Source organism: Pseudarthrobacter sp. NamE2 (assembly GCF_005796205.1).
GTDB lineage: Bacteria > Actinomycetota > Actinomycetes > Actinomycetales > Micrococcaceae > Arthrobacter.
Genome location: NZ_VAHN01000001.1, coordinates 340,933 through 396,471, shown reverse-complemented (window position 1 = coordinate 396,471; position 55,539 = coordinate 340,933). Strand labels below are relative to the sequence as shown.

The 55,539-nt window shown below is 65.2% G+C and carries 59 protein-coding genes (2 of these 59 cut by a window edge); 28 read left to right on the top strand and 31 right to left on the bottom strand.

The window, feature by feature from the left end; translation table 11 throughout:
* The 9 genes from rapZ to FDW83_RS01890 form a co-directional block, all read left to right on the top strand.
* Window positions 1-97 carry the final stretch of an RNase adapter RapZ gene (rapZ, locus tag FDW83_RS01930; protein WP_138135909.1) on the top strand. It extends 827 nt beyond the left edge of the window, so only the last 97 of its 924 coding nucleotides appear in the window; its start codon lies beyond the left edge, outside the window; the stop codon is at window positions 95-97.
* Window positions 97-1,116: a uridine diphosphate-N-acetylglucosamine-binding protein YvcK gene (yvcK, locus tag FDW83_RS01925; RefSeq protein WP_138135908.1), complete on the top strand. Its 1,020-nt coding sequence runs from the start codon at window positions 97-99 to the stop codon at window positions 1,114-1,116. The genes rapZ and yvcK overlap by 1 nt, the downstream gene beginning before the upstream one ends.
* 9 nt (window positions 1,117-1,125) lie before the next feature.
* A complete protein-coding gene (gene whiA, locus FDW83_RS01920) occupies window positions 1,126-2,106 on the top strand; it encodes a DNA-binding protein WhiA (RefSeq protein WP_138135907.1) in 981 nt (326 codons plus the stop codon).
* Window positions 2,107-2,205: 99 nt separating this feature from the next.
* The gene (locus FDW83_RS01915; protein ID WP_138135906.1) at window positions 2,206-2,832 is read left to right on the top strand and encodes a superoxide dismutase; all 627 of its coding nucleotides are present in this window, start codon (window positions 2,206-2,208) and stop codon (window positions 2,830-2,832) included.
* Between the two features lie 260 nt (window positions 2,833-3,092).
* Window positions 3,093-4,103 (top strand): type I glyceraldehyde-3-phosphate dehydrogenase, encoded by a 1,011-nt coding sequence (gene gap / locus FDW83_RS01910; RefSeq protein ID WP_138135905.1) that lies wholly within the window; start codon window positions 3,093-3,095, stop codon window positions 4,101-4,103.
* Between the two features lie 10 nt (window positions 4,104-4,113).
* Window positions 4,114-5,340, top strand: a complete 1,227-nt coding sequence (pgk, locus tag FDW83_RS01905) for a phosphoglycerate kinase (RefSeq protein WP_138135904.1) — start codon at window positions 4,114-4,116, stop codon at window positions 5,338-5,340.
* 84 nt (window positions 5,341-5,424) lie between these two features.
* The gene (gene tpiA / locus FDW83_RS01900) at window positions 5,425-6,240 is read left to right on the top strand and encodes a triose-phosphate isomerase (protein WP_138135903.1); all 816 of its coding nucleotides are present in this window, start codon (window positions 5,425-5,427) and stop codon (window positions 6,238-6,240) included.
* A gap of 50 nt (window positions 6,241-6,290) precedes the next feature.
* Window positions 6,291-6,545 carry a preprotein translocase subunit SecG gene (gene secG / locus FDW83_RS01895; RefSeq protein ID WP_009357659.1) on the top strand — a complete coding sequence of 85 codons (255 nt, stop codon included), beginning with the start codon at window positions 6,291-6,293 and terminating at the stop codon, window positions 6,543-6,545.
* A 126-nt stretch (window positions 6,546-6,671) separates the two neighbouring features.
* A complete protein-coding gene (locus FDW83_RS01890) occupies window positions 6,672-7,067 on the top strand; it encodes an RNA polymerase-binding protein RbpA (protein WP_138135902.1) in 396 nt (131 codons plus the stop codon).
* Here FDW83_RS01890 and pgl read toward each other — a convergent pair.
* Genes pgl through tkt form a run of 6 tightly spaced genes read right to left on the bottom strand, consistent with a single transcriptional unit; the run spans window position 7,020 to window position 15,249 of the window.
* The gene (gene pgl / locus FDW83_RS01885; RefSeq protein WP_138135901.1) at window positions 7,020-7,838 is read right to left on the bottom strand and encodes a 6-phosphogluconolactonase; all 819 of its coding nucleotides are present in this window, start codon (window positions 7,836-7,838) and stop codon (window positions 7,020-7,022) included. The genes FDW83_RS01890 and pgl overlap by 48 nt on opposite strands.
* A complete protein-coding gene (locus FDW83_RS01880) occupies window positions 7,828-8,769 on the bottom strand; it encodes a glucose-6-phosphate dehydrogenase assembly protein OpcA (protein ID WP_138135900.1) in 942 nt (313 codons plus the stop codon). Before FDW83_RS01880 ends, pgl begins: the two co-directional genes overlap by 11 nt.
* Window positions 8,766-10,337: a glucose-6-phosphate dehydrogenase gene (zwf, locus tag FDW83_RS01875; RefSeq protein ID WP_171027408.1), complete on the bottom strand. Its 1,572-nt coding sequence runs from the start codon at window positions 10,335-10,337 to the stop codon at window positions 8,766-8,768. Before zwf ends, FDW83_RS01880 begins: the two co-directional genes overlap by 4 nt.
* A 15-nt stretch (window positions 10,338-10,352) precedes the next feature.
* Window positions 10,353-11,984, bottom strand: a complete 1,632-nt coding sequence (locus tag FDW83_RS01870) for a glucose-6-phosphate isomerase (RefSeq protein ID WP_138135899.1) — start codon at window positions 11,982-11,984, stop codon at window positions 10,353-10,355.
* Between the two features lie 6 nt (window positions 11,985-11,990).
* A complete protein-coding gene (tal, locus tag FDW83_RS01865) occupies window positions 11,991-13,106 on the bottom strand; it encodes a transaldolase (protein WP_138135898.1) in 1,116 nt (371 codons plus the stop codon).
* A 25-nt stretch (window positions 13,107-13,131) separates the two neighbouring features.
* Window positions 13,132-15,249, bottom strand: a complete 2,118-nt coding sequence (tkt, locus tag FDW83_RS01860; protein ID WP_138136106.1) for a transketolase — start codon at window positions 15,247-15,249, stop codon at window positions 13,132-13,134.
* Between the two features lie 440 nt (window positions 15,250-15,689).
* On the opposite strand from tkt, the gene FDW83_RS01855 reads away from it, so the two are divergent.
* Together FDW83_RS01855 and FDW83_RS01850 are read left to right on the top strand one after the other, a co-directional pair.
* A complete protein-coding gene (locus tag FDW83_RS01855) occupies window positions 15,690-16,652 on the top strand; it encodes a heme o synthase (protein WP_138135897.1) in 963 nt (320 codons plus the stop codon).
* 228 nt (window positions 16,653-16,880) lie between these two features.
* Complete coding sequence (locus FDW83_RS01850; protein WP_138135896.1) at window positions 16,881-19,181, top strand: bifunctional SulP family inorganic anion transporter/carbonic anhydrase; 2,301 nt, start codon at window positions 16,881-16,883, stop codon at window positions 19,179-19,181.
* Between the two features lie 75 nt (window positions 19,182-19,256).
* On the opposite strand, the gene FDW83_RS01845 is transcribed toward FDW83_RS01850, so the two are convergent.
* Genes FDW83_RS01845 through FDW83_RS01835 form a run of 3 tightly spaced genes read right to left on the bottom strand, consistent with a single transcriptional unit; the run spans window position 19,257 to window position 21,977 of the window.
* A complete protein-coding gene (locus FDW83_RS01845; RefSeq protein ID WP_138135895.1) occupies window positions 19,257-20,201 on the bottom strand; it encodes a heme A synthase in 945 nt (314 codons plus the stop codon).
* A gap of 7 nt (window positions 20,202-20,208) precedes the next feature.
* Window positions 20,209-21,012, bottom strand: coding sequence for an ABC transporter permease (locus FDW83_RS01840; protein WP_138135894.1), 804 nt, complete (start codon window positions 21,010-21,012; stop codon window positions 20,209-20,211).
* Window positions 21,009-21,977 (bottom strand): ABC transporter ATP-binding protein, encoded by a 969-nt coding sequence (locus tag FDW83_RS01835; RefSeq protein ID WP_138135893.1) that lies wholly within the window; start codon window positions 21,975-21,977, stop codon window positions 21,009-21,011. The genes FDW83_RS01840 and FDW83_RS01835 overlap by 4 nt, the downstream gene beginning before the upstream one ends.
* A 142-nt stretch (window positions 21,978-22,119) precedes the next feature.
* On the opposite strand from FDW83_RS01835, the gene FDW83_RS01830 reads away from it, so the two are divergent.
* From FDW83_RS01830 to FDW83_RS01805, 6 genes are read left to right on the top strand one after another with little or no spacing between them, the layout of a single operon-like run.
* Entirely contained in the window at window positions 22,120-22,935 is an 816-nt protein-coding gene (locus tag FDW83_RS01830) for a metalloregulator ArsR/SmtB family transcription factor (protein ID WP_138135892.1), read from the top strand.
* Window positions 22,935-24,398 carry a Fe-S cluster assembly protein SufB gene (gene sufB, locus FDW83_RS01825; protein ID WP_138135891.1) on the top strand — a complete coding sequence of 488 codons (1,464 nt, stop codon included), beginning with the start codon at window positions 22,935-22,937 and terminating at the stop codon, window positions 24,396-24,398. The genes FDW83_RS01830 and sufB overlap by 1 nt, the downstream gene beginning before the upstream one ends.
* Window positions 24,398-25,639 carry a Fe-S cluster assembly protein SufD gene (sufD, locus tag FDW83_RS01820; RefSeq protein WP_138135890.1) on the top strand — a complete coding sequence of 414 codons (1,242 nt, stop codon included), beginning with the start codon at window positions 24,398-24,400 and terminating at the stop codon, window positions 25,637-25,639. The genes sufB and sufD overlap by 1 nt, the downstream gene beginning before the upstream one ends.
* 15 nt (window positions 25,640-25,654) lie before the next feature.
* Window positions 25,655-26,011: a non-heme iron oxygenase ferredoxin subunit gene (locus tag FDW83_RS01815; protein ID WP_009357672.1), complete on the top strand. Its 357-nt coding sequence runs from the start codon at window positions 25,655-25,657 to the stop codon at window positions 26,009-26,011.
* Window positions 26,012-26,054: 43 nt separating this feature from the next.
* On the top strand, window positions 26,055-26,846 hold the full coding sequence (gene sufC, locus FDW83_RS01810) for a Fe-S cluster assembly ATPase SufC (RefSeq protein WP_138135889.1): 792 nt from the start codon (window positions 26,055-26,057) through the stop codon (window positions 26,844-26,846).
* A 12-nt stretch (window positions 26,847-26,858) separates the two neighbouring features.
* Window positions 26,859-27,191, top strand: a complete 333-nt coding sequence (locus tag FDW83_RS01805) for a metal-sulfur cluster assembly factor (protein ID WP_058267279.1) — start codon at window positions 26,859-26,861, stop codon at window positions 27,189-27,191.
* Window positions 27,192-27,366: 175 nt separating this feature from the next.
* Here the strand turns inward: FDW83_RS01805 and FDW83_RS01800 are convergent, their stop codons facing one another.
* Window positions 27,367-28,248, bottom strand: a complete 882-nt coding sequence (locus tag FDW83_RS01800; RefSeq protein ID WP_138135888.1) for a neutral zinc metallopeptidase — start codon at window positions 28,246-28,248, stop codon at window positions 27,367-27,369.
* Window positions 28,249-28,308: 60 nt separating this feature from the next.
* On the opposite strand from FDW83_RS01800, the gene FDW83_RS01795 reads away from it, so the two are divergent.
* Together FDW83_RS01795 and FDW83_RS01790 are read left to right on the top strand one after the other, a co-directional pair.
* Window positions 28,309-29,715 (top strand): class I adenylate-forming enzyme family protein, encoded by a 1,407-nt coding sequence (locus FDW83_RS01795; protein WP_138135887.1) that lies wholly within the window; start codon window positions 28,309-28,311, stop codon window positions 29,713-29,715.
* On the top strand, window positions 29,705-30,892 hold the full coding sequence (locus tag FDW83_RS01790; RefSeq protein ID WP_138135886.1) for a thiolase family protein: 1,188 nt from the start codon (window positions 29,705-29,707) through the stop codon (window positions 30,890-30,892). The genes FDW83_RS01795 and FDW83_RS01790 overlap by 11 nt, the downstream gene beginning before the upstream one ends.
* Before the next feature lie 15 nt (window positions 30,893-30,907).
* Here FDW83_RS01790 and FDW83_RS01785 read toward each other — a convergent pair whose 3' ends face one another.
* From FDW83_RS01785 to FDW83_RS01775, 3 genes are read right to left on the bottom strand one after another with little or no spacing between them, the layout of a single operon-like run.
* A complete protein-coding gene (locus tag FDW83_RS01785; protein WP_138135885.1) occupies window positions 30,908-31,531 on the bottom strand; it encodes an energy-coupling factor transporter transmembrane protein EcfT in 624 nt (207 codons plus the stop codon).
* Complete coding sequence (locus FDW83_RS01780; RefSeq protein ID WP_138135884.1) at window positions 31,528-32,274, bottom strand: energy-coupling factor ABC transporter ATP-binding protein; 747 nt, start codon at window positions 32,272-32,274, stop codon at window positions 31,528-31,530. The genes FDW83_RS01785 and FDW83_RS01780 overlap by 4 nt, the downstream gene beginning before the upstream one ends.
* A gap of 9 nt (window positions 32,275-32,283) precedes the next feature.
* Window positions 32,284-32,928, bottom strand: coding sequence for a biotin transporter BioY (locus tag FDW83_RS01775; RefSeq protein WP_138135883.1), 645 nt, complete (start codon window positions 32,926-32,928; stop codon window positions 32,284-32,286).
* A 360-nt stretch (window positions 32,929-33,288) separates the two neighbouring features.
* Between FDW83_RS01775 and FDW83_RS19355 the strand changes: the two genes are divergently transcribed.
* Entirely contained in the window at window positions 33,289-33,516 is a 228-nt protein-coding gene (locus FDW83_RS19355; RefSeq protein ID WP_240720806.1) for a methyltransferase domain-containing protein, read from the top strand.
* Between the two features lie 563 nt (window positions 33,517-34,079).
* Here FDW83_RS19355 and FDW83_RS01765 read toward each other — a convergent pair.
* The 6 genes from FDW83_RS01765 to FDW83_RS01735 all read right to left on the bottom strand — a co-directional run bounded on the left by FDW83_RS01765 (window position 34,080) and on the right by FDW83_RS01735 (window position 40,223).
* Window positions 34,080-35,687 (bottom strand): HAMP domain-containing sensor histidine kinase, encoded by a 1,608-nt coding sequence (locus tag FDW83_RS01765; RefSeq protein WP_138135882.1) that lies wholly within the window; start codon window positions 35,685-35,687, stop codon window positions 34,080-34,082.
* Window positions 35,688-36,170: 483 nt separating this feature from the next.
* On the bottom strand, window positions 36,171-36,407 hold the full coding sequence (locus FDW83_RS19350; RefSeq protein ID WP_240720805.1) for a hypothetical protein: 237 nt from the start codon (window positions 36,405-36,407) through the stop codon (window positions 36,171-36,173).
* A gap of 190 nt (window positions 36,408-36,597) precedes the next feature.
* Entirely contained in the window at window positions 36,598-38,295 is a 1,698-nt protein-coding gene (locus FDW83_RS01750; protein WP_138135881.1) for a choice-of-anchor G family protein, read from the bottom strand.
* On the bottom strand, window positions 38,292-38,990 hold the full coding sequence (locus FDW83_RS01745) for a hypothetical protein (protein WP_138135880.1): 699 nt from the start codon (window positions 38,988-38,990) through the stop codon (window positions 38,292-38,294). Before FDW83_RS01745 ends, FDW83_RS01750 begins: the two co-directional genes overlap by 4 nt.
* Entirely contained in the window at window positions 38,987-39,547 is a 561-nt protein-coding gene (locus FDW83_RS01740; protein WP_138135879.1) for a signal peptidase I, read from the bottom strand. Before FDW83_RS01740 ends, FDW83_RS01745 begins: the two co-directional genes overlap by 4 nt.
* Window positions 39,534-40,223 carry a SipW-dependent-type signal peptide-containing protein gene (locus tag FDW83_RS01735; RefSeq protein WP_138135878.1) on the bottom strand — a complete coding sequence of 230 codons (690 nt, stop codon included), beginning with the start codon at window positions 40,221-40,223 and terminating at the stop codon, window positions 39,534-39,536. Before FDW83_RS01735 ends, FDW83_RS01740 begins: the two co-directional genes overlap by 14 nt.
* Window positions 40,224-40,777: 554 nt before the next feature.
* Between FDW83_RS01735 and FDW83_RS01730 the strand changes: the two genes are divergently transcribed.
* A complete protein-coding gene (locus tag FDW83_RS01730) occupies window positions 40,778-41,368 on the top strand; it encodes a hypothetical protein (RefSeq protein WP_205754648.1) in 591 nt (196 codons plus the stop codon).
* Between the two features lie 75 nt (window positions 41,369-41,443).
* Here FDW83_RS01730 and FDW83_RS01725 read toward each other — a convergent pair whose 3' ends face one another.
* The 7 genes from FDW83_RS01725 to FDW83_RS01700 form a co-directional block, all read right to left on the bottom strand.
* Window positions 41,444-42,031, bottom strand: a complete 588-nt coding sequence (locus tag FDW83_RS01725) for an alpha/beta hydrolase (protein WP_138135877.1) — start codon at window positions 42,029-42,031, stop codon at window positions 41,444-41,446.
* 741 nt (window positions 42,032-42,772) lie between these two features.
* Window positions 42,773-43,030: a hypothetical protein gene (locus tag FDW83_RS01720; protein WP_138135876.1), complete on the bottom strand. Its 258-nt coding sequence runs from the start codon at window positions 43,028-43,030 to the stop codon at window positions 42,773-42,775.
* 172 nt (window positions 43,031-43,202) lie between these two features.
* The gene (locus FDW83_RS01715) at window positions 43,203-43,811 is read right to left on the bottom strand and encodes a flavodoxin family protein (RefSeq protein ID WP_138135875.1); all 609 of its coding nucleotides are present in this window, start codon (window positions 43,809-43,811) and stop codon (window positions 43,203-43,205) included.
* A gap of 266 nt (window positions 43,812-44,077) precedes the next feature.
* Window positions 44,078-44,716, bottom strand: a complete 639-nt coding sequence (locus tag FDW83_RS01710) for a hypothetical protein (protein WP_138135874.1) — start codon at window positions 44,714-44,716, stop codon at window positions 44,078-44,080.
* A 48-nt stretch (window positions 44,717-44,764) separates the two neighbouring features.
* Window positions 44,765-44,935: a hypothetical protein gene (locus FDW83_RS19345; protein ID WP_240720804.1), complete on the bottom strand. Its 171-nt coding sequence runs from the start codon at window positions 44,933-44,935 to the stop codon at window positions 44,765-44,767.
* 34 nt (window positions 44,936-44,969) lie between these two features.
* The gene (locus FDW83_RS01705; RefSeq protein WP_240720803.1) at window positions 44,970-45,470 is read right to left on the bottom strand and encodes a class F sortase; all 501 of its coding nucleotides are present in this window, start codon (window positions 45,468-45,470) and stop codon (window positions 44,970-44,972) included.
* A 24-nt stretch (window positions 45,471-45,494) separates the two neighbouring features.
* The gene (locus tag FDW83_RS01700; protein WP_240720802.1) at window positions 45,495-46,217 is read right to left on the bottom strand and encodes a CHRD domain-containing protein; all 723 of its coding nucleotides are present in this window, start codon (window positions 46,215-46,217) and stop codon (window positions 45,495-45,497) included.
* 469 nt (window positions 46,218-46,686) lie between these two features.
* Here FDW83_RS01700 and FDW83_RS01695 point away from each other — a divergent pair, with 469 nt between their 5' ends.
* Both FDW83_RS01695 and FDW83_RS19715 read left to right on the top strand, forming a co-directional pair.
* Window positions 46,687-47,364 (top strand): LmeA family phospholipid-binding protein, encoded by a 678-nt coding sequence (locus FDW83_RS01695; protein WP_138135873.1) that lies wholly within the window; start codon window positions 46,687-46,689, stop codon window positions 47,362-47,364.
* Entirely contained in the window at window positions 47,361-48,167 is an 807-nt protein-coding gene (locus tag FDW83_RS19715) for a glycosyltransferase family 2 protein (RefSeq protein WP_205754647.1), read from the top strand. The genes FDW83_RS01695 and FDW83_RS19715 overlap by 4 nt, the downstream gene beginning before the upstream one ends.
* Here FDW83_RS19715 and idi read toward each other — a convergent pair.
* Window positions 48,134-48,679 carry an isopentenyl-diphosphate Delta-isomerase gene (gene idi / locus FDW83_RS01685; protein ID WP_138135872.1) on the bottom strand — a complete coding sequence of 182 codons (546 nt, stop codon included), beginning with the start codon at window positions 48,677-48,679 and terminating at the stop codon, window positions 48,134-48,136. The genes FDW83_RS19715 and idi overlap by 34 nt on opposite strands.
* Window positions 48,680-48,714: 35 nt before the next feature.
* On the opposite strand from idi, the gene FDW83_RS01680 reads away from it, so the two are divergent.
* The 4 genes from FDW83_RS01680 to FDW83_RS01660 all read left to right on the top strand — a co-directional run bounded on the left by FDW83_RS01680 (window position 48,715) and on the right by FDW83_RS01660 (window position 53,120).
* Window positions 48,715-49,323, top strand: a complete 609-nt coding sequence (locus FDW83_RS01680) for a polyprenyl synthetase family protein (protein ID WP_240720799.1) — start codon at window positions 48,715-48,717, stop codon at window positions 49,321-49,323.
* A 111-nt stretch (window positions 49,324-49,434) separates the two neighbouring features.
* The gene (locus FDW83_RS01670) at window positions 49,435-50,499 is read left to right on the top strand and encodes a spore photoproduct lyase family protein (RefSeq protein WP_138135871.1); all 1,065 of its coding nucleotides are present in this window, start codon (window positions 49,435-49,437) and stop codon (window positions 50,497-50,499) included.
* Between the two features lie 40 nt (window positions 50,500-50,539).
* Window positions 50,540-51,388, top strand: coding sequence for a hypothetical protein (locus FDW83_RS01665; protein WP_138135870.1), 849 nt, complete (start codon window positions 50,540-50,542; stop codon window positions 51,386-51,388).
* Between the two features lie 133 nt (window positions 51,389-51,521).
* Entirely contained in the window at window positions 51,522-53,120 is a 1,599-nt protein-coding gene (locus FDW83_RS01660; RefSeq protein ID WP_138135869.1) for an ABC-F family ATP-binding cassette domain-containing protein, read from the top strand.
* Window positions 53,121-53,123: 3 nt separating this feature from the next.
* Here FDW83_RS01660 and FDW83_RS01655 read toward each other — a convergent pair whose 3' ends face one another.
* The 4 genes from FDW83_RS01655 to FDW83_RS01640 are packed head-to-tail and all read right to left on the bottom strand — an operon-like array spanning window position 53,124 to window position 55,069.
* Entirely contained in the window at window positions 53,124-53,600 is a 477-nt protein-coding gene (locus tag FDW83_RS01655) for a YbaK/EbsC family protein (protein WP_138135868.1), read from the bottom strand.
* A 3-nt stretch (window positions 53,601-53,603) separates the two neighbouring features.
* Entirely contained in the window at window positions 53,604-54,482 is an 879-nt protein-coding gene (locus tag FDW83_RS01650; protein WP_138135867.1) for an SURF1 family protein, read from the bottom strand.
* On the bottom strand, window positions 54,483-54,749 hold the full coding sequence (locus FDW83_RS01645) for a hypothetical protein (RefSeq protein ID WP_138135866.1): 267 nt from the start codon (window positions 54,747-54,749) through the stop codon (window positions 54,483-54,485).
* The gene (locus FDW83_RS01640) at window positions 54,746-55,069 is read right to left on the bottom strand and encodes a DUF3099 domain-containing protein (protein ID WP_370281148.1); all 324 of its coding nucleotides are present in this window, start codon (window positions 55,067-55,069) and stop codon (window positions 54,746-54,748) included. The genes FDW83_RS01645 and FDW83_RS01640 overlap by 4 nt, the downstream gene beginning before the upstream one ends.
* 263 nt (window positions 55,070-55,332) lie before the next feature.
* On the opposite strand from FDW83_RS01640, the gene FDW83_RS01635 reads away from it, so the two are divergent.
* On the top strand, window positions 55,333-55,539 hold the beginning of the coding sequence (locus tag FDW83_RS01635) for a beta-ketoacyl-ACP reductase (protein ID WP_138135864.1). It continues 519 nt past the right edge of the window; the window shows 207 of its 726 coding nt (coding positions 1-207); it begins with the start codon at window positions 55,333-55,335; the stop codon falls past the right edge of the window.

The window sequence follows — 55,539 nt, the reverse complement described above, 5'->3', positions numbered from 1 at the left end:
CCGCTCGGTGGCTGTCGCCGTCGAACTCTCCAAGAAGCTGGCGCAGTTCCCCCGCGTCACGGTGACCACCACGCACCGGGACCTGGGCCGCGAGTAATGTCGCTGTTTACCGGGGCGCTGCCGCTGGTTCCGCCTGCCTCCGGATCGGCCGCCAGCAAGAAGGACAAGGGGCCCAACGTCGTGGCCCTCGGCGGCGGGCACGGGCTGTCCGCCTCGCTGTCGGCGCTGCGCCTGCTCACCTCCGAGCTCACCGCCGTCGTAACAGTAGCGGACGACGGCGGCTCGTCCGGGCGCCTGCGCGAGGAGTACGGCGTCCTGCCGCCCGGAGACCTGCGCATGGCGCTGTCCGCGCTCTGCGATGACACGGACTGGGGCAGGACCTGGCGTGACGTCATGCAGCACCGCTTCCGCCCCCGCAACGGGCCCGGCGGCTCGCTGGACGAGCACGCCATGGGAAACCTCCTGATCATTACCCTGTGGGAGCTGCTCGGTGACGCCGTGGCAGGACTTAAGTGGGCCGGCGCCCTGCTGGGGGCACGCGGGCAGGTCCTGCCCATGTCCAAGGTTCCGTTGACCATCGAGGGCGACGTCCGCGTGACCGCCCCGGACGGGTCCTCCGTCCTGGAAACCATTTACGGCCAGGCCCGCTGCGCGGTGGCCGGGTCGCTGGAGAACGTCCGGCTCCTCCCCGAGGCCGCACCCGCGTGCACCGAGGCGCTCACTGCCATCGAGCTTGCCGACTGGGTGATCCTGGGACCGGGCTCCTGGTACACCTCCGTGCTGCCGCACTTGCTGCTCCCGGAGATGCGGCAGGCGCTGTGCAACACGCCAGCCAGCCGCTGCCTCACTATGAACCTCGCCACGGACACCAAGGAAACCACCGGCATGACGGCAGCGGACCACCTCGACGTGCTGCGGCGCTACGCCCCGGAGTTCACGGTGGACGTGGTGCTGGCCGATCCGGCGTCCGTGCCCGACCGGCAGGAGTTCGAGCGGGCCGCCGGGATGATCGGCGCCGAGGTGGTCTTGGGTAAAGTAGGGGCGTCGGGACGCCGGCCCGTCCATGATCCCCTGCGTCTGGCGACGGCGTACCAGGACATTTTTGGGAACAGTTAGGAAGGTGCCATGGCACTGACAGCATCGGTCAAGGAAGAACTGTCCCGCCTGGACATCAAGAAGTCATCAGTGCGCAAGGCGGAAGTCTCCGCGATGCTCCGTTTTGCGGGCGGGCTGCACATCATCTCGGGCCGGATCGTCATCGAGGCCGAAGTGGACCTCGCCTCAACAGCGCGGCGGCTCCGTGCCGCTATCGCCGAAGTCTACGGGCACCAGAGCGAAATCATCGTTGTGTCCGCCGGGGGACTGCGACGCGCCAGCAGGTACGTGGTCCGGGTGGTGCGCGACGGCGAGGCGCTGGCCCGGCAGACCGGCCTTCTGGACGGCCGCGGCCGGCCTGTGCGGGGCCTGCCGTCCGCCGTCGTCAACGGTTCCGCTGCCGACGCCGAAGCCGTGTGGCGCGGGGCGTTCCTGGCCCACGGCTCACTCACGGAACCCGGCCGCTCCTCCTCGCTGGAAGTCACCTGCCCGGGTCCGGAATCGGCTTTGGCGCTGGTGGGGGCCGCCCGTCGGCTGGACATCCAGGCAAAGGCGCGCGAAGTGCGGGGCGTGGACCGCGTGGTCATCCGCGACGGCGACACCATCGCCGCCCTGCTCACCCGCATGGGCGCCCACGATGCGCTGATGGTGTGGGAGGAGCGGCGGATGCGGAAGGAAGTCCGCGCCACCGCCAACCGGCTCGCCAACTTTGACGACGCCAACCTGCGCCGCTCAGCCCAGGCCGCCGTGGCAGCAGGGGCACGGGTGGAGCGTGCCCTCGAGATCCTGGGCGATGATGTACCGGAACACCTGCGGTACGCAGGCGAGCTCCGGGTGGCGCACAAGCAGGCCAGCCTGGACGAACTCGGCCGGCTGGCCGATCCCGTCATGACCAAGGACGCCATCGCCGGCCGGATCCGCAGGCTGCTGGCCATGGCGGACAAAAGGGCACTTGACCTCGGCATTCCGGGCACGGACGCCAATGTGACGCCGGAAATGCTGGACGAATGACAGCCCCATAGAATCAAAAAGATTCCGGGCGCCCGCCGCCCGGATGCACAATCCGAGAGTCACCAACCGGACCGAGTGTCCACGATATTGGAGGATTTTGTGACTGAGTACGTATTGCCCGAACTCAAGTACGATTACGCCGCCCTCGAGCCGCACATTTCCGCGCGGATCATGGAGCTGCACCACAGCAAGCACCACGCCACCTACGTCGCTGGCGCCAACAACGCCCTGGCGCAGCTGGCCGAAGCCCGTGAAAAGGGCGACTTCGCCAACATCAACCGGCTCTCCAAGGACCTCGCGTTCCACACCGGCGGCCACGTCAACCACTCCGTGTTCTGGAACAACCTTTCCCCGGACGGCGGCGACAAGCCCGAGGGCGAACTGGCTGCCGCCATCGATGACGCCTTCGGCTCCTTCGACGCTTTCCGCGCCCAGTTCTCCGCCGCCGCGCTCGGCCTGCAGGGCTCGGGCTGGGGCTTCCTGGCCTACGAGCCCATCGGCGGCAACCTCGTCATCGAGCAGCTTTACGACCAGCAGGGCAACACTGCCCTGGGCACCACCCCGCTCCTGATGCTGGACATGTGGGAGCACGCCTTCTACCTGGACTACGTCAACGTGAAGGCCGACTATGTCAAGGCTTTCTGGAACATCGTGAACTGGGCCGACGTCGCCCAGCGCTTCGAGGCAGCCCGCACCAACGCCACGGGACTCATCACCCTTCCGTAGTGACCGGAGCAACACACGCTTGTTACAAACTTCACATTCGGACTTAAACCGGCCGCGATGTGGACCGTCCGCCCCCGCACTTGCGGGGGCGGACCCGTTTAAACGTAAGATAGGTCACGGAAGGCGGTTAGCCTTCAGCAATGAGGCTGGTCGCCCTCCGTCTGTAAATCATCTCTGCCCAATGGCGTGCGGGATCTGTTAGTTGGCTTGAGAGCCCGCTCAACTAGTAGTGCTTCTTCAAGCACCAAGGAGACGAAAAAGTGACGACCCGTATTGGTATCAACGGCTTTGGCCGTATTGGCCGCAACTACTTCCGCGCAGCCCTTGCACAAGGTGCGGACCTGGAGATCGTTGCAGTCAACGACCTCACCAGCCCCGAGGCACTGGCGCACCTGTTCAAGTACGACTCCGTCGGCGGCCGCCTGAAGGAAACCATCGAGGTCAAGGACGGCAACATCGTCGTCAACGGCAACGTCGTCAAGGTGCTGGCCGAGCGCGATCCCGCCAAGCTTCCGTGGGGCGAGCTGGGCGTGGACATCGTGATCGAATCCACCGGCTTCTTCACCAAGGCCGCCGACGCGCAGAAGCACATCGACGCCGGCGCCAAGAAGGTCCTGATTTCCGCTCCGGCTTCGGATGAGGACATCACTATCGTCATGGGTGTGAACCACCACCTGTACGACAACGCCACGCACAACATCATTTCCAACGCGTCCTGCACCACCAACTGCCTCGGCCCCCTGGCCAAGGTGGTCAACGACGAATTCGGCATCGAGCGCGGCCTGATGACCACGGTCCACGCCTACACCGCGGACCAGAACCTGCAGGACGGCCCGCACAAGGACCTGCGGCGTGCCCGCGCCGCCGCCGTCAACATGGTCCCCACCTCAACCGGTGCCGCCAAGGCCATCGGCCTGGTCCTGCCGGAACTGAAGGGTAAGCTCGACGGCTACGCCATCCGCGTCCCCGTCCCCACCGGATCCGCCACGGACCTCACCGTCACCGTTTCCCGCGAGACCACCGTCGAGGAAGTCAACGCCGCCCTCAAGCGCGCTGCCGAGTCCGATGACCTGCAGGGCTTCCTGACCTACACGGAGGAACCGATTGTTTCCTCCGACATCGTCGGCGATCCCGCTTCGTCCATTTTCGACGCCGGCCTTACCAAGGTCATTGGCAACCAGGTCAAGGTTGTGTCCTGGTATGACAACGAATGGGGCTACTCGAACCGACTCGTCGACCTTACGGAGCTTGTCGCATCCAAGCTGGGCTAGGGTTAGGTACATGACATTTCACACCCTCAACGAACTTCTCGCTGAAGGTGTCCGCGGGCGGTACATTCTGGTTCGAAGTGACCTGAATGTGCCGCTCGACGGCTCTACAGTCACTGACGACGGCCGTATCAAGGCCTCACTTCCAGTGCTGTCAAAGCTCACGGACGCCGGTGCCCGCGTGCTGGTAACAGCCCACCTTGGACGCCCCAAGGGCGCGCCCGAGGACAAGTACTCCCTGCGCCCCGCGGTTGCGCGGCTGGCTGAACTGGCCGACTTCAAGGTCACCCTGGCCGGGGACACGGTCGGCAGTTCCGCCAAGGAAGCGGCTGCCTCCCTGCAGGACGGTGAAGTGCTGGTCCTGGAGAACGTCCGCTTCGACGCCCGGGAAACAAGCAAGGACGACGCCGAGCGAGGAGCCTTCGCTGACGAGCTTGTGGCCCTGACCGGAGACAACGGCGCCTACGTCGACGATGCCTTCGGCGCCGTCCACCGTAAGCATGCGAGCGTATACGACGTCGCCACCCGGCTTCCGTCCTACCAGGGCGACCTCGTGCACACCGAAGTGGAAGTCCTGCGCAAGCTCACGGCCGATACCCAGCGCCCCTACGTGGTGGTGCTCGGCGGCTCGAAGGTTTCGGACAAGCTGGCTGTCATCGACAACCTGCTCGGCAAGGCGGACACTATCCTGGTGGGCGGCGGCATGCTGTTCACGTTCCTTGCCGCTGCCGGGCACAAGGTGGCCTCCAGCCTGCTCGAGGAAGACCAGATCCCCGTGGTGCAGGACTACCTCAAGCGCGCCGCGGACGCCGGCACCGAGTTCGTCATCCCCACTGACGTGGTGGTGGCTGAGAAGTTCGCCGCCGACGCTGCCCACGAGACAGTTGCTGCCGACTCCATCGAGGCGAGCAGCTTCGGCACGCAGGGCATCGGCCTGGACATCGGACCTGAGTCCGCCGCGGCTTTTGCCGGCAGGATCAAGGGTGCCCGCACGGTCTTCTGGAACGGTCCCATGGGTGTCTTCGAGTTCGAGGCCTTCTCCGCCGGGACCCGTGCCATCGCCCAGGCCCTGACCGAGACTGAAGCGTTTACCGTGGTGGGCGGCGGCGACTCCGCTGCAGCCGTGCGTACCCTCGGGTTCGCCGACGATCAGTTCGGCCACATTTCCACCGGCGGCGGTGCGAGCCTTGAATACCTCGAAGGCAAGGAACTGCCGGGCCTCAGCGTCCTGGACCGCTAGCCCAATTCTGCCCAGTCCTCCGGCCGGCAGGTTGCCCGCGGCAGCCTGCCGGCCGCACACATATAAGACACTTTTGGAGAACACGTGACCACGTCAACGAACGGCGCTTTCGACCGCAAGCCCTTCATCGCGGGCAACTGGAAAATGAACATGGACCACGTGCAGGGCATCACGCTCTTGCAGAAACTGGCGTGGACCCTCTCCGACGCCAAGCACGACTACAGCCGGGTCGAGGTTGCGGTCTTTCCGCCCTTTACGGACCTCCGCGGCGTCCAGACCCTCGTCCAGGGCGATGACCTGGAGATTGCTTATGGCGGCCAGGACCTGTCCCAGTTCGACTCGGGTGCCTACACCGGCGACATCTCCGGCCAGTTCCTGGGCAAGCTTGGGTGCAAATATGTCCTGGTGGGCCACAGCGAACGCCGGACCATCCACAACGAGAGCGATGAGGTCCTCAACGCCAAGGTCAAGGCCGCCTTCAGGCACGGCGTCACCCCCGTCCTCTGCGTCGGCGAAGGACTGGACATCCGCCAGGCAGGCACACACGTGAACCACACGCTGGAGCAGCTCCGTGCCGGCGTTGCCGGACTGTCCACTGAGCAGGCCGCCGAACTTGTTGTGGCCTACGAACCCGTCTGGGCCATCGGCACCGGCGAGGTCGCCGGCCCCGGGGACGCACAGGAGATGTGTGCCGCGATCCGTGCCGAACTCGGGTCGCTGTTCGGAGCAGACGTGGCGGCAAAGACCCGGCTGCTGTACGGCGGTTCGGTCAAGGCCAGCAATGTGGCCGCCATCCTGCAGGAGCCGGACGTGGACGGCGTCCTGGTGGGTGGCGCCAGCCTCGATCCCGCCGAATTTGCTAATATTGTCAGGTTCGAGAGTCACCTGGTGACGGACTGATCCGTCCCGCCGCACACACTCCCGCAGATCCAACTTCCTGAAAGGCCGTCGTGGACGTTCTTCATGTCATTTTGCAGATCCTCCTGGGCATCACCAGCCTCCTGCTGACGCTGCTCATCCTCCTTCACAAAGGACGGGGCGGCGGTCTCTCGGACATGTTCGGCGGCGGCATGAGCTCAGGACTCAGCTCGTCCGGTGTTGCAGAACGCAACCTCAACCGGTTCACCGTGATCCTTGGTGTCACCTGGGGTATTGTGATCATCGCCCTCGGCCTGATCATGCGGTTCAGCGGCGGCGACTCCTGACGGTTACCGCCTGATGCGGTACCCGCGGGCACTCCCGCAGGACGGATCCGCCTACTAAACTGTGGCTGTCGGTTTTCGACAGCCACAGTTTCTTTTTAACAGTTGATTTTCGAGGCAGGAGTTCCGATGGTCCACCCAGCGTCAGGCTTCCGCGGGACCCGGGCAGGGGTAACGGCAGGAAGCGGATCCAGCCTCCAGTCCAATGACGACCAGGGGAGCCCGCCGCCGCGGATCCGGGTGTCCTACTGGTGCGCCAAAGGCCACGAAACCCAGCCCGTCTTCCTGAAGCTCCCCGAGGATCAGATTCCGGCCGTTTGGGACTGCAGGCGGTGCGGCGGTCCGGCCACCAGGGACGGGCAGGCAGCTGCGGCTGCGGACGCGTTCGAGGACGGCTACAAGACCCACCTGGAATACGTTAAAGACAGACGCTCCGGCCAGGACGCCGAAGATGTCCTGGCCGGAGCGTTGGAAAAGCTACGCGCCCGCGGCGTCCTTCCGGACGAGCTGCTGCGGGACACGTGACGCAGCGTTTTCATCAATGAGCCACAGGGTACGTGACGTTCCCCGCGGGCCCGCAGCCGGAACCTGAATGGGGTTGGCCCCCGCCAGCGCGAGGCCGACCGCACCTGCCTTGTCCTCGCCCGCCACCACCATCCAGACCTCTGCGGCGGTGTTGATGGCAGGAAGCGTCAGTGACATACGGAGCGGAGGCGGCTTGGGCGAGTTCCGGACACCCACCACGGTGCGTTCCTTCTCCCGGATGCCTGCCTGCTCAGGGAACAGCGAAGCGACATGGGCGTCGGGGCCGACGCCCAGCAGTACAACATCCAGCCGGGGGAGTGCGGCCGGGTCCTCCGGACGGTCGTCCGACATGTCCGCAGCGTGCTCCGCGGCCGCGGCCTCCCGGAGGCGGCGGGCGTAGTCCTCCGCGGCCTCCTCCGGCGTAGCGAACTCGTCCGCGGAACCCGGCTGGTGCACCCGGTCCGGGTCAACCGGAATGTGCGAGAGCAGCGCATCGAAGGCCTGCTTCGTGTTGCGGTCCGCGTCCGCGGAGCCAACAAAACGCTCGTCGCCCCACCAGAAGTTCACCTTGGACCAGTCGACGGCAGGTGCTGCCGGAGAGTCAGCAACAGCTTTCAGCGTACCGATGCCCACGGTACCCCCGGTCAGCACCACAGTGGCCTCGCCGTACTTGTCCTGCACGTCCACGAGCTTGGTGATCAGCCGGGCCGCGATGGCCGCCATCAGGACAGACGAATCAGGATGGATGCTTACTCTGGGCTCAACGCTCACTGGGACGGACGCTCCTTAGATTGGTACGTGGCAGTCCCATAGTAATCACTTCGCCAAACACTTCATCCGGGTCAAGGCGGCGGAGCTCCTCGGCGAGGCAGTCCCGGAGGCTGCGGCGGGGCAGGGAGATCCGTTGGGCCGGCTGGCCGGGCTGGGTGAGTTCCGCGATGGAAAGCCCCGGGCGGAAGAGCTGGATGTCGCCACCGGGACGGGTCAGGCGTACGCGGCGGATGCCAGTGCCTGCCGGATCCGCGACGATGGTGACGGGCGCCTCCAAGGCCAGCGTGAGCCAGGCCGCCAGGAGGATGGTGCTTGGCGAATCCGAGGCACCTTCAACCGCGACGGCGGTCACGGGCGACGGGTCCGCTTCATCCAGGGCGGCGGCGAGTTGGATCCGCCAGTTGGTGAGGCGGGTCCAAGCGAGGTCGGTGTCGCCGGCGCGGTAGGTCTTGTGGATGGTTTCCAGGGCGGCCTGGGGGTCGGGTTCGTTCGCGGAGTCGGTGATCCGGCGGTGGGCGATCCGGCCGATGGAGGTTTCGCAGGCGTTTTCCGGGGCGCCGTGCGGCCACCAGGCCACGATCGGAGCGTCGGGGAGCAGCAGCGCGGCCACCAGGGACTCGGATTCGTGGGCGAGCTGGCCGTAGCCGCGCAGCACGATCACTTCGGAGGCGCCGGCGTCCCCGCCGACCCGGATCTGGGCGTCCAGCCGGTCCTCGGCGTCTGCCCCGGCGTCGGCCAGGACGATGATCCGGCAGGGGTGTTCCCGGCTGGCCTCGTTCGCGGCTTCGATCGCCTCTTCCTCCAGGCCGGACCGGGTGACCACCACGAGGGTCAGGACCCGGCCCAGGGCGATCACGCCGCCCTGTTCGCGCAGGGCCATGAGCTTTTTGGACACATTCGAGGTGGTGGTCTCCGGCAGGTCTACGATCATGGCCTTCTCCAGGTTCGTCCGTCACGGGCCAGCAGCTCATCGGCGCTGGCCGGGCCCCAGGATCCCGGGGCATAGGGTTCGGGCTGTTCGTCCAGGGTGGCCCAGTATTCCTCGAACGGGTCAAGGATCTTCCAGGACAGCTCCACTTCCTCATGCCGCGGGAACAACGGCGGCTCACCCAGCAGCACATCCAGGATCAGCCGCTCATACGCCTCCGGGGAGGATTCGGTAAACGAGTGCCCGTACCCGAAGTCCATCGTGACATCGCGGACTTCCATCTGCGTGCCCGGGACCTTGGATCCGAACCGGATGGTCACACCCTCGTCCGGCTGGACCCGGATCACCACGGCGTTCTGGCCGAAGTCATCATCACTGTGGTCGCGGAACAGCAGGTTGGGGGCGCGTTTGAACACCACGGCGATCTCCGTGACCCGCCTGCCCAGGCGTTTGCCGGCCCGCAGGTAGAACGGCACACCGGACCAGCGGCGGGTGTGGATGTCCACCCGGATCGCGGCGAACGTTTCGGTGGTCGAATCGGCCGGGATGCCTTCTTCTTCCAGGTAGCCCTGCACCTGCTCCCCGCCCTGCCAGCCGCCGGTGAACTGCCCCCGCGCCGAATGCGTGGACAGGTCCTCCGGAAGCTTGACGGCGGCGAGGACCTTTTCCTTTTCCGCGCGCAGGTCATCGGCGTTGAACGAGATCGGCTCCTCCATCGCCGTCAGCGCCAGCAGCTGCAGCAGGTGGTTCTGGATCACGTCCCTCGCGGCGCCCACGCCGTCGTAATACCCTGCCCGGCCGCCGGTGCCGATGTCCTCGGCCATGGTGATCTGCACATGGTCAACGTAGTTCGCGTTCCACAACGGCTCGAACAACTGGTTCGCGAACCGCAAGGCCAGGATGTTCTGCACCGTTTCCTTGCCCAGGTAATGATCAATCCGGAACACCGCGTCCGGCGGGAACACCGACTCCACGATGTCGTTGAGCGCCCGGGCCGATTCCAGGTCATGACCGAACGGCTTCTCAATCACCACCCGGCGCCATTTGTCCCCGTCCGCCTGCGCCAGGCCATGCCGGGACAGCTGCCGGCACACCTGCTCAAACGCCTTGGGCGGAATGGACAGATAGAACGCGTGGTTGCCGCGTGTGCCGCGGACGTCATCGAGTTCCTTGACCACCTCGCCCAACCGCTCGAACGCGGCGTCATCATCGAACCCGCCCTGCACGAACCGGATCCCCTCGGAAAGCTGGTTCCACACCGCCTCATCAAACGGGGTCCGCGCGAAGGACTGCACCGAGGACTTCACCTGTGCCGCGAACTCGGCATCACTCCACCCACGCCGGCCAAAACCCACCAACGCGAAGCTCGGCGGCAACAACCCACGGTTGGCCAGGTCATAGACCGCCGGCAACAACTTCTTCCGGGCCAAATCCCCCGTCACCCCAAACAGCACAAGCGACGACGGACCCGCAATCCGGCTCAAACGACGATCCCGCGGATCCCGCAACGGATTCCGCAACAACTTCCCCGGACGCGACCCGGAAGTTCTGCCGTATTCAGTTTCTGGCATGTTGCTTGTGCGCCTTTAGCTTTCGGTAACGGATGCCCGGGCAGAGAGCGCTGCGACAATGTCCTGCAGCTGCGCCACGCCGGCGGCACGGTTGGTCAGGTGCAGGCGCAGCACGGGACGGCCGTGTTCGCCCAGTACCTGGGCGTCGCCTGCAGCCTGCGCGGCGATCAGTTCACCGAACGTGAAGGGGCGGTCCGGGATGGCCAGATCTTCGGCCGGTTCGGCGGTCACCTGGAGGAAGACGCCGATGGCAGGGCCGCCCTTGTGGAACTGGCCGGTGGAGTGCAGGAACCGCGGGCCCCACCCGAAGGTGACCGGGCGGCCGGTGGCGGCTGCCAGTTCGTCGCGGATTCCTTCCAGCCCGGCAAAGGCCAGGCGGTCGAAGTACGCCTGGACGCTGAGGTAGCTGTCCGCCTCGAGCGTGCCCAGCAGCGCCTTCACAGCGCCCTCGGCAGTGGCAGCGTCGGCGAGCCAGTCGCCACCGCGGACCTCGATGGCACCGTCAACGAATGCTGCAGGCGTCGGTTCCGGCTGCGCATCCAGCAGGCCATGGGCGGCTACCTTCGCAGCTTCCACGTCCGGCTGGTCGAAGGGATTGATCCCCAGCAGCCGGCCCGCCACCGCGGTGGCGAATTCCCATACCAGCATCTGCGTGGCCAGGCCACCGGCGATCGCAACCTGGTTGTCGCCAAGTTCGACGTCGGCATCCGCGCTCACCAGCCGCACCACCAGGATGTCCGATGCGCCCGAGTTGACTTCGGGGGCGTTGGCGCCGGCCACCACAGGAAGGACGCCGGTCCCAAGCTTGCCCGTTGATTCAGCAATGAGCTGCTCGGCCCAGTCTGCAAAACCAACAATGCCGGAGCCGTCCTCGGCAATGACGATCTTGTTCCGCAGCGGGACGGTTCCGCCCAGCGCCGCGCCGAGGGCGAGCCCGATGTTCTCGCTTGCATCGTCATTGAGGATTTCGGCGGCTTCTTCGGCTTCATCCAGGAAGGCCTGGATGTCCACACCGGCCAGGCCGCAGGGAACCAGCCCGAATGCGGTCAGCGCGGAGAACCGTCCGCCGACGTTCGGGTCGGCATTGAAGACCGCCCGGTAGCCTGCCTCACGCGAGGCCTTGTCCAGCGGCGAGCCGGGATCGGTGACAACGATGATGCGGCTCTTGGCATCGAGGCCTGCCTCGGTGAAGACGTGTTCGAAAATCCTGCGCTGGGAGTCGGTCTCCACGGTGGATCCGGACTTGGACGACACCACGATGGCTGTCTGGGCCAGCCGGTCAGCCAGGGCAGCGCGGACCTGGTCAGGATCGGTGCTGTCCAGCACGGTCAGCTCGACGCCGGCCGTGCCGGCGATGACCTCGGGCGCCAGGGACGATCCGCCCATGCCGCAGAGAACCATCCGGGTCACTCCTTCCGCCCGAAGGGCGTCACGGAGTTCCAGGATGTCCTTGACCAGCGGCTGCGAGACGCTGGCCGCTTCCACCCAGCCGAGCCGGATGGCCGACTCGGCTTCCGCGTCCGGGCCCCACAGGGTGTGGTCCTTTGCGAAAATGCGGGTGGCAACGCGGTCCTCAACCAGGGTGGGAAGGTGCTGTTCGAGTGCCTGCCGGGCAGCGCCGGTGGCGTCGTAGCTGAGAGTGCTCATAGGGGACTAAGAAGCCTTCCGTGCAGAGGCGAGGGCGCCTTCAACGTCGGCCAGCAGTTCCTTCCAGCTGGCCACGAACTTGTCCAGGCCTTCGGACTCCAGAAGGGCGACGACGTCGTTGTAGGAAATGCCGAGCTTCTCCAGGGCATCCAGCGTGGCGTTGGCTTCGGCGTACGTGCCGGAGATGGTGTTGCCGGTGACCACGCCGTGGTCGAAGGTGGCGTCCAGGGTCTTCTCGGGCATGGTGTTGACGACACCGGGTGCGACGAGTTCGGTGACGTAGAGGGTGTCCGGGTAGGCCGGGTCCTTGACGCCGGTAGAAGCCCAGAGCGGGCGCTGGGGGAGGGCGCCGGCTTCGGCGAGAAGGGCCCAGCGCTCGGTGGAGAAGAGTTCCTCGTATACCTGGTAGGCGAGACGGGCGTTTGCGACGCCGGCCTTGCCCTTGAGTGCGTTCGCTTCCTCGGTGCCGATGGCGCTGAGGCGCTTATCGATTTCGGTGTCCACGCGGGAGACGAAGAAGGACGCCACCGAGTGGATCCTGGAGAGATCGTGCCCGTTTTCCCTGGCCTGCTCCAGGCCGGACTGGAAGGCATTGATGACGGCGCGGTAGCGCTCCAGGGAGAAGATCAGGGTGACGTTCACGCTGATGCCCTCGGCCAGGGTGGCGGTGATCGCCTCAAGGCCTTCGAGCGTGGCGGGGATCTTGATCAGGACGTTGTCCTTATTGACCTTCTTATAGAGGTGCTTTGCCTCGGCAATGGTGCCGGCGGTGTCCCAGGCAAGGCGGGGGTCCACTTCGATGGACACCCGGCCGTCAACACCGTTGGTCGCTGCAGCCACGGGGGCGAAGAGGTCGCAGGCGTCGGCGACGTCGGTGGTGGTGATTTCGAAGATGGTGTCTTCGATGCTCGCGCCGGCTGCAGCCGAGGCTGCGATGGTGGCGTCGTAGTCGGTGCCTGCGGTGATGGCGGCATGGAAGATGGACGGGTTGGTGGTCACGCCAACCACATTCTTCTCTTCGATGAGCCTGGCCAGGGTGCCGGTTTCAAGCCGGCCGCGGGACAGGTCGTCGAGCCAGATGGAGACGCCGGCGTCGGAAAGCTGCTGGGTGGGGGTAGTCATTTGTTTTATCTCCTGAAATTCGTTGTTAGGCCTGCAGGCCTGCGAGGGAGTCCTTGGCGGCGGTCACGACGGCTTCTGCCGTGATGCCGAACTCCTGGAAAAGGCGCTTGTAGTCTGCGGAGGCGCCGTAGTGTTCGAGGCTGACGGACCGGCCGGCGTCGCCGACGAATTCCTTCCAGCCCAGGGCAAGGCCTGCTTCAACGGATACACGGGCCTTGACGGCCGCGGGCAGGACGGACTCGCGGTAGGCGGCGTCCTGCTTGGTGAACCACTCGACGCACGGCATGGAGACGACGCGCGTCGCGATGCCTTCGGCCTGCAGGGCCTCACGGGCCTTGACGGCGAGCTGGACCTCCGAACCGGTGGCGATCAGGATGACGTCGGCCGGGACGGTGGCACCGTCCTTTGACGCCTCGGCCAGGACGTAGCCGCCCTTTGCCACACCGGCGGTGGAGCCGAAGGTATCGCCTTCGGCCTCGCCCGCGCCGCGTTCCCAGGTAGGAATGTTCTGGCGGGTCAGGACGATGCCGGCCGGGTTGGCGTGGTTTTCCAGCATGGTCTTCCAGGCCACGGCCACTTCATTGGCGTCACCGGGGCGGACGACGTCCAGGCCCACGATGGCACGCAGCGAGGCGAGCTGTTCCACCGGCTGGTGGGTGGGGCCGTCCTCGCCCAGGCCGATGGAGTCGTGCGTCCACACGTACAGGGACGGCACACCCATCAGCGCACCGAGGCGGATTGCCGGGCGCTGGTAGTCGCTGAAGATCAGGAACGTGCCGGAAAACGCCCGGGTGTTGCCGTGCAGGGCGATGCCGTTCACGATCGAGGCAGCGGCGTGCTCGCGGATACCGAAGTGCAGCACCCGGCCGTAGGGGTTGCCGGACCAGGCATCGGTCTGCTTGGAGGCCGGAACAAAGGACGGCGAACCCTCAATGGTCGTGTTGTTCGATTCGGCGAGGTCCGCCGAGCCGCCCCAGAGTTCGGGCAGGACCGGGCCGAGCGCGTTCAGCACCTTGCCGGAGGCGGCACGGGTGGAGACGTCCTTGCCGGCCGGGAAGACCGGAAGGGCGGCGTCGACTCCTTCGGGCAGTTCCCTGGCCTCGATGCGCTGCAGCAGGGCTGCGGCCTCGGGGTTGGCGGCCTGCCAGGCGTTGAAGGACTCTTCCCATTCCTTTCGGGCGGCCGCCCCGCGGTCCACCACGGAGCGGGCGTGGGCCAGAACCTCATCCTCGGCCTGGAAGGTCTTGGCTGGATCGAAGCCCAGTACTTCCTTTAGTGCTGCAACTTCCTCGGCACCCAGGGCGGAACCGTGGATCTTGCCGGTGTTCTGCTTCTTGGGGGCCGGGTAGCCGATGATGGTGCGCAGCGAGACGATGGACGGCTTGGACGTTTCGGCCTTGGCGGCGAACAGGGCCGAGTACAGTTCCTGGACGTCTTCCTTGTATTCGCCGGTCTTGGTCCAGTCAACGCGCTGGACGTGCCAGCCGTAGGCTTCGTAGCGCTTCAGGACATCCTCCGTGAAGGCGATGTCGGTGTCGTCCTCGATGGAGATGTGGTTCTCATCGTAGAGAACAACCAGGTTGCCCAGTTCCTGGTGGCCGGCCAGCGAGGAAGCCTCGGCCGTCACGCCTTCCTGCAGGTCGCCGTCGGAGGCAATAACCCAGATGGTGTGGTCAAACGGGCTGGTGCCAGGAGCGGCGTCGGCGTCGAACAGGCCGCGCTGGCGGCGCTGCGAGTAGGCGAAGCCCACCGAGGATGCCAGGCCCTGGCCCAGCGGGCCCGTGGTGATCTCCACGCCCGCGGTGTGCTTGTATTCCGGGTGTCCCGGGGTCAGCGAACCCCAGGTCCGCAGCGCCTGCAGGTCCTTCAGTTCCAGGCCGTAACCATTGAGGAACAACTGGATGTACAGGGTCAGCGAGGTGTGGCCGGGGGAGAGGATGAACCGGTCACGGCCAATCCACTGCGGATCGCGCGGATCGTGGCGCATCAGCTTCTGGAACAGCAGGTACGCGGCCGGAGCCAGGCTCATGGCGGTGCCGGGGTGGCCGTTACCGACCTTCTCCACGGCGTCGGCGGCCAGCACGCGGACGGTGTCCACAGCACGCTGGTCCAGTTCGGTCCAGGACAGTTCTTGCTCTTCCAAATGTGGCACGAAAACCGGGCCCCTCTCTGTGCTGATGGCAGCGGCCACACCGGGTCCGGTTGTAGGAGCGCAGTGTGGCGCCCGTTGCGGTGTGTAACCAGTCGCCATCGAAATGTTGGTCTGTCGTTCAGTCGCCGAACAGCGTGGGAATGCGTTTTCCACCGCTTCCTTGCTGCGTGCTGATCTGGTGACAGCTTAGCTCTATTCCACCCTCCGGGCGGCTCAAATCTCACGTTTTGGACGCAATTTCCCCTTTTGTGAATCGGCCTGCAGTGAGGGTGAGTTAATCTGCTCGAATTGGCGTTCCACCGATCAAATGCGCATATCAGCGGTGGGGCGGAGGGTGGCGGCACGGTATGATATTCGGAGGCCAACGCCGGGCAGCGGGCCTTCCAGCCGCCCGCTGCTGCACCGCCAGACACAACTGCCACACAGAACGGGTGACTGCCACCGTGAGCACAACAGATACGCCGCTGAACGCATCCCGGGCATCAGGTGCCGGGTTTGCCCGTAAGGCAAAGGCGTATCTCGCCCTCACCAAGCCGCGGGTCATCGAGCTGCTGCTGGTAAGCACGCTGCCCACCATGATCTACGCGGAGCGCGGCTTCCCCTCGATCGGGCTGATCCTTGCCACGCTTGTTGGCGGCGCGTTTGCGGCCGGCAGCGCAGGGGCCTTCAACTGCTATATCGACCGTGACATCGACAAACTGATGCACCGCACCGAAAACCGGCCCCTGGTCACTGGTGAGGTCACGCCTCGCGAGGCCCTGGTTTTCTCCTGGGTGCTCGGCGCGGCCGCCATCGCCATCCTGTGGTTCGGGGCGAATCCTTTGTCGGCATGGCTCGGCCTGGGGGCAATCTTCTTCTACGTGGTCATCTACACAATGATCCTCAAGCGGCGTACGGCCCAGAACATTGTGTGGGGCGGGGCGGCAGGATGCTTCCCGGTCCTCATCGCGTGGGCCGCCGTCACCACTTCCGTGGACTGGCCCGCAATCATCCTCTTCATGGTCATCTTCCTGTGGACACCCCCGCACTACTGGCCCCTGTCCATGCGGTACGGCGAGGACTACCGGAACGCCAACGTGCCCATGCTGGGCGCCATCGCCGGCGCCAAGGTGGTCTCCGTCCAGGTGGTCCTCTACGCCTGGGCCATGGTGGCCTGCTCACTCCTGATGGTTCCGGCCGGCGGCGCGGGCTGGGTCTACACGGCAACGGCGGTCCTGGCCGGGGCATGGTTCCTCTACGAGTCACACTCCCTGTACAACCAGGCCCAGCGTGAGGACATCTCCGGCAAGCGGGCCATGAAGGTCTTCCACGGCTCCATCAGCTACCTCACCCTCCTCTTTATTGCCCTCGCCGTTGACCCTTTCATCGGTCCCGCCGTGATGGCAGCCGGCTAGGCACCGCCACCCCAATTCCCAACGGCGCCGCCACGGACTCTTAGGTCCGGGGCGGCGTCTTTTTGTGCCATGCCAGCAGGCAGCCGACGGTCCTGTCCTCAACGTTCCCGGGCCAGCGACGGTTCCTCTGTGTGACACTTTTGTCATGCTTGTCACGTTTGCTGTCACCAACGGTGACAGCCCGGTTACCGTGGTTTTGATCCTGCCCGCTGAGCAAAGGAAGAAACCATGGCACAGGCATCAGATCCGTCCACCGCTCCCAGCCATAGTCCGCCGGGTAAGCCCGCTGGTATCCCTCCTGCACGAAAGGTGTCCCGCTTCGCCGGCCAACTGAGGGCCGACCTTCCCGCATCCCTTGTGGTGTTCCTTGTTGCCCTGCCGCTAAGCCTTGGCATCGCGGCGGCCTCCGGTGCCCCCGTGATGGCCGGCCTCATCGCGGCTGCCGTCGGGGGCATCGTTGCCGGCAGCCTGGGGGGTTCCCCGCTGCAGGTGAGCGGCCCTGCCGCCGGGCTCACCGTCATTGTCGCCGGTTTGGTCCAGGAATTCGGCTGGCAGGTAACCTGCCTGATCACGGCCGGTGCCGGCGCCGTCCAGCTGTTGCTCGGCGTCAGCCGGGTGGGCAGGGCTGCCCTGGCGGTCTCACCCGTGGTGGTGAAGGCGATGCTGGCCGGAATCGGCATCACGATCATGCTGCAGCAGGTCCACGTCCTGCTCGGATCGCAGCCTGCCGGTTCGGCCCTCGAAAACCTGAGCGCCCTGCCTGCCGCCATCACGAACGTCGAACTGCACGCCGCACTGCTGGGCCTCGCCGTCGTGGTGATCCTCCTGGGCTGGAAGCACCTTCCCGGTCCCGTGCGCAGTGTGCCCGGGCCGCTGGCCGCCGTCGTTGCCGGCACAGCTCTGTCCGTGGCGTTTGCCCCCTCCGTGGAGCGCATATCCTTCACCGGCTCCATCCTCGACGCCATCGCGCTGCCGGAACTGCCCGAAGGCAACTGGCGTGCCGTTGCGTTCGCCGTCCTCTCGATGGCCCTGATCGCCAGCATCGAATCCCTGTTGTCCGCCGTGGCAGTGGACAAGATGCACAACGGCCGCCGCACCAACCTCAACCGCGAACTTTTGGGTCAGGGAGCCGCCAACATAGTCTCGGGCACCCTGGGCGGCCTCCCCGTGACAGGGGTTATTGTCCGCAGTGCCACCAACGTTGAAGCCGGTGCAGCCACCCGGGCGTCCGCATTCCTGCACGGCGTGTGGGTCCTCACCTTCTCGGCTTTCTTTGCGGGACTCATCCAGCTGATCCCGCTCGCCGTGCTGGCCGGACTGCTGATGGTGATCGGCGCGCGGCTGATCAAGGTGGCGGACATCCGGACCAGCATGCGCACCGGTGACCTGCTGATCTACACCGTGACGCTGGCCTGCGTCGTCTTCCTCAACCTGCTCGAAGGCGTCCTCATCGGGCTGGCGCTGGCTGCGGCCAGCGTGTTGTGGCGGGTGCTGCGGGCGTCGGTGCACGCGCACCCGCCCGTGCCGCCATCGGTCCTGTGGCGGGTGGCTATTACCGGATCATGCAGCTTCTTCGCCTTGCCGCGCCTGAACCGGGTGCTGCAGTCCGTCCCGGAAGGCAGGGACGTAGTGGTGGAATTGAACGCCGACTACCTGGACCACGCCTTCCGCGAGGCCGTCGTCGCGTGGCGGAAGCAGTATGAGGCATCCGGCGGGACCGTCCTTGTCGAGGAACACGGCAACACCCTGTTCCGGGATGCCGAGCATCAGGCGCCGAAACGGCAGGAAGCCAGCGAACTGCCCCTGCCGCCACGGGCGTCCCGGAAGCCCGGCGGACCCGGCCAGGATGTGGAGCCGAAATACTCCATCCTCCACGGAATCGACAAGTACCACCGGCGCTTCGCCGACAAGGTCCGGCCCATGGTGCAGGACCTGACCGACGGCCAGGACCCGGACACCCTGTTCGTGGCCTGCGTCGACTCACGGGTGAATCCGAACCTGATCACCAGCAGCGGCCCGGGGGACCTGCTGACCCTGCGCAATATCGGCAACGTGGTGTGCCGGGACGGCCGGGACGCATCGATCGATGCCGTGCTGTCCTTTGCCGTCAAAGGTCTGGATGTGGACTCGATTGTGATTTGCGGCCACTCGAACTGCGGGGCCATGAAGGCGGTCATCGCGGACGCCGGCGGGGACACCGGGCCGTCTTTGGGGGCGGGATTCGATGCCTGGCTGGACCACGCCCGGCCAAGCTACCGCGAACTGCAGGACGGGCATCCGGTGGCGCTGGCGGCGGCAGAAGCGGGATATAGCCGGCTGGACCAGCTGGGAATGGTCAACGTGGCCGTGCAGCTTGCCAAATTGGAATCCCATCCGGTGGTGGGTCCTGCGCTCACCCGGGGTGCGCTGCAGGCCACGGGCTTGTTCTACGATATCGGCAGCGCGCGGGTACTGCTGGTGACCACGTCCGGAATCAAGTTCCTCGATCCGTCGCATCCAGCTGCGGCCGGGGCCGCCACTGCCCGCTGATCCTGGCGCAGCCCACAAGCACAAAGAGCGCCCCGGTTCGGCGGAACCGGGGCGCTCTGTTGGAAGCTGGGGCAGTTACTGGACAGGGCTGGAACGGGCGATGTCCCAGGCGTTGGTTGCCGCGGCCATCAGCAGTGCGGCCCCCAGCATGTGGGCTCCCACCAGCAGGACCGGAATACCGTTGTAGTACTGCGTGAAGCCGATGATGGCCTGCAGCACCGTCACAGCGAGCAGCCCCAGGACAGCATTGCGGAACGGGCCGGTGATCCGGCGCAGGAACACCAGCGCCAGTGCCGCCACGGTGCCGATGGTGATCAGGTAGGCGGGGACTGCATGGATGTGCGAAAAGAGGTCCCAGTCCAGCCCGTTCCGGGGGGCGTCCGCGTCGCCGGCGTGCGGGCCGGCACCAGTGACCACTACTCCCAGCATCACCGCAAGGGCGGAAAAAAGCGCGACGGCGGCAGTTACCGGACGCATGACGCCCGGCAGGGCGGGGTGCCGGACGGCCATAAACCGGCCTGTCCTGCCGAAGGCCCGGTTTACGAGGAGCGTGGCGAACACCACCAGGGACATGGACACCAGGAAGTGCAACCCCACCACCCACGGGTTGAGGTGAGTCAGGACGGTGATGCCGCCGATGACGGCCTGGGCGGGGATGCTCGCCAGGAGGCCAAGCGCAAGAAGGAAGAGGTCCCTGCGCTCCCTGCGGAGGTTCCACAGGTACACCAGCATGAGCGCGGCGACCGCGGCCAGGGCAAAGGTAAGCAGCCTGTTGCCGAACTCGATGAACCCGTGGATGCCCATTTCCGGGGTGTTGACCAGCGACGTGTCGGTGCAGCGCGGCCACGTCGGGCAGCCCAGGCCGGACGCGGTCAGGCGGACGGCACCGCCGGTAACCACCAGCACGGTCTGGCCAATCAAGGATGCGACAGCGAGCCGCCGGACCCGGATGTCTACGGTCCGGGGCAGCCTGGATACCAGGCGGCCGGCCAGCTGGGGAAGGCGTGATGCCGTGCTCACGATTCTCTCAATTCCACTTGAACCAACGGATGGCTGCCGCCCCGGCCACGAGGGCCCAGAGCAGCAGGATGAGGGCGGCGCCGACGTCGACGGCGCCGTTAAGGAATGCTTCGCGCAGGGACTCGCCCAACGCACCCGAAGGCAGGAACCCCACTGCCGGCTGCGCAGCTGCAGGGAGCTTGTCAGCGGGGATCACAATGCCTCCCAGCGCGCCAAGGAGGATCCACAGCAGGTTGGTGATGGCAAGCGTGGCCTCAGGCCGGACGGTGCCCGCCACCAGCAGCCCAAGGGCCGTGAAGGCGGCGGCGCCCAACGCCAGGAGGGCCAGGCCGGGAAGCCAGCCCGCCGCCGTCGGCTGCCAGCCCAGGGCAAGCGCAACAGCGGAGACCACCGCCACCTGGATGCAGAGGACAGCCAGGACCGAGATGACCTTGCCGGCGATAAGCCCGCCACGGCCCAGGGGAGTGGTCGAGAGGAAGCGGAGCACCCCGTAGCGGCGGTCGAAACCGGTGGCGATGCCCTGCCCGGTAAAAGCCGTTGACATGGCGCACAGGGCAAGGATGCCGGGCACCGCCACGTTGATCCGGCTGGCTCCCATTCCGTCAAGGAGCGGCGTCACTGTCAGGCCGACGAGTGCAAGCAGGGGCAAAACAACGGCAAGGATCAATTGCTCGCCGTTGCGCAGCATCGCCAGGGCCTCGTACCTGCCCTGCAGCAGTACGCGCTTCGGCAGCGCGGCAGGCTGCTGTCCGGCGCTTCCGGAGTGGCCGGATGCTGCAGCGGCGGCAGCGCCGGCAGGAGTCCGGGTCATCGGATGTCCTTTCCCGAAATATCCAGAAAGACGTCTTCAAGGCTACGCGCCTGCAGGCTCATTGACCCGGGCATGATGTTGTGGGCTTCCCACCATGCCGCCAGCGTTGCGAGATGGGCGGGCATCAGCGGACCTGTGACTTTATAGCTGCCGGCCCGGGTTTCGGAGACGTTGATGCCGGCCGGGAGCACCCTGGAAAGATCGAGCCCGGATGGTGCCTCGAACACCAGTGTCCTGACGTGCTCCGCCCCGGCCTCCACCTCGGGACTGCGCCGCAGCAGCTCCGGCACCGTGCCCTCGGCAACGTTCCGGCCGCTGTCGATGATGTAGACATAGTCCGCCAGGCGCTGGGCGTCATCCATGAGGTGCGTGGTGAGGATGATCCCCATCCCGCCGTCACGGAGCTCGGAAATCAGGTCGAACACCAGCTGCCGGGATTGCGGATCCAGGCCCGCGCTCGGCTCATCCAGGAAGAGGACTTCGGGTTTGCCGATCAGGGCCGCAGCCAGCGCGAGCCGCTGCTTCTGGCCTCCGGAGAGCCTGCGCACGGTGGTCCTGCCGAAGGTGTCGATGCCCAGGCGCCCCACCAGTTCTTCCACATTCCAGGGCCTGGCGTAGAGGCCGGCGATGTGCCTCAGCAGGGGGATGGGGCGGGCCGACGGCGGGAGCCCGCCGTCCTGCAGCATCACGCCGACGCGTGAGCGCAACCCGGCCCCTGCCGTGGCAGGATCATGGCCCAGCAGGGAAATGCTGCCGCCGGTGCGCTTCTGCAGGCCTTGCGCGCACTCGAGCGTGGTGGTTTTCCCCGCGCCGTTGGCTCCCAGCAGGGCGGTGACCTGGCCCCTTTCGGCAGTCAGGGAGATGCCGCTGACCACCCGCAGCATTTTGCCGTCCAGGCTTGGCAGCGGGCCAACATCCTTAATTAGTCCGCTGATCGACAGCACGGGGGATTGTGGAGAACGCACCCGAATATTCTACGGGATGTAGTATTTTCCGCGGACCCGCGCTGGCGCACACCCGCCCGCTGAGGTCAGCCTGCCCTTACTGGAGCGGGGGACTAAATTACGACATCATTGTGTTGTGTATTCCGTGAGTAATGCTACTGCTGTGCCTGTTGCTGGGCACGGGGCCCCGCCGGCCCCTGCAGACCGCGGGCCTGTGGCCGCCGGTCCGGTGGCTGACGCCGATGAGCGCACCCGGGACCGCGTCCTGGCTGCGGTCCTCGAGAACGGACCCGTCAGCGCTGCGGAACTTGGCGACCTGCTCGGCTTCACGCCGGCTGCGGTGCGCCGCCACCTGGACCATTTATCCCGTGCCGGCATCATCGAAGTCAAGAGAATCGCGAAATCCGGCGCGGGCGCGGGCCGTCCTGCCCGCCGCTACGTCCTCAGTTCCCAGGGCCAGTCCAGTCTCGGCGATGACTACCTGTCCATTGCGGCCCTGGCGCTCCAGCAGCTGCAAAAAGTCGCCGGACCGGACGCCGTCCGCGCTTTCGCCGTCGAGCGTTTTGCCGACATGGAACGGCGGTATGCGCCCGAGATCGAGAAGGCCGGCCCGGACATCGCGGACCGCGCGCGGGCATTGTCCGAAGCGCTGACCCGCGACAATTTCGTTTCCTCCACGGCGTCCATCGAGGCCAAAGCCCCGCTTCCCGCTGCCCTTTCCAGTGTGCAGCTGTGCCAGGGCCACTGCCCCATCCAGCAGCTCGCAGCCCGGTTCCCCGTGTTCTGCGACGTGGAGACCGAGGTGTTCGCCAGGCTGGTGGGCGTGGACGTGCGCCGGCTCTCCACGCTGTCCCGCGGCGGGCATGTCTGCACCACCCACATTCCTACAGGCAGGCTGTCTGCCCTGGCGCCCATAAGGCCCGCTGCAGCCCCCGCCGGCCTGGTCGAAGAAATCAACCATCAGCAAGAAAGGCCGTGATGACGGACCAACTATCAGAGAAAGCAGTAGCCGAAAACACTGTGATCTCGGAGATTCTGGAAAAGAATCCCGAGCTGCACGGCATCGGCAACTACGAGTACGGCTGGGCCGACAAGAACGACGTCGGCGCGAACGCACGCCGTGGGCTCGACGAAGAGGTTGTCCGCGACATTTCGGCCAAGAAGAGCGAGCCGGACTGGATGCTTGACCTCCGCCTCAAGGGCCTCAAGTACTTCGACCGCAAGCCCATGCCCACCTGGGGCGCGGACCTGTCCGGCATCGACTTCGACAACATCAAGTACTTCGTCCGCTCCACGGAGAAGCAGGCAGCCAGCTGGGAAGACCTGCCCGAGGACATCCGGAACACGTACGAGAAGCTGGGTATCCCGGAAGCCGAGCGCAGCCGCCTTGTTTCCGGTGTTGCCGCGCAGTACGAGTCCGAGGTGGTCTACCACCAGATCCGCGAGGACCTCGAGGCCCAGGGCGTCATATTCCTGGACACCGACACCGCGCTGAAGGAGCACCCGGAGATCTTCCAGGAATACTTCGGCACCGTGATTCCGGTGGGCGACAACAAGTTTGCCTCCTTGAACACGGCTGTATGGTCCGGCGGCTCCTTTGTCTACGTCCCGAAGGGCGTCCACGTTGACATCCCGCTGCAGGCCTACTTCCGCATCAACACCGAGAACATGGGCCAGTTCGAGCGGACCCTGATCATCGCCGACGAGGACTCCTACGTCCACTACATCGAAGGATGCACCGCGCCGATCTACACCTCGGACTCGCTGCACTCCGCCGTCGTGGAAATCGTGGTCAAGAAGGGCGCCCGCGTCCGGTACACCACCATCCAGAACTGGTCCAACAACGTGTACAACCTGGTGACCAAGCGTGCCGTCTGCGAAGAGGGCGCCACCATGGAATGGGTAGACGGCAACATCGGCTCCAAGGTCACCATGAAGTACCCGGCCGTGTACCTCGTGGGTGAGCACGCCAAGGGCGAAACCCTGTCCATCGCGTTCGCCGGCGAGGGCCAGCACCAGGACACCGGCTCCAAGATGGTGCACATCGCTCCGAACACCAAGAGCTCCATCATCTCCAAGTCCGTGGCCCGCGGCGGCGGCCGTGCCGCCTACCGCGGCCTGGTCCAGGTCCGGGAAGGCGCCAAGCACTCAGCCAACACCGTGCGCTGCGACGCGCTGCTGGTGGACACCATTTCACGCTCTGACACCTACCCGTACATCGACATCCGCGAGGACGATGTGCAGCTGGGACACGAGGCAACTGTCTCCCGCGTCAGTGAGGAACAGCTGTTCTACCTCATGTCCCGCGGCATGCCCGAGGACGAGGCCATGGCCATGATCGTGCGCGGCTTCATCGAGCCGATCGCCCGTGAGCTCCCCATGGAATACGCCCTTGAGCTCAACCGCCTCATCGAACTCCAGATGGAAGGATCCGTCGGTTAATGACTGCCGAAGCAACCACCGAAAAGGCGCGCATCGGCGCACCCTCGATCGCCGGTTTCACTGAGGAGGGCGAACAGCTCGTCCCCTCGAAGGTGGACCGCCACCACAGCCACGGCGTGCAGGTCATGGCGTCCCGCGCGGAACGCCTCACCAGCCACGACGTCGCCGATTTCGCACTGCCCACCGGCCGGGAAGAGGAATGGCGCTTCACTCCCGTCCGGGAACTGGCCAACCTGCTCTCCGACGCCCCCAGCGACGGTGACGTCCTGAACGTCGCCGTCGAGGCGCCGGAGGCGTTCGTCCAGCGGACGCTGCGCGCCGGCGAGGCCCCCCGCGGTGCCACGCTCGTCCCCGCCGACCGTGCCGCCGTCGTCGCTTCCGCCAACGCCGACGAGGCCCTGTTCATCCAGGTCCCGGCCAACGCCGAACTGGACGAGCCCGTCCGCGTTGTCCTCACGGGCAAGGGCGCCGGCCGCCGCTCCAACTCGCACGTGGTGGTCGAGGCTCTTGAAAACAGCCGCGCCGTGGTGATCCTCGAGCACGACGGCTCCGCCGACCACAATGGCAACGTGGAGGTTTTCGTCCGCGAAGGCGCCCAGCTGACCGTGGTTTCCGTCCAGCTGTGGGAGGACGACGGCAAGCACCTGGCCCAGCACGACGCCGAAGTTGCCAAGGACGCCGTCTACAAGCACATCGCCGTGACGCTCGGCGGCAAGATCGTCCGGCTCAACTCCAACGTCCGGTTCGCCGGTGAAGGGGCCGAGGCTGAACTCCTCGGCCTGTACTTTGCCGACGCCGGCCAGCACCTTGAGCACCGCTCCTTCGTGGACCACAACGTGGCCAACTGCACCTCCAACGTGCTCTACAAGGGCGCGCTGCAGGGCAAGGGTGCGCACACCGTCTGGGTGGGTGACGTCCTGATCCAGAAGCAGGCAGAAGGCACCGACTCCTACGAGAAGAACCAGAACCTGGTCCTGACCGACGGTTGCCGCGCGGACTCCGTTCCCAACCTGGAAATCGAAACGGGCCTCATCGAAGGTGCCGGGCACGCCAGCGCCACCGGCCGCTTCGACGACGAGCACCTGTTCTACCTCATGGCCCGCGGCATCCCGGAAGACGTCGCCCGCCGCCTGGTGGTCCGTGGCTTCCTTAACGAAATCATCCAGAAGATCAAGGTCCCGGCCCTCGAAGAGCGCCTGACCGAGGCTGTGGAACGCGAACTCGCCGCAGGCGACAACTAGGACAGGCAGGGACGCATGAGTGGGAAGCCCAAGGGCGAGCTGGTGTGCAACGCCAATGACATCCAGGTCAAGCAGGCGCTGCGTATCCTGATCGACGATTATCCGGTAGCCGTGGTGCGGGATTCGATGGGCGATATCCACGCCATCGGGGACACCTGCTCGCACGCCGACATTTCGCTGTCCGAAGGGGATGTGGAAGGCTGCGCCATCGAATGCTGGGGCCACGGTTCCCAGTTCGACCTGCGCAGCGGCCAGCCCCTGCAGCTTCCCGCCTACGATCCCGTTCCCGTTTTCGCCGTCGAACTGGACGGCGACGACGTCTACGTGGACGTCACCAATGTTTTGAACGGCGCCGCAGTAGACAACTACTGAGCGCCCTGCAGCACCGGACTTACGAACGAAAAGAAAGAAGAGCATGTCAACTCTTGAGATTAAGGACCTGCACGTCAGCATTGAGACGGAACAGGGCACCAAGGAGATCCTGAAGGGCGTCAGCCTGACCATCCGGACCGGCGAAACGCACGCCATCATGGGCCCCAACGGTTCGGGCAAGTCCACCCTGGCCTCCACCATCGCAGGCCACCCCCGCTACACCGTCACCAGCGGTTCCATCACCCTCGACGGCGAAGACGTCCTGGAGATGAGCGTGGACGAGCGTGCCCGCGCCGGTGTCTTCCTGGCCATGCAGTACCCGGTGGAGGTCCCGGGCGTGACCATGACCAACTTCCTGCGCACCGCCAAGACCGCCATCGACGGCCAGGCGCCGGCCCTGCGCACCTGGACCAAGGACGTCAAGTCGGCCATGGAGCAGCTGCGCATCAACGCCGACTTCGCCCAGCGCAACGTCAACGAGGGCTTCTCCGGCGGCGAGAAGAAGCGCGTCGAGATCCTGCAGCTCGAACTCTTCAAGCCGAAGTTCGCCGTCCTGGACGAAACCGACTCCGGCCTGGACGTCGACGCCCTCAAGGTCGTCTCCGAGGGCGTGAACCGCGCCCACGCCCAGGGCAACATGGGAACCCTGCTGATCACGCACTACACCCGCATCCTGCGCTACATCAAGCCGGACTTCGTGCACGTGTTCGTGGATGGCCAGGTTGTCGAGGAGGGCGGCCCGGAACTCGCCGACCGCCTGGAAGAAGAAGGCTACGACCGTTACGTCAAGGGCGCCGGTTCCGCCGTCGCCGCTCCCGCAGCAGCACAGGCCTAGTTAGGACCAGCCATGACCGAAATCACCCCGGGCCGGACGGCCCTGGAGGACGTCGAAGAGGCGCTGAAGGACGTCATCGACCCCGAACTCGGGGTCAACGTGGTGGACCTCGGCCTCCTCTACGGCCTGAAGTACTCCGATGACGACGGCGCGCTGCTGATCGACATGACGCTGACCACCGCCGCCTGCCCGCTCACCGACGTGCTTGAGGAGCAGGTGGGCCAGGCGCTGGACGGCGTGGTGGACGACTGGCGCCTGAACTGGGTGTGGATGCCGCCATGGGGTCCGGAGCGGATCACCGATGACGGCAAGGACCAGATGCGGGCCCTCGGCTTCAACATTTAGAACAGCCGAAAGTACGACGACGGGCGGTTACCTTTCGAAGGAAAGGTAACCGCCCGTCGTCGTCCCCACCGGCTCCCTAACCTCGCAAGCTCAGCCAGGGAACCCTGCCGGCTACCTCCCCAATCCCGCAAGCTCGATTGGGGCCCCTCGGTAGCGTGGGCCCAGCCATCGATTGCTAGAGCGTGGGCGCGCTGAACGTGTCGCACTGGTTGATGTCGCCGGTCCGGTAGCCCTGGTAGAACCATCGCTGGCGCTGCTCGCTGGAGCCGTGCGTCCACGCCTCGGGAGTGACCCGGCCGGTGGCTGCCTCCTGGATCCGGTCATCACCCACAGCAGATGCGGCGGACAGCGCGTCGTTCAGGTCCTGCTGGGTGAGGGCCTCCAGGAACGGCTGGCCGTCAGGGCCGGGCTGCGTGGAAGCGTGCTTTGCCCACAGGCCCGCGTAGCAGTCCGCCTGCAGCTCCACGCGTACGGCACTGGACTCGGGGCCCTGCGGATCCTGCTGTGCCCGGTCCAGGTTGCCCAGGACATTCTGGATGTGGTGGCCGAACTCATGGGCCACCACGTACTCCTGGGCCAGCGGTCCGCCGGAGGAACCGAAGCGGTCAACCAGTTCGGTGAAGAACCCGGGATCAAAGTAGGCGGTGTTGTCTGCAGGGCAGTAGAAGGGACCGACGGCGCTGGACGCCGTTCCACAGCCGGTGTTGACGGCCTGGTCGAAGATGACCGTCTCCGGCTGCGGGTAGCGGACGTTGTACTGCTGCAGGTAGGCCGGCCAGAACGCGTTCAGGCTGTTCACCGTGCCGGTGATCCTGCAGTCTACGCGCGCATCAGCGTCGGCGCCTGTCTCGCAGGCGGGAGCGGTGCCCTGGCTTTGTGGTCCCGGCGCCTCGCCGCCGGCCAGGCCCTCAAGGAGCTGCGGATTGACGCCCAGGAGGGTGGCAATGAGCAGGATGAGCCCGCCACCGATGCCGCCGCCGACTTTCACCCCGCGGCCCATGCCCCGCCGGTCCTGGACCTGCGAGGGATCCAGCTGCACGTTGTCATTGAAACTCATAAAAGTCACAATACCCACGGGCCCGGGCCGCAATCCGGGCTGGCCGGTAAAGTTGGTCCGATGCCTTTCCTCAACAACATCCAGCGCTGGGCCGACGAAAGGCCCCACGACACCGCCGTCGTGATCTCAGGCCGGCGCCTGGCGTGGGCCGAATTCCGGGATTCCGCCGCGGCGCTGGTACCGGAAACCAAGGCGGTGACCGCGCTCTGCACACCGAATTCCGTGGACTTCGCCGTCAGGTTCGCCGCGGCCGTCGCCGGCGCGCGGCAATGCGCAGTCCTGGACCCGGCATGGCACCCGCAGCTGCAGGAAGACCTTGTCCGCCGGGTCTACGCTTCAGCAGTACCGGAAGCCGTCTCGACCGACGACCGGCTGATCGACGGGCCGCCAGGCAGCACCTTCCTCATCGGCCTGACCTCCGGCACCACATCGGTGCCCAAGGCGTTCACCCGGTCGCGGCAGTCCTGGGAAAAGTCCTTTGAGGCGTCAATCGAGTTCTTCGGCCTCCGACAGGACGACGTCACCCTGGCGCCAGGGCCGCTGGCGTCGAGCCTCAACCTTTACGCCCTCTCCGAGTGCCTCTACGCAGGATCCGAATTCCAGGCCCACGGGCATTTCGACGTCGGAGACGTCCACGCCGCCATCACCCACGACCGCGTCACCCGGCTGGTGCTGGTCCCCACCATGTTGCGCATGCTCAGTGAGCGCGGCCTGACCGGATGCGTTGACGCGTCCGGCGTCCGCACCATCATCTGCGCGGGCTCGAAGCTGGATGCCCGGACCCTGGAAGCGGCCCGGCGCTGGGCCCCGAACGCCACCATCTTTGAGTACTACGGCGCCTCCGAATTGAGCTTCGTATCCGGCGCCGGACTGCCCGCCGGCAGTACGCCGGACATAGGCGGAACCGGCACCGGGCGCCCCTTCCCCGGGGTGGAGGTCCGCATCCTTGACGACGGCGGTGCGCCGCTGCCTGACCGGGAGGCCGGCAACATTTGCGTCCGCAGCGCGCTGGTGAGCAACGGATACCTCTGGGGTGATGACGGGCAGGCCCTGCGCTCCTTTGGCGACTGGTTCACGGTGGGCGACCAGGGCTACCTGGACGCAGGCGAACTGCACATCCTGGGCCGGCGGGCTGACATGATCCTCACCTCCGGAAAAAACGTCTACCCGCACGAAGTGGAACTGGCGCTTGCTGCGGTCCCCGGGGTGGCGGCCGCCGTAGCTGCCGGCATGCCGGACGACCTGCGGGGGCAGCGTGTGGTGGCGGGTGTTGTCCCGTCCCACGGCGGAATCACGGCCGCCCAGTTGCGGGCCGGCCTGGAGGACCTCCTGCCGCGGGACAAGCGTCCGCTGCAGTACTTCGTCCTCGCCGGCCTTCCGGTCACGGACCGCGGAAAGGTGAGCAGGACCTTGCTGCTCGAATGGATCCGCACCGGTGATCCCAAGGCACGGTCACTTGGCTACTGAGCTGCTGCCGCCCGACCGGCAGCCCGTGATCATAGCCGCCCTGCGGACGCCGGTCGGCCGTACCGGTGGTGCGCTGGGCAAGCTGCGCGCCCACGAGTTGCTCGCGCCGGTGCTGCGGCAGCTCCTCACAGGCACGGGCACGGAATCGGCAGCTGTGGACGATGTTCTGATCGGGAACGCCGTGGGCGGCGGCGGCAACGTGGCGCGTCTCGCGTTGTTGGAGGCCGGACTGCCGGTGGGTGTCCCGGGCGTCACGGTGGACAGGCAGTGCGGATCCGGCCTGGATGCCATCGTCCTCGCAGCGCGGCTGGTGGCGGCTGGAGGCAGCCCGCTGTACCTGGCAGGGGGAGTGGAGAGCACCAGCACTGCGCCGTTGCGCGCCCACCGGACGGACGACGGCGGCGCGGACTTTTACCGGCGCGCCCAGTTTGTGCCGGCCAGCTTCGGCGATCCTGACATGGGCCAGGCGGCCGAGACGGTGGCGGAAAAATTCGGTGTGGGCCGGGAGCGCCAGGATGCCTTCGCCCTGGAGAGCCACCGGCGCGCCCTGGAGGCCGCACGCAACGGCCGTTTCACTGACGAGATTGTTCCATTGCAGAATGCTTGCGGCCCGGTAGCCGTGGACGACGGACCCCGCCGCGGCCTCACCGCCGCGGTGATGGCGAGGTTCCCGCCCGTCTTCGTGGAAGGCGGGACTGTCACCGCAGGTAACTCCTGCTTTGATGCTGACGCCGCGTCCGCCGTCGTCATCACGTCCCTTGAACGTGTCCGGCGCCTGGGTGCCCGGGACGGCCTGCTGGTGCTTGGCGCCGGGACCGCGGGAGTGCACCCTGAGGTCCTGGGAGTCGGCGCAGCCGTCGCAGCAGAGGGTGTCCTCGCCCGGGCGGGCATCGCGTCCGAAGCGTTGGACTTTATCGAGTTCAACGAGGCGTTCGCGTCGCAGACGCTGGCATGCCTCGACCAGCTGGGAATCCGGCCGGAAAGGGCAAACCTCGACGGCGGCGCGCTGGCGTTGGGGCACGCCTACGGGGCCTCGGGGGCGGTTCTGGTGACCCGCCTGTTTGCGCAGGCGCGCCGTGCCGGTGTTTCCGGGAGCCGCGGAATGGCGATGATCAGCAGTGCCGGTGGCATGGGCACCGCCGCCCTCCTGGAGTTCAGGCAGCTCGCCGAGGATTGAGCTGCTGGAGCCGCTTCAGTCCTCCGCTTCGCCGAGGCCCCGGGCTGCCAGCGCCTCGCCCGTCTGGCGGGCAAAAGCCACCGAGGTGATGAACACGGGGAGCACCAGGGCCCGGGGGTTGCGCTCCAGGCCGCGGGCACGGGCGGAGTCCCGGACGTCGGCGAAGGTCCCGGCAATGTAGGGGATGCTCCGCAGCATTATCCCGATGGTGAGCGCAAAGCGCTCAGGGTCGGCGCCGAACTTTCTAAAGGGGGTTGCGGCTTTGACGACGCCGTCCAGGAGTTGCTGCACCGGGGTGGTGGCGGTCAGGAGGGAAGCCGCCACCACGCAGACCAGGATGTTGAGCACGATCCTGGCCGCTGTGGGCGCGCCCAGCTGCCACCACTGGAACAGCCCGATCACCAGCAGGACCGCGGCAAGGGGGCGCACGGCGCCCCACAACCGTTTGATGCCTGCGCCGGTGAGCAGGAACAGCCCGCACAGGGCCCCCAGCACGGCCAGCGATACCCGCCAGTCCACAATCACGAAGGATGCCAGGCCGCAGGCAAATACCAGCAGGAACTTGACCGCCAGCGGTGTCCGGTGGAGCAGGGAATTGCCGGGGACGTAGCTGGCCAGCAGGAAACCGTGGCCCCTCATCGCCCCGGACCCCGCAGATCCGGGGCCTGCGCTTCTTCCAGCCCTGCCATGCACAGGGTGCGGTAGGCAGCCACGGCGGCGGCAGCAGCTCCGTCGAACATCACCCTTCCCTTTTCGACCACCAGCACACGGTCCATCTCCAGGGCCAGCTCGAGGTCGTGGGTGGACATGATGATCTGCTGGTCCAGTCCGGCGAGGGTCCGGCGCAGGAGTTCGCGGTTGCGGAGGTCCAGCAGCGTGGACGGCTCATCCAGGACCAGCACGGCGGGGTCCACCGCGAGTACGGCGGCGAGGGCCATCAGCTGGCGTTCACCGCCGGAGAGCTCGTACACGCTCTGGTCCGCCAGGTGGACGAGCCCCAGCCGGTCCAGCGCGGCCTCGGCCAGCCTGCGCCGCTCGGCGCCGTTCTTTGCGGAGCGGCGCAGGGAGAGTTCCACGTCCTCCCGGCCGGTCGGCATGACCAGTTGGGAGAGGGGATCGGTGAAGACGAAACCTACGTTGCGCCGGACCTTGCGGACGGCACTGGCCGTATCGTCGCCGTCGACCGTGACCTTTCCGGCGGTCGGCTGCACCAGGCCGTTGACCAGGCGCAGCAGCGTGGACTTACCGGAGCCGTTGGCGCCGATGACGCCCACCCGCTGCTCCTCGAGCCGGAGGTCCACACCGTCAAGGAGGACCTTGGGCTCGGGGGAGGTGTCCGTCGGCACGGCGACAGACACCTGGTCAAACAATATTGCCGGCATGCGCAGCTCCTAGGCTTTGCCGGGCAGGACTGAGCTGCGCTGAACGCGGCGGACCAGGATGTCGGGAAATGCGCGGTGGAGGGCGACGGCAATGACGGCGGCGAGGATATTCTTGACGATGTCGCCGGGGTAGAAGACCAGGTCACCCAGGAAGGCCTGTTCCAGCGTGGACTTGGTGTTGAGGGCGATACCGGCGATACCCAGGGTGTGCACCACCAGGATGCTGGTGCCCATTGCGGAGAGGAAGAGCCAGAGGGCGCGGGCCCTGGTGGTCCGCCGGATGACCACGGTGGCGAGCCACCCCACCACGCCGGCGGCGATGGGGAAGGCGATGATGTAGCCGGCGGACGGGCCGGCGAGGATGCCCAAGCCGCTGCGGCCTTGGCTGAAGATGGGCAGGCCGGCGAGCCCGAGGAGGACGTACAGTGCGACGGCGGCGAAGCCCCGTCCAGGGCCCAGGACCAGTCCGGTGAGCATCACGGCCAGGGTCTGGAAAGTGATGGGGACGCCGAAGCCGTTCACGGCCAGTCCGGGCACCAGGGCGGACCCCGCTACCAGGGCGGCGAAGACGGCGATTAATCCCAGGTCTGTGGCGTTCCAGCGGCGGCGCCCTGTGTTCGGTGTGCTGGTGACGGCTGTGCGGGTGTTGCTCATGGCGGTCCTGTCGGGGTTGTACAAGCGGAATCTCATGTACTGCCGACCCTACCGGGATGGTACTGGGGCCATTTTGTAGGGGCTCTACTAAAGCCGCTGCCTGCTGCTGAGGGCTGGGTACAACTGTGGTCCGTAGTAACAGGCACTGGATGGCACACCTTTAAAGGAAACTGAACTATTGGACAGCGGCGCCTTTTCGTAGAGGGCCTTCAACTCGTAGCTGACCTTGGGTTCGCTGGCCGTCACCTTGAAAGACACTTGGCCTGGTGTGAGTGGGATTAAGGAGAGCGCGCGCGTCGTTTCCCTACTCGGCTCCAGGCATTCGACTTCCTCTACGCCGCCGCGCATCCCGTACCCGACGTGGACATCCATCTCCGCGACCGGCTCGTCAGTGGGCTCACGGATGCCTCGGCCAACGCTGCCTGGGCGATCGAGTCGAGCGAGCACATGGTTGACAAGCCCAGGGTCTTCGCCGAGGCGCACCGCGTGTTGTCGCCCGGCAGCCGCTTTATCGTGTGCGCGTGGCTCGCCGAGACAAATGCCAGCGGTTGGAAGGTTCGCCCACCTGCTCGAACCGATCTGCCGTGAAGGGCGCCTGCCCTCTCTGGGCACGAGCGAGGACTATGAGGTGATGGCACTGGCGGCGGGCTTTGGGATCGCTGGCGGATGTCAGTGGCGGTGTGGCGCGCACTTGGACGATTTGCGCCCGGCGACTTGTGAAGCCCTTGCTCGTCGATCGGCAGACCCGTCGCCTCGTCGTCTGGCGCACGCAATCACATCTACGTTCTGAGCATTCTCCGTCTGATCCTGGCCTACCGTACTGGTGCGATGCGCTATGGGATATTCACGTTGACCAAAGCTGAGGGAGAACGGGGCGCCACGCGAACCCGGCAACTCAACGCAGCAGGAGCCAGCCTGATGGCCAACCCCACTACCGTCAAATCCCCCGAAAATTGGAAGGCAAAGGCACCGAGCCCGGGACCCTCACACTGTCAGGCAGCCCAGGCGAACAGTTGTACACCGGGCACCCTCTAGGCTTTGGATCGGAACCGTAGGGCTGCGGACCGTAACGGGGCAGCCATAGCCAGTCCCAACGGAGTGTGGCACGATCGAACCCACGGTAAGGAACCCGTTACTGGCGGTGAAGACACTCAGGTAGAGAGGCTTACGGTGACAGTCGTGCCGCCGCCGGGCCTGCTCTTGAGGCGGATTTGTCCGTTATGTGCTTCGATGATGGCTTTGCTGATGGACAGTCCGAGGCCGGCCCCGGGGACAGCGGTCTTCATGGCGTGGTCGGATCTGAAGAACTTGGTGAATGCATGCTCTTGTTCTTCCTCCGTCATGCCTATGCCCTGGTCCTGAATGGAGCAGGTGAACCGGTCGTTGTGTTGCCTCAGCCCGATTTTCACCTCGCTGCCATTAGGCGAAAACTTGATGGCATTGGACAGTAGCAGTGTGATGGCGCGGGTGAACTGTTCCGGGTCCACCTCGGCCTGAAGGCCGCCCGGGATATGGTTGTTGAGAGTTATACCTTTGGCCGATGCTTCAGGTTCCGCATTTCGGGCTGCCTGTTTCAGAAGTTTGGAGAGGTTAGCCGGTCGGCGGCGTATTTCGAGATCCTCCGAGGCGACGAGGAGAAGGTCGTTAATCAGGGTCAGCAAGCGTTGAGCATTTCTATCGATGACGTCGATGTACCCTGCATCGGGTTCATCTTTTAGGAGTTCCAGATAGCCGAGCATGGGCGTAAGGGGAGTTCGGAGCTCGTGGGATACCGTGGCGACGAACTTATCTCTGGCTTCGAGAGCCGTCACCAGGTCCGTGACATTAGTAAACGCCAGAACGGAGCCTTTCTGCCGACCTTCCTTGTCCTGAAGAGGTTTCGCTGTGACGGAAAAGCTTTGTTGCTGTTCACCAGCCCCGACGCGTATCAACTTGTTGGTGAAACTGTCACCCTTTAGTGCGAGTTTTGCTGGATGATCAGGCATTGCTTGGGCGGACTGATCAGGTCCTACCACGAACGGGTTGACGCCCGGCATTTGCTGAGCCATCGTCCGATCTGCTCGTAGGCGGCGGTTGGTAAGAATGTCACCGCCATCAGTATCAATGGCCCACACGCCTACGTTCACCGTCTCGAGGACCGCATCAAGTAACTGCTCATGATTTTTCGTGGACTCATGGAGGCGGACCAGTTCCCGGTCTTTCTGATCTCTGATGTTCCTGTGCTTCAGCACGCCTTCTGCTACCAGGTGGGCGGTGATAGCTAAACCTCCCATAATGACCGGAAACAGAATCATGCGAATCAGTTCCCTCTGTTCAATTTCACTTCCCAGCGCGAGCGGGGAGACGATAGTTCCAAGAAGAGGGGCCGTGATGGCCAACGCCAGCCGCGTCTTGCTGGCGCTTACGGCAAGCCAGATCACCGGGAACGCAATTAGCAGCCCTACGATGCTCAAGACGGGTCCGCCGACTTCTCTGGTAACGGCCAAAGCCAAGCAATCTGCCACAGGTATGACCACGAAGGCCGCGGCAGGAAGCCGGTTCCAGGGACAGGCGAGGCTGGCCACAAGAATCAGTAGATGGAGCACCAGGGTTATGAGGAAGACAGCGTTTGTAAGCGAGGCAGGGCTGAAAAGAAACGTGAAAAAAGTTATGAGACCCATTGCCAGCGATACCGGGATCTGGCATAAAACGATGGCCCGGCGCCTGCCTATCTTGCTGAAAAAGTCATCCAACGGCATAAAAACCGACGTATCCCGCATAATCACCGCGGCCCTTCCCCCCAGAAGTCAGATTAAAAGGCGTGGTGCCCGTGAGGACAGCATAAGGAAGAAGTACCACCAAAGCGCGGCATTACGCCTGCACGTGGGGTGTTGATCCCTTATCGGTACTTATTGTGATGATCCTGAGCTTTCCTTGATTCAGGGAAGTCCAACGCCAACCGATCCAGCGAGTCGGCGACGGTTTGTGGGAGCCGGCTGGTCGAAGGAGCAACCCACGTATATCGCTCAGACCAGCAAACACCACCGTTCCTGGGTGGAGTTCCGGGCGCGCCGAAGGACCTATAGGGAGAGTCCATTATCGCCTATATGGCGACCTTCTGTGATCGCCTTATGTCGCACCATTGCACTGGTGGCGCTCTGCGTCGCCAGTGACGTGGTACTTATTTTTCGGGGATTGGGAGTCCGTGCTGTGGTGACGGAGTTCCCTACGGCATTGATCATGCTGAAACGGATGGGTGCGGCCTACCTCGCGTGGTGGACTTTGCGGTCTTTTGCGGCCGCGCAGAAGCCACGGCATGGACCGGGTGTCTGCCCGGCGACGGCCAGCACATCGAAAGCCGCGAAAGAGGCCGGCAGCTCTTTGGCCAGGGTCGGCAAGGCTGCCCTGGAGGTGACCGTGCGTTGCTGCAGTGCGTCGAAGTCCAGCCAATCCTTGTTCCAGATGACGGCTTCGCCGTCCGGGACCACAAAAGGTGGCACCTGATCCTAGAGGACTGCAGCCACGCCCGGCAGAACCCGGGTAAGTTCCTTGCCCTGCCTGGACCAAAGCATCACCCGATCCGCATTCACGACGGCGAGGGTGAAGGAACCCATCCCACTTGGGCTCAAAATACGTTCCGTGTCGTCCAAGAATGCTTGACAGAGGCTCTGGGGTGGGTCTCCCGGGCTGCTAATCGGTGTAGGCGATTGAGGAGGTGGCGATTGAGAGGTCCAGGGCAGTTATTGGATCGAGTGATATCTGTAGTGCGGTCACACTAAGCGGGGTGGACTTTGTTGTGCCGGGGTAGCCGGGCTGGTCGGGTTGGACGTTGACCGTGATCGAGAGCAGGGCGTTGACTTGTTCGAGGGCTTTGGCCAGGGCCGGTCCTACAGGGCTGGTCTGTTCCTGGAGTGAAGTGTTGAGGGTTTCCACGACTCCCAGAATGAGTCCGTTGTGCAGTGCCTTGCCAGAGATGAAGGGCAGAGCGGCAGCCAGCCCCGAGGCCAGTGTGTCTAGGGCAGTGATTGGTGGGCTTAGCACGAGCAGTTTCAGTGACGTGGTTACCGGGGCAACGGGTGTCCCGGGGACGCCGTAGTGTAGGTCCAGCAGTTGACCGGTTGTTACGGGTCCGAGGCCAAGGCCTATTTCGCCAACGGGAATGCCCAGTGATCTGACGGTCACGGTTGCTGTGACACTGGCGGGGGTAGCGCGGATAGCCTGCTGTACTGCTGTGATGACCTTGGCTCGCCAGGTATCTAATACTTGGGTCAGTGCGGTGGACAGCTGGTTGGTTATGTCCTGGTCTAGGGCGATTTTTGTGTTCGGGGCCTTGCCGTTAAGGCTGTTGATCCCACCCTCGGCCTTAGCGAGGTTGATGCGGGCAACGCCGGAGCCGAAATCGACGGTAATGAGACCTTGAGCGTCGGTCATAGTGCTGGTGAGCAGGACCTTCGCGGCTGTCAGATCCAGTTGTGAAAGGTCAAGTTTCACTTCGGTTTCGACGTCGGCTGGGGTTAGGGAGTCGAGCCCACCAAGGAGCGGAGTGGACGCGGCGATGAGGTCCTGCGCGACTGCGGCGGAGAGTCCTGGTTGGGCGGCCTGCAGCTTGGAGTTTACGTCGCGGAGAAGCGTGTCTGCCCCGGCTGCTGCCGCGTCCAGTGTCGGCATGTCAGCGTTGAGGTTCAGGGCGGACGCCTGATAAGAGCGTTCTACTAGTGGATCGGGCAGTGGACCCTGCCAGCCATTGCCGAGATCACCGCAGTAGGTGAGTTCGGCGATACTTGACGCGGCCCCTACGTCCAGGGTTATGCCGGCCAGTGCCGTGGGGATAACTGCACCCAAGTTGAGGGTTGCCATGACTGGGGGATTGTCGGGGTTCTGCGTCTGTCCAAGTCCCAAGGCCCCGCCGCTGTCCGTGATTAGTCCGCTGGCTGCGGTGGTGTTGCCGTTGTTCAGCGTTTGACCCCATTGACTGTAGACGTCGGCGGATCCAACCGGCAGCCCGAGCGGGAGTGAGAGCTGCAGGAGATCGGTGTTGAGGGCGCTGGCATCCAACGGCGCCATGAAGGTGTCAGGGTTAATGCGTATGGCATTGGCGCTGGCGGTGCTGGTGCCGGCGCCGTCGTTGGTGACGCTGAGCCCATGCAGCGCGGCCACCGAGTCCAGGTTCGAGTTCAGCAGCGTGCCGGAGAGTTGCCGGGCCGAGGCCGTAGTAGTTGTTCCGCTGTCCTGTTCGCATCGGCCGTCCGTTCCAACGTTATGGGCGTGAACATACTCGTTGTCCGTCCAGGCCGCGTTTGTCAGAGTTGTACCGGTAACGGCCAAAGACGCGGCCATGATTCCACCCATCAGCAGGCCGCGTCTTAGTTGTCCCGCTGCCGCTGTCATTTGTTGCCTGCCTTTCTGCTGAAAAGCACAGCGATGAACCCGGCCCCGAGAGTGGCGGCCGCAGCGGCGAGGAGGCCTCCGCTTGCGATCCCGGTTTTGGGCAGGGCGCTGTCTTTTGTTGGGTCTTCGCCCATTACGGTAACTCCGAGCGCGAACGTGAAGGAGTCAGCTGTTTTGCTTCCGTAGGGCCTGGTCAGGGTGAAAAGTATGTGCGGGCTTGTGCCGGCGATGACATCCCCAACTGGAATGCGGGCCGTTGGCCCGTGTTCAAGTGCCACATCGGTCATGAGGGTTTTCACGCCGGAGGTGCAGCTCAGATGAGAGTCGGTGCCGCTGTAACCTGCCCATTGGGTCTCGCATCGCTGCGCTGTGAGGACATATCCCGTGTCGGGTTGTGTCAGCCCCCCATGCGGGATGAACTCCAAGGACGCGTTCGCAGCGGCTTGACCAGTCAGGTTCAGGCCGATCTGCCAGCTGAAACTCTCCCCGGGATCAAGCCAGGCAATTTCAAGAGGGGACACGGAGGACCTCAGGCTCAGCAGTCCCGGCTGACCGTTTTCAACAACCTCTACCATCGGTTCGAAAACATCTATCGGGGCGGCCGCCGCCACGGAAGGTGGGCCCAGGCATAAGGTGGCCGCGGCCACGAAACTGCCGGCCTTGGCCCACCGAAGGGCCGGCTTCAACCGGATCATTCGGAACCCGCCTGCAAAGACGCCAGCGGACCCGGGTTGTTCTTGGGCCAGAATGTCCAGGTGACAAGGGATGCCATGACAACGGTGCAGACGCCCATAAGCCCTGGAGTTTGCAGGCGCATGACCCAGTGGCCAAGGGCAGGTACCGAGAACAACAGTCTTTTGGCGGTGTGGACGTTATAGCGGACCGGGTCCTCTGAGCTGTTTGCGTCACCTTTCATGGTGAGGAGGACCTTTTGCGGATCCGCCGGATCGGCTACGTTACCAACAACGCGGTGCGTGACGGGGAGGGCAGAGCCCTCACGTTGGACCGTGGCCACTTCACCTTGCTGCAACGATGCGGCCGGGACTTCCTGCACCACGGCGATGTCACCGGGATTGATACCCGGTGACATAGACCCGGTCCGGAAGACAACCAGGCTGATGTTCAGCAGAACCCCGGCCAGGACAGCAAGCAGACTGAAGCCGCCAGCGAGGGCCAGGATCGTCAGCCCGGCTTCTTTACCGGCCTTCAGTAGCGGCCGTAGAAGGCGCTTTTGTGCGCTACTGCCCGACACTGCTGGTGAACCGCCATACGGGCACCGTGTTCAGCCCCTGAAGGTCAGCGCTGGCAGTGGCCGGAAGAGTCAGCGCAAAGCACAGGTTTTCCGGTTCACCCGGGGTCGCTGCGTCAGTGCCGGCGGCCAGAGGAAAGGTCGTGGCGGAGGCGGTTGTCAGGGCCGACCCTGCCGGCACGACCTCGGACCCGCCGCTCACGGTCCCGGCCTCGCACGCAGCCTTGCCCACACCCTTGAACACGCCATAGGTCAATGCAGCGTACAGGGCCTGGCTGTTGTCCGCACCCCGGTTTAGAGCGGATTGAATACCCTCAGCGAGGGAAACATCGAGTGCTTCCGATCCCGCCACAGTCCGGAGCTGCATGGGAGAGTACACAGTCTTCCCCGGTATCAGCTTTCCGGGATCGACCGTGAAAGTCAGGGCACCACCGTTGGCATCCTTTTCATCCGTCCATTTCACGGCTCCGGACGCGCCGGCCCACGTGTTCTGCTGCATGCGGTAAACCCCGGTGCCAGGCGTGTTCGGCCCAGTGCCGTCACCGTTTCCCGAACCACCGAAAACCCACTCGTCATCCGTCCATGCAGCCAACGTCGCCGCGGCGCCTACGCCCAACACCAGGCCACCGGCAAGAAGTGCCCTGCCCTTGGTCCAACGGCTCGCTTTTACAGTTTCCATCACAACCCCCGAAAAAATAGAGACCTTGGCAAGCGGTCTTGTTCCGTTCTTGCCTCTTCCAAAACATCACAACCACTTGCCGTAAATTTGAAAGAGAGGGTCAAGATTCCCGAAATTGCGCATAAATGCTGTCGGGAACGAGTTCGACCGGTAGCCCATCGGGAACTGTCAGCACCCGAGGGAACCACCCGGAACGGTTAGAACCCAGTGGCTTCGCTGCGACAAACCAGCAGCTGGCTTGCTACATCCCTTTTTTGGAAGGGAGTCCGAGTGAATGCCGGCGGACAAGCTGGTCGGCGGCTAGTAGGACTTGGCTGGATGGGTGCCGGCTGGTGGCACAATTCGTTGCCGCGGAGCCTGCAGAAACGGCTGGAGAGCCGTGTGACCTGAACCTTACCGTTCACCCTGCAGTTTTTTAGGAGCGCCAAAGCTGCTTGGGCATGAGAAACCAATCCACCCCGCCAAGCCTCTGTCTCGTGCAAATAATTTTCAGTTATGAAAAGCACCGCCCCGCTGCCGCTGATGCCAGCAGGGGCACGCCAGCAGTCCTTTCCTTGGCTTGGGTCTTCTTCGCCGGAGCCATCATTGGCGTCCTGGGCGGCATGATTGGTTTGGGTGGTGCGGAGTTCCGGCTGCCCCTGCTCATTGGGGTCTCTGGCTTTGCCGCGCTGCAGGCCATCATCATGAACAAGGCCATGAGCCTGTTGTTGATCATCACGGCCCTGCCGGCACGCCTCGTCGCGGTCCCCATAGGGGAGCTCTCGCCCTATTGGATCATCGTCCTGAACCTCCTGGCCGGCATCATCACCGGCGGCGTTGCCGCCTTGATGGGAGTCGCGGACGGGGAACTGCGCATCTCCACGATCGTCATGCTCTACGGCACCGACATCAAGATCGCAGGCAGCCTGTCCCTGGCCGTATCTTTGCCCACCATGCTGGTGGCGTCCGCCCGGTTCAGCAGAGACAAAAGCTTTCGCCGTCCTGGGCCAGAACAAACGGTTCCTTCACGCGATGACGCTGGGCTCCATTACCGGGACGGTGCTCGGCGGCCTCCTGCTGGGCACATGGTTCCAGGCCTGGTCCTTATCCCGTTGTTCGTCCTGCTCCTGCTCCTGTCCTCGATCAGAGCCGGGAACCATCACTAGACACGCAACCGGTCACTGCAGCCTGGGACAGGAATGCTTTCTGGTGGGGCGCCGCCTCGAAGAGCCGCCTTCTCCCTAGCGCGATCGCAGCAGGTCGAGCACAGCCGGAAACGTTGTCACCCCATCTTTCGCCATAAAGTGCCCGGCTTCAGGGTGGACCTGCAGCTGTGCGTCGAGGCGTTTGGCGAGGTCATCTGATGCTGCCGGCGGCACAAAAGGGTCCGTGTCGGAGCGGATTACAGTCCGCTTACGGATGTTCCTCGCCAGGCGTTCCACGTCAACGTCAGTTGCGAGGTATCGGTCCAGTTCCGGCAATGCCTCCAGCGGTACAACGAAGCCGGCTACCAGGACAAGACCTCCCAGCTCCCACGGCTCCGGCATGGCTGCAAGCACCCGTAGGGCAGTAATTGCACCGAGAGAATGCGCAACTATCACCGTTCGTCCGTCCGGCACTCCAAGTGCTGCATTGACCGCTCTCTCCCACGCTGCCGGTTCAGGAGCGTCCGGGGCCGGGAGGGGGACGGCCGTGACATGTGTGCCTTCAGCCTCGAGCGCCCCTTGGAGCCAAGGAAACCAGTGTGCGTCCGGCGCCGCTTCGTATCCGTGAACAATGATGGCGCGCTGGACGGGATGAGTCGGGCTGACGCTGGTTTCTTTGCTCATAAGCTGACCCTATGGCTTATCCGCACCGGGGGTACAGGGGCAAGCACTGAAGGAAAGCACCGAAAGCCCTGCCAGCCCGCCGGCCATAGCATCCTCGCTGTTGGCCCTGTAAATGTGCGCCCATCTATGGTGGGATTGCCTGATCGGACACGGAAACGGAAGCCACAGGAGGAACATCGTGAGCGAAGGAACACAAGAGCAGCCCACCGGCGAACCCAACGATCCTCAGACCGAGAAACCGAGCACCAAACCCGAGGAGAGCCGTCCCATCACGGAAGACCCCGACGGTACACCGGTTGAAAACCCTTCGGGAGGATGAAACTCTCGTACCATAGCCGCTTTGGTTACTCCCGGTATCGTCCGGTCCTCCCGGATGCCAAGGGTGATCCCCGTCTTTCTATTTCATTATTTTTGACCTGATCCGGGTTTGTTGATGGGATCCGTGAAGCGGTAGCGCTTAATCTCAGGTCCCTGCACGAGGACCGCGATGGCGGTAACAGGCGGGGGACGATCCACGGCGGACGGCGTTGAACCTGACTGAGCAGGGCAACTGGCAGCCCCACGAGCTGTGGTTGCGGTACTGAACGAACGGCAGGCAGGCGCAACAATTCGAGTTCGATTCCTAGCTGCACGCCATGAACGAGCTGAGGCGCTTTGGGCTAGAGATCCTCTCCATGGGCTTTGGAAGACATCGCCGGCTGAGACCCGATACCCGCGTTGTTCCTCCCCTGTATGGTGCCGTCAAACCAGGTCAGGTGCGCTGGCGATGATGTAGTCGGCCGCTGCCGGTCCTTTCATGCCCAGGTGGTTGTGCCCGGGTTTAATGTCATGCTTCTCAAGCGCCTGCCAGAGGGCCTTTGGGGCCTGCGGTTCTTCGCTGTTGAGCAGGCACCAGCTTGTGTAGAGTCCGTACAGCTCGTCCGGACCCAGACCCATCTCCCTGTCCTGTCCATCATCAACTGCCTGGGTAAGAAAAGCCTCAAAATGCGGATGGGTCATGACGGATGCCTTTCATCAATACAACAGGAGCGATGCGTCCGGGCCCACCCCGTACGCGTGATGCAATTGGCCCGGAACTTAGCGGCTTGCACGCCTCGAGCGGGTAATTTCATTGGGGTTTCGACGTTTGTTGCCGGGGTTATGTGCGGTTTCCCGGCCATTGCGACGGGCTTCAGGGGGCGGGGTAGGGGGCGGCGCTGAGGGTACGGGCGAGGTGTGCGGCGTTGCGGGCGGCTCCGGCGGTGGTGGCGGCGACTTTTTCGGGAACGCTGTCGAGGTCGTTGTAGTTCACGGTGTGCATGGCCTCGCCGACCCAGTAGGTGCCGCCCTGGGCCGGGATGGTGAACCCGACGTCGTTGAGTGCCTGTTGCATGTCGGCGTTGACTTTGTGGGCGCCGTCTTCGTTGCCCACTACGGCGACGATCGCTACTTTGCCGTACATAACGGGCCGGCCGGCGTCGTCTGTTTCGGACAGGTCGGCGTCGAGGCGTTCGATGACGCGTTGGGCGAGGCTGCAGGGGTGGCCCATCCAGATGGGGGTGGCGAGGACCAGGATGTCGGCGGCGAGGATCCTGTCGCGGATCCCGGGCCAGGCGTCGCCGTCGCCCATATCGATCCGGACTCCGGGCATCACGTTGTGATCGACCACCCGCAGTGACGCCGTGACCGTGCCCTGGTTTTGCAGTGCATCAAGGACGTGGCGTGCCAGCAGCTCGCTGCTGGACGGCTCCGGTGTGGGGGTGAGGGAGCAGATGAGGGCGAGTGCGGTCAGGTCAGCCATGGGTCATCCTTCTTTGTGTTGAGTTTGTCGTAGTAGAGCCTGGTTCTGCTGCCGGTTCCGCCCATCAGGCGTTACCCACTCACTGCGGGACGGGACTAGGTGGGTAACGCCTCCCGAGCCAGACGATAACGGGGAAAGCATCTTCTGTGAAGACTTGCGCCACCGTCAGGTCTCTGCCGGGAAGGTCTCACCGGCGGGTCTTATGGGGTCGCACGGGCGCAAAGGCACGCGCAACCCGTTGGGCAGGGGGGCAGAACGCTGGGGTGTCAGTGGTGTTCGACCCAGCAGGCGAGGATCGTGGTGGAGAGCTGGTAGGCCAGGGCAATCCTGGTGATGCTGTCCGGCCCGATTGTGGCGGGCAGGTCGGTGGCGTCCACGTGCAGGACGAAGCTGTCTTTTTGAAAAACTGCCGATCCCTGTGCCGTTTCGTAGGCCGGGAAGCCAAAATTCGCCAGACCGTCAACGGGGGTGGCTTCTTGGGCGAGGGCCTGCATCGGGTCAAAGTAGTTCAGTGCCGATGCCTTGTCCGCGGCTTCCTGAACGGAGATTACCAGGTCCCCTTCGGCCAGGTGATACGTGCAGGTGAAGGTGTTGTTGGCCCAGTCACTGATGGTGTGCGGGGCAAAGTCGAGGTCCAGGATGGAGGCGAGCCTGTCCTTTGGCTGGTCCCCGCAGACCATCAGGGCAGCGTCGCTGGGCCCGCCCGCCTTCGCCTGCGGCGCAGCCGGTTCCTGGCCGTGATGCCCGCTGCCGGAGTGCCCGGCCGCTGCTGCTGCTGCTGCTGCCGGCGCGGTCGTCGCCGGAACCTCTGATGGCGCGGCAGCGGATCCGGTCGCTGCTGCGCAGCCGGACAGCAGCAGCGCGGTCATGGCCAGGGAGGCCAGCAGGGGGTTGCTCTGTTTCATGGCTCTTCCTTGTTCTGGCCGCCGTACTTTTTGAGTTGGCGGCCGTTGTCAGGTTTTGAGTGTGGCGTAGATGACGTAGTTGTCGTCGAACTCCCCGGTGGCGGGGTCGTAGCCGTCGCAGGTGATCAGCCGCAGTTCGGCCCCGTCCGTGTTGCCGTAGACCTCCAGGGTGGGAAACCCGTTTTTGGGATACAGGGCGCCGCGGTCCACGGTAAACACGGCCGTGCTGCCATCGGTTCGGAAAACGTTGATCTCAGCGCGGGGGGAGTTTGCGCAGGTCCGCGAAGACACCCTTGTTCCCGCCCAGAGCGTTCACGTGGCCCAGCATCACCGAGGGCCCGCCTTCCCCCGGCGTGGGCGAGAGGTTGTACCAGCTGGCGGGTGCGCCGTTGCCGGTATCCGCAGGGACTTCCAGGGAGCCGTTCTCCCGCAACCCCAGGTGCAGGAGGCCGGTCCGGAGCCCGATCGAGGGAATGCTCACGGTGAGCGGAGCCGAAGCCCCCATCACCGGCGGAAGCCGCTCCCCGGGCGGGGCGGCCGCGGGGGCAGCAGCCGAGGGTTCGGCCGGAGCCGGGGGCTGAACAGGGGCCGTGCCGGGCGCAGCCGGAGATGAGACGGAAGCGGACTGCGCAGAGCCGGCGTCGGGAGTGGCGGCGGGTCCGCCGGCGCAGCCGGCCAGGGACAGCAGGAGCAGAACCCCGGCCGCCGTGGAGGCCCCGAGACCTCCGCGGCGGCCGGAATTCATGATTGTCACAGCAGCATTCCGCTTAGCCGGTGCCTAGGCTGCTGCGTTGTGACGGTGGATGACGTAGGCGCCGCCGGCGAGGGCGACCAGGGCAAGGCCGCCGCCCAAGGCAAGGGCGCCGGTGTCGGTGCCGGACTCCTGGGCGACGCCGGTGTCAGCACCACCAGCCGGCATCTTCATCTGCCCGGCAGTCAACGTCCCGCACAGTGCAGGCGAGGTGGCAGCCAGCGGAAGGCTCGGAACAATATCGCTCTTTGCCTCCGCTGCTGCAGGGCTCAGGGTGGCCGGATCCAAACCATGAACGACCACCAGCGCGGTCCCTGCTTCCAGGGAAGCCTTGGTCTCGGCGTTCAATTCGAACGTGCGGTCCACAGTGTAGGAGGCACCCTGGCCGGCGAGCTTAAGATCCGTGCCGGCGGCCGGGCTGGTGTCACCGCTGGTGGACAGGGTGGTGAGGATGGGGCCGTAGGCGGGGTCACCCTCGGTGGTGGAAACGACGCCATCGCCGTTCGTGTCCGCGGAAGGGGCCGGGCAAATGCCCTGCTTGCCGCCGTGAATGTGCTGGACGTGCGGGTACGGGGCGTCCATGAACGTCGCGGGCAATCCCGAGACCTTCAGGACAACATGGGCCTGATTGCCGGTGACATCAACCGTGACGGTGCCGGAGGCAGAGCTCCCGTTGAGCTGGCCCAGGGTGGTCTGGTAGGACTGGTCCGCTGCCATCGCAGGGGAGCCGGACAGGGCGAGGGCGCCCAAAGCAAGGTGGGTACTGCCATGAAGCGGAGTGTCTTATTCATTTCAATTTCTCCTCATTCACGCATGTGATGTTGGCGCCCCAAAAGGAAGGACATACGTACTTCGAAACAACAGCCATAACGGATGGGTGCAAGCGTGTCCCGCCCCACAAACCCTTTTGCCCGGGCATTCCGCCAGGACGCGTTCCCCGGTAAGTCCGCGAACCTTATGCCCGCAGCGCAATGGCATTTGGAATCCGTGGGGCCAGGGAGCGCTATCCAGTCGTTGATCACGAACAAAACAAACCCGTACAACGCACCGGTGTTGACGTTGATGCCGGTGTTGCCGCAGCTTTTTCGCCGCCGGCGTGGAATTGGGCCCCGTGGTGTCCCTGGACGGCCACGCCGGCAGGCGGAAGAGCTTCCGATGTGGAGCTGGTTCATCCAGCCTCATGTTCGCGTCCCATGAAGAGACCCTTCAAACTGTCCTTGTGGAGTGGACGCGTGTGAAGGATTGGCTCATCGGTGCTGCCGGGATGCTCCTTGTCCTGGGAATTCTGGTTGGGGCCCTCTGGTGGGCGGGGAGCAAGCCGGCCAGCCGAGGTGAAGCGGTGCCGCCGCCGAACACCAGGGAAGCGGAGGCGGAGGCTCCCTCGGACCTGCGCGGTGACGAGCTGTGGTTCGGGGACCTGGTGCTGGATTCCGGAACGGTGAGGAGCGCCGGGTCGACGCTCCGTGACGTCCACGCAGTAGGGGAGGACGTCGTCACCGGCCCTGAGGGGACGGTTGTCGGGCGGCTCGCCGTGGATGCAACCGTGCCCTTTGATGTCGTCGCCCGTGAACTCGGCGGCGGAACCGTCGTCAGTGCAGCAGACAGCGGCCAGGCAAGGGTAGTCCGCACAATAGAGGCACTGGGCCGGGAACTGCGCGTCACCGCTACTGGCACGGTCCACGCGGAAGGCGGCAAACTCGTTGTCGAGCCACGCTCCATCGATCTTGGTGGTCCCGCCTTCTTCTCCGGGGGGACCGCGGCGGTGGTCCGCAGCCTCGTGACCATTGAACACGAAATTGAGGGCCTGCCCGCGGGCCTCGTGCTCCAGGACGTTGCAGTCCGCGACGACGGCATCCGCGCCAGCCTGCGGGGCGAGGATGTCAGGCTCGGCCCGTGAACCCATCCCTGTCCGTAGTCATTCCGTGCAAGGACGACGCCGCGTTCCTGGAGCATTGCCTGGCAGCACTAAACGCACAGACTGTCGTTCCGCTGGAGATCATCGTGGTGGACAACAATTCTTCCGATGACAGCGGGGACGTGGCAGCCAGGCATGGGGCGCGGGTGCTCGTCGAAAAAACGCCCGGGATCGCCGCCGCCGCTTCCGCCGGTTACGATGCAGCCGTTGGCGACGTGATTGTCCGATGCGACGCGGACACCGTTCCGCCGCAGGATTGGCTGGAGCGAATCGCTAACCGTTTCCTGCGCGAGGCCGACCTGGCAGTCCTCACCGGGCCCGGGGAGTTCTACGGCACGGGCCCGGTCCGTGCCCGGCTCGCCGGACTGGGCTACATGCAGGCCTACTTCCTGCTGATGGGCGCCGCGTTGGCCCACTGGCCACCGTTCGGCTCAAACTGCGCCTTCCGGCGCGAGGATGGGAAAGGGTCCGCCACCTCGTCAGCCACGATGAGAACGTCCACGACGACGTCGACCTCGGCTTCGTCCTCGAGCCCACGATGCGCACGGCGTACGACCGTCACCTGCGGGTCGGCATCTCCGCCCGCTCCCTGGAAGGAGGCGCCGCGGGGCGACGCCGCCTCCACCGCGCGTTCCACACGTTTGCCCTGCACTGGCGCCAGGTGCCGCCGTGGGAGCGCTGGCGCAGGAGCCTTCGTGCCGGCAGCGAGCGCCGCCGGGCAGCCGGAGGCAGTAACCCCCTCTTGTAGCGTTCACCCGATTGCCGGGCGGAACTGCGCGGGATAGAGCAACGGCAGCTGCAGGGTCAACCAGGGGCTGAAGGCCCACGGAGCAGCGGCCACGGCCGTTGTAACGTCCAATGGATCCGCCCACTGCCACTCCATGACCTCGTCATCACGCGGCGTGAGGGGGGAGGCAGCGCGGGCGGTGTAGACGGGGCAGATTTCGTTTTCGACCACTCCTGACGCGTCCACTGCCCGGTACCGGAAGTCCGGCAGCCGGGGCTCCAACTGATCCAGCCGAAGCCCCAGCTCGTACCCGGCGCGCCGCAGCACGGCATCTTCGGTGTCCTCCCCGGGGGAGGGGTGGCCGCAGAAAGAGTTGGTCCAGACGCCCGGCCACGCGCGTTTTGCGAGCGCCCGCCGGGTCAGGAGAAGGCGGCCGGCATCGTCGAAAACATGCACGGAAAAGGCCAGGTGCAGTGGGGTGGAGGCGGTGTGAACCGTGGCCTTGTCCGCGGTGCCGATGGGCGTTCCGTCCTCGGCGGCCAGGACAACCAGCTCTGCGCTGCGGTTCATTTCGCTCCCATGTGTTGTGCGTGTTTACTTCACCCATGGACAAGGACACCACATCAGCCGGTTCAATCGACAGCCGGCCCGTGGATGACGTCCTGACGTCCTTCTTCACGCGGGAGAAGTCGCGCGCCAAGGTGGTGCACGCCGACTACCACGCCATGTGGGAGCACCTTGAGGCCGGTACCGTAGGCGGCAAGCGCTTCCGCCCCCGCCTTGTGATGGCCGGGTACCAGCTGCTCGGCGGCTGCGACACAACCGCAGCTGCCACCGTGGCCGCCTCCTTCGAGCTGTTGCACACCGCGCTGATTGTGCGCGACGACGTGGTGGACCGCGATTTCACCCGCCGCGGCGTGCCCAACGTCTCAGGGACCTACCGCAACCTCGCCGCATCCCACGGCAGCAGCCCCGAACGTGCGGAACACACGGGACTGTCCATAGGCGTGATTGCCGGCGACCTGGCGCTGGCCAACGCATACCGGCTGCTGGGGGAGGTCGACGCCGAGCCCGCCACCCGGGGGAGGCTCAGCATGCTTATGGATGAATCCTGCCGTATGTGGCCAATATCGTTCCGTTCGCAGCCTTGGCGGACCGTGACGCCGAACAGGCCCACCGCGGCTGGGAACGGTTCCTGTGGCTTAACTATGTGACCGGGTTCTTCGTGGCCATGCTGCTGATCTGGTACGCGGCCGTCCGCTGAACCATGATGCCCTGGGCTTAACCGGGCCCGGCCCGGACCGTGCCTTGAAAGAATAGGGAGCATGGAATTCAACCGGCTGCTGCAGATCCGCCGGATCTTCGCGCAGCCTGCCGCGCTGGAACTTTCCCGGGGCCGGGAAATCGTTGACCGCTGGCCGGATGCCGAGGTGGTGCTGGTGGACAACCACTGGAACATCCCGGAACTGCACGGTGATGAGACCAACGTTCCCCGCTGGTCGCGGATCAAGACTGAGGCACTGGTCCTCGGCGTGAAAAAGGCCCTTACCGTCAAACCGAACGGCCGTTCCGCGGACTTCATCGCCCCGTCCACGGCCAACGGCTGCGCCATGGCGTGTGCCTACTGCTACGTCCCGCGGCACAAGGGGTACAGCAACCCTGTGACGGTCTTCGCGAACATTGACCAGATCGCAGGGTCTTTGGAGCGGCACGCCGCACGCCAGGGCATCAAGCTGGAGCCGAACCAGTGCGACCCGGATCTGTGGGTCTACGACATCGGTGAAAACAGCGACTGTTCTGTTGACGCACTCATCAGCGACAACGTGGAGGACCTTGTCGGCCTGTTCCGGGGGCTGCCCAACGCGAAGTTGTCCTTCGCCACCAAGTACGTGAACCCGGCAATGCTCGGCTGGGACCATGGCGGCAGCACAAGGGTCCGCTTTTCCCTCATGCCGGCGGCCCTTGCCAAGTCCATTGACGTGCGGACTTCCCCGGTCCCTGAGCGCCTGACGGCCATAAACGACTTCGTGGAAGCCGGCTACGAAGTGCATGTGAACTTTTCGCCGGTGATCATCACCGACACCTGGCTCATTGACTGGGAAGAACTGCTGCGCCAGCTCGACGAGGTGCTGACGCCCGCGGCGAAAGCCCAGCTGGCGGCGGAGGTGATCTTCCTGACCCACAATGAGGGGCTCCATGAGGTCAACCTCGGGTGGCATCCGCAGGCGGAGCAGGTCCTGTGGCGGCCGGACCTGCAGGAATCCAAGGTTTCCTCGAACGGCTTCAGCAACGTCCGCTACCGCTCCGGAACCAAGGCGCGCTACGTGCGGCAGCTCACGGATCTCATTGCGAAAATAGCGCCCTATTGCCGGATCCGGTACGCGTTCTAGGGATCGGACGGACAAGGCCGCGCGCTAGACTGGACCGATCATGAGCGGTGCGCGTTCCCGTCCCCTGGCCTGGATCGTCGTTGTGGCGGCGCTCCTGACTGGCTGTGTGCCGTCGGCGGGAGTGGAGGACGCAGCCACCGGCTCCCCGGCTGCGACATCGTCCGCCGTGCCCTCTGCCGTTGCGCCGGCCACACCAGAAGTCACGCTCGCGCCGCAGAACGCCCCGGCCCCCGTACAGGCACCGGCCCCCGCACCGGCAGCGGTTCCGGCGCCGCCTCCGATACCGGAACCGTACGCCCTCAACCTTTACCAGGAGGGCGACTTCGTACCGCAGTACACGTTCGACTGGTGTGTCGCGGCGAGTATCCAGATGGCGCACAACCTCGTTGACAACACGGGCGGCGGCACGTGGGCGGATTCTGCCCACCAGGGTGAGTTGTGGGAAATGGCCCGCGCCAGGTCCTCGAACTCCTTCAACGGCGCCAACCCACTGGGATGGGCGCAGGTGCTGACCGAAGTGGGGATGGGGCCCTACAAAGTGGTCACCGTCCCGGACTACCAGGATGCGCTGCAGACGGCTGCCCGTGCCATCGCCGGGACCGGCCGGCCGGTTGGACTGGTGATGTGGAGGGGACGCCACGCGTGGGTCATGAGCGGGTTCGAGTCGATGGGTGATCCCGCCCGATCACCCGAGTTTGCGGTGACCGGCGTCCGCGTGCTGGATCCGCTCTACCCGCACGGCAGCGGGCAGTGGGGCCCGTCGCCCGTCCCCAACAGCCTGCTGACCCCCGAGGAACTGGCCACCCAGTTCGTGGTCCGCGAGCCGCGCCGGTGGAGCAGCGACCTGCCGGCAGGCTACATGCTGGTGCTGCCGGTTCAAACTGCCTAACAACCTGCCGGCGGTCCTGCAGTGCGGTGCCGGACGGTAGACTTGTAAGGGCCGTTCTCCGGCCACTCTGCCAATTCCCTTCAGATCTCCTGAAGCTGTGGCGTCCCCTGTTTGTTGAAAGGCCTTACCTGCTGTGATTACCGTCCAGGACCTCGAACTGCGCGCCGGCGCCCGGCTGCTCATGGACCAGGTGAGCTTCCGCATCGACAAGGGCGACAAAATCGGCCTGGTGGGCCGCAACGGCGCTGGCAAGACCACCCTCACGCGGGTCCTTGCAGGGGAGGGCCTGCCGGCAGGCGGCAAGGTGACGCGGAGCGGTGAAATCGGCTACCTGCCCCAGGACCCCCGCACTCCCGACATGGAACAGCTGGCGCGGGACCGGATCCTGTCCGCGCGTGGCCTGGACGTCGTCGTCGGCAAGCTCAAGAAGGCCCAGGCGGATATGGCGAGCGACGACGCGGAAGTCCAGCGCAAGGCCATGGCGAAGTACGACCGGCTGGAAGCGGAGTTCCTCGCTGGCGGCGGCTACGCGGCCGAGGCGGAAGCGGCCGCCATCTCCTCAAACCTCGCGCTGCCCGAGCGCATCCTGAACCAGCCGCTGAAGACGCTGTCCGGTGGCCAGCGCCGCCGTGTGGAGCTGGCCCGGATCCTCTACTCCGGCGCGGAAACCATGCTCCTCGACGAACCCACCAACCACCTGGACGCCGACTCCATCTCCTGGCTGCGCGACTTCCTGAAGAACCACCAGGGTGGCCTGATCGTGATCAGCCACGACGTGGAGCTGCTGGAAGCCACGGTCAACAAGGTGTACCACCTGGACGCGAACCGGGCGCAGATCGACTTCTACAACATGGGCTGGAAACGGTACCTGCAGCAGCGCGAGACCGACGAGCGGGCCCGCAAGCGCGAGCGCGCCAATGCCGAAAAGAAGGCCCAGGTGCTGATGGACCAGGCCAACAAGATGCGCGCCAAGGCCACCAAGGCGGTGGCCGCGCAGAACATGGCCAAGCGCGCAGAGCGGCTGCTGAGCGGACTCGAAGCCGTCCGCGAGCAGGACCGCGTGGCGGCGCTGCGCTTCCCGGAGCCGTCGCCGTGCGGCAAGACCCCGCTCACCGCCGAAGGCCTCAGCAAGTCCTACGGCTCCCTTGAGATCTTCACGGACGTGGACCTCGCCATCGACCGCGGCTCAAAGGTGGTCATCCTGGGCCTCAACGGTGCCGGCAAAACCACCCTGCTGCGGATGCTCGCCGGCGTGGACCAGCCGGACACCGGTGACATCGTTCCCGGGCACGGGCTCAAGGTGGGCTACTACGCCCAGGAGCACGAAACCCTGGACCACGACCGGACTGTGCTGGAAAACATGCGTTCGGCCGCCCCGGACATGAAGGACGCCGAAGTCCGCGGCATCCTCGGCTCGTTCCTGTTCTCCGGCGACGACGTGGACAAACCGGCCGGCGTGCTCTCCGGCGGTGAGAAGACCCGCCTGGCGCTGGCCACCATCGTGGCCTCCAGCGCCAACGTCCTGCTCCTCGACGAACCCACCAACAACCTCGACCCCGCCAGCCGCGCCGAAATCCTGGGCGCGCTGCGCAACTACACGGGCGCCGTCGTCCTGGTCAGCCACGACGAAGGCGCCGTCGAGGCCCTCAACCCGGAGCGCGTGGTCCTGCTGCCCGACGGCGTGGAGGACCTGTGGAACGAGGACTACCTGGACCTCATCACGCTGGCCTAGCGCTCAGCGCACCTGCAGTTCCTGCGCCCCGGTGATGCCGCGGAGCTGGTTGTAGGTGATGCTGAACATTGAGTAGTGGTCGCCGGCTCCCGCCCACAGGAGTTCCTCGGACCGGAGGGACGCGTCCAGGAGTGTCCTGATCCTTCCGGGGTGGCCGACGGGAGCCACTCCGCCGACCCTCTGTCCGGTGTGGTGCAGCACGAAATCGGGGGAGGCCCGGCGGATCCGTCCTTGCCCCAGCTGCTCCGCCACCAGGCCGGTGTCCACGCGGGCGGCTCCGCTGGCAAGGATCAGCAGCGGCTCCCCGTTGAGCTCGAACACCAGGCTGTTGGTGATGGCCGACACCCCGCACCCCAAAGCCTCGGCTGCAGCCACCGCAGTGGGCACACCGGCAGGAAAGGTGCGGACGGTATCCCCGACACCGCCAGCGACCAGGGCCGCGCGCACCAGGGCGACCGGGCCGCCGTCGTGATCCGTCATGACTCAATACCCCTGCGCGTCGAGAAGGGCATCTTCCTCTTCTTCGGACGTCGCCTTCTTCCGCTTCCTGGGCGGGGCCGGACGACGGCGGGCTGGCGCTACGGCCGAGCGCATGCCGCCGCTTGCGGAGGTATCGTCGTCGTCCTCGGCGTCGATCGCCGCGTTCCTGGCCTGCTGCCGGGCGGCGTAGCCGAAGCCTACGAACATCAGGACGCCGAAGGCGAACCACTGCAGCGAATAGGACAGGTGCGTGCCCTCCTCCGTGGACGGTTTCGGAAATGCCACAGGCATCTCCGCTGCGGGCGGCGTTTCGGAGGCGAGCTGCCCGTAGGCGCCGGTCAGGAGGGGGTAGCCAAGCTCGGCCGAGTAGGCGGCAAGGTCAATGGACGCCAGCTGGCCCTCCGGGGCGCCCCTTTGCAGGGTTGGTTCCGGGTGCTTCAAACGTACGACGGCGGTTACCTCGCCGCCGGGCGGCGCGGGGACGGAGTCCGGGCTGCCGGGGTTCTTGTTGCCGATCGGCAGCCATCCCCTGTCGATGACCACCGTTTCACCGGAGGCCAGCCGGAACGGGACCACCACTTCGTAGCCTGGCTGGCCGTTCAGGGGCCGGTTGCGGACAATGCGCTGGCCTGCAACGTCGTAGGTGCCCGTCAACTCCACCTGCGTCCACTCCCGGGCCGGGTCCAAACGGTTGAACTGGTCCCGCGCTTCGGCGAAGGAAATGGGCTCCGCTGAGTAGTTGGCCACCACGCGGTTGATTTCGGCAAGCGTTTCGGCCCGGCGGTCCATCTGCCAGCGGCCCAGGAAGACGCAGGCAGTGGCGAAGATGGCAGCCAGCAGGAGGTAGCCCAGCCACTTGCTGGAGAAGAGGAAACGGTACATTCAGCTGTCCTGCTCCGGGCCGTCCCCGGAGGGGGCGTCCAGGGGGAGCGTTTCCTTCCACAGCCCGCGCGTCTGCAGATAGTCCTCCAGCCAGTCCCGGTGCTCGCTGCACGCCAGCCAGATTTTGCGGCGCTCCGGGGTGTGGATCTTGGGGTTGTTCCACAGGAGCTGCCAGGAAGCCCCTGCCCGGCAGGCCTTGCGGGAACACACTGCCCCGGCTTCCGCCAGGGCGGGATCGGTCCCCGCAGCGAAGTCGAAGATGCTCATGAAGCCTTCCGCTCCTCCCCGGTTCCGGACTCGTCGTCGTCATTAATCAGCTCGCCCTGCAGCACCTGGCTGCCGGGACCCTCATCAGCCTCCGGCTCCGGGCCGCTCTCGATCTCTGCCAGAGGCACCGAATCGAGCAGGGAGTCGCTGTGCCCTTCGGCTTTGTCGTTGCCGTTGGCAATCACCACCGCAATCCAGGGCAGAAAAACGGCACCGGCAACCGGGATGATCTTGAACCAGCCGTCCACCACGAAAATCAGGATCAGGCACACCATGCGGATACTCATCGCCACGGCGTACTTGATCATGCGCTTACGCATGTCCTCGGAATGTGCTCCCGCGGCTTCCGTAATGCTGTGGACCTCCGGATCGCCGGAGAACCGCCCGGGTTCTCCGGGCGCGGTTTGTCCCGCATGGTTTTCAGGGGTCACAGTGATTTATCACGCTCCAAAGGCTTGGCTTAATTCTCTCACCATCAGCAGTGCCGCCCAAACCCGCAGCAGGGCTGCCGCTAAGATCGGAGGCAGCCCATCACACCTTTCCTACCGCGGCGCAGCGTGCCGCAGAATCCCGGAGTGTCCCTATGACTGAAGCAGTTTCCGCCTCCCGCAGCGTCCTGGTCACCGGCGGCAACCGCGGCATCGGCCTGGCCATCGCCGAAGCATTCCTGGCCAACGGGGACAAGGTTGCTGTGACGTACCGCAGTGAGTCGCAACTCCCGGAGGGGATCCTGGGCGTCAAGGCAGACGTCACAGACGAAGCTTCTGTCGACGCCGCTTTCAAGGAAGTG

Excerpts from the sequence above, each read along its gene's own strand:
- yvcK (WP_138135908.1), top strand. The coding sequence starts at position 97 with ATGTCGCTGTTTACCGGGGCGCTGCCGCTGGTTCCGCCTGCCTCCGGA.
- whiA (WP_138135907.1), top strand. The coding sequence starts at position 1,126 with ATGGCACTGACAGCATCGGTCAAGGAAGAACTGTCCCGCCTGGACATC.
- pgk (WP_138135904.1), top strand. The coding sequence starts at position 4,114 with ATGACATTTCACACCCTCAACGAACTTCTCGCTGAAGGTGTCCGCGGG.
- FDW83_RS01890 (WP_138135902.1), top strand. The coding sequence starts at position 6,672 with ATGGTCCACCCAGCGTCAGGCTTCCGCGGGACCCGGGCAGGGGTAACG.
- FDW83_RS01880 (WP_138135900.1), bottom strand. The coding sequence starts at position 8,769 with ATGATCGTAGACCTGCCGGAGACCACCACCTCGAATGTGTCCAAAAAG.
- zwf (WP_171027408.1), bottom strand. The coding sequence starts at position 10,337 with ATGCCAGAAACTGAATACGGCAGAACTTCCGGGTCGCGTCCGGGGAAG.
- FDW83_RS01870 (WP_138135899.1), bottom strand. The coding sequence starts at position 11,984 with ATGAGCACTCTCAGCTACGACGCCACCGGCGCTGCCCGGCAGGCACTC.
- tal (WP_138135898.1), bottom strand. The coding sequence starts at position 13,106 with ATGACTACCCCCACCCAGCAGCTTTCCGACGCCGGCGTCTCCATCTGG.
- FDW83_RS01850 (WP_138135896.1), top strand. The coding sequence starts at position 16,881 with ATGGCACAGGCATCAGATCCGTCCACCGCTCCCAGCCATAGTCCGCCG.
- FDW83_RS01840 (WP_138135894.1), bottom strand. The coding sequence starts at position 21,012 with ATGACCCGGACTCCTGCCGGCGCTGCCGCCGCTGCAGCATCCGGCCAC.
- sufB (WP_138135891.1), top strand. The coding sequence starts at position 22,935 with ATGACGGACCAACTATCAGAGAAAGCAGTAGCCGAAAACACTGTGATC.
- sufD (WP_138135890.1), top strand. The coding sequence starts at position 24,398 with ATGACTGCCGAAGCAACCACCGAAAAGGCGCGCATCGGCGCACCCTCG.
- FDW83_RS01815 (WP_009357672.1), top strand. The coding sequence starts at position 25,655 with ATGAGTGGGAAGCCCAAGGGCGAGCTGGTGTGCAACGCCAATGACATC.
- sufC (WP_138135889.1), top strand. The coding sequence starts at position 26,055 with ATGTCAACTCTTGAGATTAAGGACCTGCACGTCAGCATTGAGACGGAA.
- FDW83_RS01805 (WP_058267279.1), top strand. The coding sequence starts at position 26,859 with ATGACCGAAATCACCCCGGGCCGGACGGCCCTGGAGGACGTCGAAGAG.
- FDW83_RS01800 (WP_138135888.1), bottom strand. The coding sequence starts at position 28,248 with ATGAGTTTCAATGACAACGTGCAGCTGGATCCCTCGCAGGTCCAGGAC.
- FDW83_RS01795 (WP_138135887.1), top strand. The coding sequence starts at position 28,309 with ATGCCTTTCCTCAACAACATCCAGCGCTGGGCCGACGAAAGGCCCCAC.
- FDW83_RS01785 (WP_138135885.1), bottom strand. The coding sequence starts at position 31,531 with ATGAGGGGCCACGGTTTCCTGCTGGCCAGCTACGTCCCCGGCAATTCC.
- FDW83_RS01780 (WP_138135884.1), bottom strand. The coding sequence starts at position 32,274 with ATGCCGGCAATATTGTTTGACCAGGTGTCTGTCGCCGTGCCGACGGAC.
- FDW83_RS01775 (WP_138135883.1), bottom strand. The coding sequence starts at position 32,928 with ATGAGCAACACCCGCACAGCCGTCACCAGCACACCGAACACAGGGCGC.
- FDW83_RS01765 (WP_138135882.1), bottom strand. The coding sequence starts at position 35,687 with ATGCGGGATACGTCGGTTTTTATGCCGTTGGATGACTTTTTCAGCAAG.
- FDW83_RS01750 (WP_138135881.1), bottom strand. The coding sequence starts at position 38,295 with ATGACAGCGGCAGCGGGACAACTAAGACGCGGCCTGCTGATGGGTGGA.
- FDW83_RS01745 (WP_138135880.1), bottom strand. The coding sequence starts at position 38,990 with ATGATCCGGTTGAAGCCGGCCCTTCGGTGGGCCAAGGCCGGCAGTTTC.
- FDW83_RS01735 (WP_138135878.1), bottom strand. The coding sequence starts at position 40,223 with ATGGAAACTGTAAAAGCGAGCCGTTGGACCAAGGGCAGGGCACTTCTT.
- FDW83_RS01725 (WP_138135877.1), bottom strand. The coding sequence starts at position 42,031 with ATGAGCAAAGAAACCAGCGTCAGCCCGACTCATCCCGTCCAGCGCGCC.
- FDW83_RS01720 (WP_138135876.1), bottom strand. The coding sequence starts at position 43,030 with ATGACCCATCCGCATTTTGAGGCTTTTCTTACCCAGGCAGTTGATGAT.
- FDW83_RS01715 (WP_138135875.1), bottom strand. The coding sequence starts at position 43,811 with ATGGCTGACCTGACCGCACTCGCCCTCATCTGCTCCCTCACCCCCACA.
- FDW83_RS01710 (WP_138135874.1), bottom strand. The coding sequence starts at position 44,716 with ATGAAACAGAGCAACCCCCTGCTGGCCTCCCTGGCCATGACCGCGCTG.
- idi (WP_138135872.1), bottom strand. The coding sequence starts at position 48,679 with ATGAACCGCAGCGCAGAGCTGGTTGTCCTGGCCGCCGAGGACGGAACG.
- FDW83_RS01680 (WP_240720799.1), top strand. The coding sequence starts at position 48,715 with ATGGACAAGGACACCACATCAGCCGGTTCAATCGACAGCCGGCCCGTG.
- FDW83_RS01670 (WP_138135871.1), top strand. The coding sequence starts at position 49,435 with ATGGAATTCAACCGGCTGCTGCAGATCCGCCGGATCTTCGCGCAGCCT.
- FDW83_RS01665 (WP_138135870.1), top strand. The coding sequence starts at position 50,540 with ATGAGCGGTGCGCGTTCCCGTCCCCTGGCCTGGATCGTCGTTGTGGCG.
- FDW83_RS01655 (WP_138135868.1), bottom strand. The coding sequence starts at position 53,600 with ATGACGGATCACGACGGCGGCCCGGTCGCCCTGGTGCGCGCGGCCCTG.
- FDW83_RS01650 (WP_138135867.1), bottom strand. The coding sequence starts at position 54,482 with ATGTACCGTTTCCTCTTCTCCAGCAAGTGGCTGGGCTACCTCCTGCTG.
- FDW83_RS01645 (WP_138135866.1), bottom strand. The coding sequence starts at position 54,749 with ATGAGCATCTTCGACTTCGCTGCGGGGACCGATCCCGCCCTGGCGGAA.
- FDW83_RS01640 (WP_370281148.1), bottom strand. The coding sequence starts at position 55,069 with ATGCGTAAGCGCATGATCAAGTACGCCGTGGCGATGAGTATCCGCATG.